The organism is Cellulomonas marina, from assembly GCF_900111925.1.
Taxonomy (GTDB): Bacteria; Actinomycetota; Actinomycetes; order Actinomycetales; family Cellulomonadaceae; genus Cellulomonas; species Cellulomonas marina.
The window spans coordinates 114,291-171,961 of record NZ_FOKA01000006.1 but is presented as its reverse complement, the minus strand read 5'-3'; the positions used below and the strand labels follow the sequence as shown (position 1 = coordinate 171,961).

Below are 57,671 nucleotides of genomic sequence, written 5' to 3'. Positions count from 1 at the left end.
GCGCAGCTCGCGATCGCCTGGGTGCTGCAGAACGAGAACGTCGCGACGGCGATCATCGGCGCCTCGCGCCCGGAGCAGGTCCACGACAACGTGCAGGCGGCCGGCGTCACGATCCCGGCCGACGCGATGGAGCGGATCGACGCCGCGCTCGCCGGGGTCGTCGAGCGCGACCCCGCCAAGACCCACGACAGCTCACCGACGACACGGGAGGCATGACCATGGAGTTCCGCTACCTGGGCGCCTCGGGGATGAAGATCTCCGAGATCACCTACGGCAACTGGCTCACGCACGGCTCGCAGGTGGAGAACGACACCGCGACGCGGTGCGTGCGCGCGGCGCTCGACGCCGGGATCACCACGTTCGACACCGCGGACGTCTACGCCAACACGAAGGCGGAGACCGTCCTCGGCGAGGCGCTGAAGGGCGAGCGCCGGCAGTCGCTGGAGATCTTCACGAAGGTCTACTGGCCGACGGGCCCGGGCGGTCACAACGACGTCGGGCTGTCCCGCAAGCACATCCTCGAGTCCATCGACGGGTCCCTGCAGCGGCTGCAGACGGACTACGTCGACCTCTACCAGGCGCACCGGTACGACACGGAGACGCCGCTGGAGGAGACGATGCAGGCGTTCGCCGACGTCGTCCGGCAGGGCAAGGCCCTCTACATCGGCGTCAGCGAGTGGACCGCGGAGCAGCTGCGGGCTGGGCACGCGCTGGCGAAGGAGCTCGGCGTGCAGCTCATCTCCAGCCAGCCGCAGTACTCCATGCTCTGGCGGGTCATCGAGGACGAGGTCGTGCCGGCCTCGCGCGAGCTCGGGGTGTCGCAGATCGTCTGGTCGCCCGTCGCGCAGGGCGTGCTCACCGGTAAGTACAAGCCCGGCCAGGAGCCGCCGGCCGGGTCGCGCGCCACCGACGAGAAGGGCGGCGCGAACATGATCAAGCGGTTCATGAACGACACCGTCCTCGAGCGCGTCCAGCGCCTGCAGCCCGTCGCCGACGAGCTGGGGCTCAGCATGGCGCAGCTCGCGGTGGCCTGGGTGCTGCAGAACGACAACGTCGCCGCCGCGCTCATCGGCGCGTCCCGCCCCGAGCAGGTCGAGGAGAACGTCAAGGCCGCCGGCGTCACCATCCCGCCGGAGCTCCTGTCCCGCATCGACGAGGCCCTGGGCGACGTCGTCGAGCGCGACCCGGGCAAGACCGCCGAGACGGCCCCGCAGAAGCGCCCCGTGTGATCGGCACCGGCGGGACGGGACCCCGACCCGCGCGGGCCCCCTCCGGGGTCTGAGGTCCCGTCCCGCCCCGTCGGAGGGGTGACGTCAGCCCTCCGCCGGGGTTTTCACCCGGCGGAGGACTGTCGTGGCGTGGTGGCGGGCCGCCACCATTCCGCGGGGGCGCGGACAGGCCGTTCCCCCTGCTCACCCCGGGAAAGGCCCCCATGTCGCGTCGCACCACCGCCCTCATCCTCTCCACCGCGCTCGCCGGCGCGGCCCTGGCCGCCACGGCCCCCGCCGCCGTCGCGGCGCCCGCCATCGCGAGCGAGCTCCACGTGGGCGAGACCCTGCGTGTCGGGGAGAACCTGTCCGTCGAGGGCGAGCTCGCCGACTCGCACCTGGAGATGCAGACCGACGGCAACGTCGTGCTCTACGTCAACGACGGCAGCGGCGACGTCGCGCTGTGGCAGAGCGGCACCGCGGGCCACCCGGGCGCCTACCTCGTCATGCAGACCGACGGCAACGCCGTCGTCTACGCGGGCGACAACGGCCCCGCGCTCTGGCAGTCCGGCACGTACGGCAACCCGAACGCCTACCTGGTGCTCCAGGGCGACGCGAACGCGGTCATCTACGGCAACGGCGGTGCCAAGTGGCAGTCCGGCACGTACATCAGCACCGACCTGCCGAACGTGCTCTTCACGGGCGAGGTGCTGGCCTCGGGTGAGGAGCTCGTCAGCCCGAGCGGCACCGTGACCCTGGCGATGCAGCGCGACGGGAACCTCGTCGCGTACGCCAACGGCCGCGCCTTCTGGTCGGCCGGCATCAAGACCCGACCCGGCGCCTACGCCGTGCTCCAGAGCGACAACAACTTCGTCGTCTACACCGCGGACGGCACGCGGGCGCTCTGGCAGTCGCGCACCTCGGCACCCGGCGTCGACGGCGCTGTGGTCGTGTACGACGACGGCGTCACGGTCGAGACGGTCGACGAGTACCTGTGGGTCATCGAGCCCTGACATCCCCTGCCGCCTGCGCGGCGTCACCACGCGGCCGGTCTGCGAACGCTCCTGGCGTTCGCGGGCCGGCCGTCGTCGTCCCGGAGACGAGGGGCGGGCCGAGACGGGATCGTGATGCGGAACCGCCTCCGACCAGCGTCGACACCTGCCAGGATCGCGGCACCAGGGGCGGGTGTTCCGCCCCGGTCAGCACCGCAGGGGGATCCACCGATGCACCTCCGCCGTACTCTCTCCACCGTCACGACCACGGCCCTCGCGGCGGCCGTGCTCGCCGGCACCGCACCGGCCGCCACCGCCGCCGCAGGCGGGCCCGAGCTCCTCACCGGCGAGCAGCTCACGGCCGGCCAGAGCCTGACGGCTCCTGGGACCGGGTCGCTGGACGGGACGACCTTCGAGCTGGCGATGCAGACCGACGGCAACGTCGTGCTGTACGTCAAGGACCCCTCCGGCGAGTACGCGCTGTGGACGTCGGGCACCGAGGGGAACCCCGGCGCGCGCCTCGTGCAGCAGCCGGACGGCAACGCGGTGGTCTACGCCGCCGACGGCCGCGCCCTGTGGCAGTCCGGCACCTACGGCCGGTCCGGTGCGCGGCTCGTGGTGCAGGGCGACGGCAACGTCGTGCTGTACGCCGGGACCGCCGCCGCCTGGCAGTCGCGGACCTACGTCGTCGTCAACAGTTTGGCCGCCGGCGAGGACCTGCAGCCCGGGGAGGTGCTGCCCTCGTCCGACGAGCGGTACCGCCTCGTCATGCAGGGGGACGGCAACCTCGTCGCGTACGGCCCCACGGGGCGCGCGTACTGGTCGTCGGGCACCCAGGGCCACGCCGGGGCGTACGCCGTCATGCAGGAGGGACGGCAACTTCGTCGTGTACCGCGCCGACGGGGCGGCCGCCCTGTGGTCCTCGGGCACGTCGGGCAGCGAGGGGGCCTTCCTCTGGTACTGGGAGGGCGGGACGCTCACGGTCCTGGGCAGCGAGCCGTCCACAGGCACGAACTTCACCGCCGTCTGGCTGGTGCCCGGCCTCGAGCCGCTGCCCGAGATCGGCGACCTGTGACGGGTCCCCTCGCCCAACCACCGACCCCCGACCGACACATCGTCCGACGCACCGACCGCAGGGAGACGACCGCATGTCCGCACGACGCACCCTGTCCGCCCTCGCCGCCGCGGGCCTGGCGGCCGCCACGCTCGCCGTGGCGGCGCCCGCCGCGACCGCCGCACCGCCCGGCCCGGAGCTGCTCGCCGGGGAGACCCTGTCCGCCGGGCAGAGCCTGTCCGCCACGTACGCCGAGGAGCCGGAGGCGACCTTCGAGCTCGCCATGCAGACCGACGGCAACCTCGTGCTCTACGTCAAGGCCGCCGGCGCCGAGCTCGCCCTCTGGTCGTCGGGGACCGAGGGCCACCCGGGCGCGCGGCTCGTCCAGCAGGGCGACGGCAACGCCGTCGTCTACACCGCCGACGGGCGTGCGCTGTGGCAGTCCGGCACCTTCGACCGGGCCGGCGCGCGCCTCGTCGTGCAGGGGGACGGCAACGTCGTCGTCTACGCCGGGACCACGCCGACGTGGCAGTCCGGGACGTACCTCGTGCGCAGCCTGCTGGTCCCCGGCGAGGGGCTCCTGCCGGGCGAGGACCTCGTCTCCTACGACCGGCAGTACCGCGTCGTCATGCAGGAGGACGGCAACCTCGTCGGGTACACGCCCGAGGGCCGCGCGTACTGGCACACCGGGACGGCCGGCCACCCGGGCGCCGCGCTCGTGCTGCAGGAGGACGGCAACCTGGTCGTCTACGCCGCGGACGGGTCCGCGCTGTGGTCCTCCGGGACGGCGGACCAGCAGGTCGAGGCGCTGAACCTGTACCCGGGCGGCTGGCTCGTGCTCTTCGGCGCCGAGTTCGCCACGGTGCCGTGGCTGGTCGAGGGACCCGGGCCGGCCCCGGTCGACGGCGACCTCGGGTCGTTCGGCTTCTGACGGGTGCGGGAGGGGTCGGTCCGGGTGAACCGACCCCTCCTGCGCGTCCGGGACCGGCCGTGGGCGTGCGTCACGGGCGCGGGTCCACCCGCCGCCACGGCTTCTCGTCGCGGCGGGCGCCGGTGCCGGCGGCGCAGCGGCGGCAGACCGAGGTGACCGCGTCGGCGTCGCGACCGGTGCCGGGCTGGGCGTCGGCCCAGGTGACGTGCGGGAAGCGCAGCAGCCCCTGCCGGCTGAGCTGGAGGCCGCACACGGTGGCGTTCGTGCCCCGCTCCCACGCGTGGACCTCGCCCGACGGCATGCGCACGCCGTCGGGGTCCGTCCACGTCCCCGCAGAGGCCACCGCCGCGCCGCTCACCGTGCGCGCCATCGGACCAGCGTGCCCCAGCACCGGCCCCGGGCGCGCGGTGACCGTGCCGCCGATCACCGGCCACGCGCGCCGCCCGCTGCCCCCCGCCCGCATGCTGGAGACGCGCACCCTTCCGCGCGCGCACAGCGCACGCACGGGTGACAGTGGGACCGTGACCACGACCTCGCCCAGCGGAGCGACCGCGAGCTCCGCCCCCCAGCAGGGACCCGGCCTGCGCCGCGCGGTGTCCGGCAGGCTCCTGTTCCTCTTCATCCTCGGGGACGTCCTCGGCGCCGGCGTCTACGCCCTCGTGGGCGAGATGGCGGGCACCGCGGGCGGCTTCGTCTGGCTCGCGTTCCTCGTCGCGCTGCTCATGGCGCTGCTCACCGCGGGCTCCTACGCCGAGCTCGTGACGAAGTACCCGCACGCCGGCGGCTCGGCCGTGTTCGCCGAGCGGGCGTACCGCAGCCCGCTCGTCGCGTTCCTCGTCGGGTTCGCCATGCTCGCCGCCGGGGTGGTCAGCGCCGCGGGCCTCGCGCTGGCGTTCGCGGGCGACTACCTCGGGGCGCTGCTGGAGCTGCCGGCGGTGCCGACCGCGCTGGTCTTCCTCGCGCTCGTCGCGCTGCTCAACGCGCGCGGCGTGAAGGAGTCGCTGCGGGCGAACATGGTGATGACGGCGATCGAGGTCTCGGGCCTGCTCGTGGTCGTCGTGGTCGGGTTCCTCGTGCTCGGGCGCGGGGACGGCGACCTGTCGCGGCTCGTGGAGACGCCGGCCGGCACGGGTGCCGCCGCCGCGGTGCTCGCGACCGCGCTCGTCGCGTTCTACTCCTTCGTCGGCTTCGAGACCTCGGCCAACATGGCCGAGGAGGTCGAGGACGTCTCGCGCGTGTACCCGAGGGCCCTCTTCGGGTCGCTGGCGGTCGCCGGCCTCGTCTACCTCCTGGTCGGGGCCGTCGCGCCGGCCGTCGTCGCCCCCGCGGACCTGGCCGACTCCTCGGCGCCGCTGCTCGAGGTGGTGCGGGCCTTCGGGTCCGTCCCCGACGCCCTGTTCTCCCTCATCGCCCTCATCGCGGTGGCGAACGGCGCGCTCCTGACGATGATCATGGCCAGCCGGCTCGCCTACGGGATGGCCGAGCGGGGTCTGCTGCCGTCGCCGCTGTCCCGCGTGCTCCCGCAGCGGCGCACGCCGTGGGTGGCCATCGTCGTCACGACCCTCGTCGCCATGGTGCTCGCCGCGACGGGCGAGCTCATCGACCTCGCGTCGACCGTGGTGCTGCTGCTGCTCTTCGTCTTCCTGTCCACCAACGTCGCCGTGCTGGTGCTGCGCAAGGACCGCGTGGACCACGAGCACTTCCGCGTCCCGGCCGTGGTCCCGGTGCTCGCCATCGTCTCGTGCCTGGTGCTGCTCAACCAGCAGGAGGCGAGCCACTGGGCCCTGGCCGGTGGGCTCCTCGCGGTCGGCGTCGTGCTGCACCTCCTGACGCGGCGCAAGGCCGCCACGCCGCTGCCCGGGGGTTCGCGCACGGACCGCTGACGCGGTCGGCGCGCTGCCGACCACCGCTCGCCGCGGCACTGCCGACGCCGGTTCACCCTCAGGGGTGAGCCGGCGTCGCTGTGCAACGCCGGTGCGGCCGATCGGGAAGCGCTTGCCATCCGGTCCGACCGCGCCTAGCGTCGAGGGCACCAGGGTCCACCGGCGCGCGCCTGAAACGTTGCCACCACCGTGGCGACGGCGTGCCCCCACCAGGTGGGCCCGCGGACGAAGGATTCGACGATGAGTCTGCTCCCCCGCGCGTGCCCGCCACGCGCCCTCCTCGCCGGCGGTGCCGGCGCCGCACTGCTCGTCGGCCTCGGGACCGGCGCCGCCGTGGGCGCCCCGGTCGCACCGGCGGCCGTGACCCCGCCCGCCCCCGCCGGCACCGGTACGCAGGTCGAGTGGCTCGACCGCGGCCTCGTCGCCGTGCCCACCGACGACGGGACGTACCTGTCCTGGCGCCTGCTGGGCACGGAGGTCACCGGCGCGACGCCCGAGCGCATGACCGGCGCCGACTTCCACGTGTACCGCGACGGCACGCTCGTCGCCACGGTCACGGACAGCACGACGTGGCGGGACACGTCCGGCGCGGCCGGGGCCACCTACCGCGTGGTGCCCGTCGTCGACGGCCGCGAGACGGGGCCGACGGGCACCGTCCAGCCGTGGTCGCAGGGCTACCTCGACGTGCCGCTGCAGAAGCCCGCCGACGGCCGGACGCCCGCGGGGACGATCCACCCCGAGGGCGAGGCCTACACCTACGCCGCGAACGACGTCGCCCCCGCGGACGTCGACGGGGACGGGGAGATCGAGCTCGTCGTGAAGTGGGACCCGTCCAACGCCAAGGACGTGTCGCAGAAGGGCTACACCGGCAACGTCTACGTCGACACGTACGAGCTCGACGGCACGCTGCTGAACCGCATCGACCTGGGTGTGAACATCCGCGCCGGCGCGCACTACACGCAGTTCCTCGTCGAGGACTTCGACGGCGACGGCCGGGCCGAGATCATGCTGAAGACGGCCCCCGGGACGACGACCACGCGCTACACCGACGGCCGGGCGGGCGAGGCGCGGGACATCACGCTCCTGCCCGAGGACGTGGCGGCCGGGGTGACCGGCGACGACGACTACCGGTTGTCGGCGGCGGGCTACCGCGACCACCTGGCGGACGTCCTCGAGGGCTGGTCGGCGCGCGAGGAGGTGACCTCCGGGCAGTGGCCCGCGACGGTCGAGGAGGCCCTGGGCACTGCGCCGCGGTACGCCTACCCGCTGTCCCGCACCGACGCCGAGGCGCTGGCGGACTACGTCATCGACGTCTACGCGCCCTCCCGGTCCGCCCGGAACGACCTGCGGACCTTCGAGGGCTTCGTGCTCGACGGCCCGGAGTACCTGTCCGTCCTCGACGCCGCGACGGGCGACGAGCTGCAGACGGTCCGCTACGAGCCGGGCCGCACCGACGACGGGCTGCTGTGGGGCGACTACGCCATGGCCCGCATCGAGCCGGGCAACCGCGTGGACCGCTTCCTCGCGGGCGTCGCGTACCTCGACGGGCAGCACCCGTCGGCCGTGTTCGCGCGCGGCTACTACACGCGCTCGACGATGGTCGCGTACGACTGGGACGGCGAGGCGCTGTCCACGCGGTTCACGGTGGACTCCGGCTGGACGCCCATGACGAACCCCTTCGACGACGGGCCGCACGGGCGCGACGGGACCGACCCGGAGTTCGGGTCGATCACCACGCAGGGCTTCCACTCGCTGTCCGCGGCCGACGTGGACGGCGACGGCCGGCACGAGATCGTGTACGGCTCGGCGACGATCGACGACGACGGCAGCCTGCTGTACTCGTCGACCGACACGATGCCCGAGGGCTCGGCGACGCCGGGCGAGGAGGCGCGGCTCGGGCACGGCGACGCCATGCACGTGACCGACATCGACCCCGACCGGCCGGGCCTGGAGGTCTTCACGGTCCACGAGGGCGGCGCCTACGCGCCCTTCGGCTGGGCGCTGCGCGACGCGGCGACGGGCGCGACCCTGGCCGGGGCGTACTCGGGGCGCGACACCGGCCGCGGGATGATCGGCGACGTCGACCCGACGACGCGGGGGCTGGAGATCTGGGCCGGCATGCCCGACGGGTCGAACGGCAGCGGCCTGCTGTCCGCGACCGGTCAGCCGCTCGGCACGCCGGCGCTCGGCACCAACCAGTCGATCCGCTGGGCCGGCGACGGCACGACGCAGATCGTGGAGGGCGCCGGCGACGTGACGCCGTCGATCACCGACCGCACGCGCGGCACGCTGCTCGTCGCCGGGGGGACGCGCACGAACAACGGCACGAAGGGCAACCCCTCGCTCGTCGCCGACGTCCTCGGCGACGCGCGCGAGGAGCTCGTCGTCCGCACGGTCGACAGCAGCGCCCTGCGGGTCTTCACATCGACCGAGGACACGGACCGCAAGGTCGTCACGCTGCTGCACGACCCGCAGTACCGCGCGGAGACGGCCCGCCAGCAGACGGCCTACAACCAGCCGGCCTACCCGGGCTGGTACCTCGCGTCCGACACGGACTTCACGCAGGTGCCGCTGCCCGCGGTGGCCGGGCCGTCCGTGGCCGGCATCGCGGCGGACCTGGCCGCCCTCCGCGCCGACGGCCAGGTGCGCGGCCCGCTCGCGTCGCTCGCCCGCGGGCACGTGGACGCCGCGCAGCGGTTCCTCGACCGGGGCCGCGACGCGCAGGCCGTCCGGGAGCTCGAGCGGCTGCTCAGCCGCCTCGACGCCCCTCCGGCCCGCAGCACGCTGACCGACCGCGCCGGGACCGTCCTGCGCACGCAGGCCGAGGCGGTGATCCGCTCGCTCACCTGAGCACCCGGGCCGGCATGAGGCCGGCGCGCGGCGCGAGGCGCGGTCGACCCCGGGTCGGCCGCGCCTCGTCGTGCGGGCGGGGTGCGACGAGGGGCGCCGGTCAGAGGCCCGAGCGCAGCGCGGCCACGGGTTCGAGCCGGGCCGCCTTCGCCGCCGGGTACCCGCCGGCCAGCAGCCCGACGAGCGCGCCCACGGCGGCGGCCGCCGCCACCACGCGCAGGTCGAGGATCGGCGTCCACTCCTGCGTCAGGCTCACGACCGCGACGACGCCGACGCCGAGCGCCGCCCCGATGAGCCCGCCCAGGGCTCCGACGAGCACGGACTCCGCGACGAACTGCGCCGCGACGTCCCGGCGGCGCGCGCCGAGCGCCCGGCGCAGGCCGATCTCCCCCGCCCGCTCCATGACGGACAGCAGGGTCACGTTGGCGATGCCGACGCCGCCGATGAGCAGCGCCACCCCGCCGAGGGCCAGGAACACGACGTTGAGGTCCGCCCGCACCTCGTCCTGCACCGCGGCGGGCGGCGGGGGCACCGACACGTCGACCCTGTCGGGCGCGTCCGGCGCCAGCGCGATCGGGAGCTGCTCGGCCACGGTCGCCCCCGCGCCGACGGCGATGCGCAGCTGCAGGGCCGCGGGCGAGACGAGCCCGAGGTCCGCGGCCGCCGTCCCCTGCGGCACGACGAGGGCGCCCAGCAGGTCCGGCCGGCGCTCGACGCGGTCGAGCAGGCCGACGACCTGGTACGCGACGTCGCCGATGAAGACCGAGGGCTGGGTCGCGACGCGGGTGACGCCCAGCCGCGCGGCGGCGTCGGCGCCCAGGACGACGACGCGGTCGCCGCGGGCATCGTGCCCCGCGTCGAAGAAGCGCCCCTCGCGCAGGTGCCCGCCGACGGCGTCGAGCAGGCCCGGCGACGTCGCGACCACCGGGGGCGGCGCGAGCGCGGGGGCCGACGGGTCGTGCACCGCCACCGTGCTGACCGTCGCCCCGCCGAGGTCGACGGGCGACACCGTCGCCGCGGCCTCCACGCCCGCCAGGCGCTGCGCCCGCTCGGGGGCGTCCCACGGCAGGCTGCCGATGGCCTGCTGCCGACCGCTCCACGTGCTGCGGGTCGCCGGCTCGGCGGTGGCCTGCGTCGCCGCGACCGCGTCGAAGCGCTCGTTGACGCGGTTGGCCGCGGTCTGCGCGAGGCCGATGGTGACGACGACCGACGCGATGCCGAGGACCGTCCCGAGGACGGTCAGCAGCAGCCGCACGGGCCGCGCGCCGACGCCCGAGGTCGCCTCCGCGACGACGTCGCGCAGGCCGAAGCGGTCGCGCCGGGCGCTCATGCGTCCTCCCGCAGCACGCCGTCGGTGATCGACACCCGCCGCTGGGCGCGGGCGGCCACCGCGTGGTCGTGCGTGATGACGACGAGGGTCAGGCCGTCGGCGTGCAGCTCGTCGAAGAGCTCGAGGACCGCCGCCGAGCTGTGCGAGTCGAGGTTGCCGGTGGGCTCGTCGGCCAGCAGCACCGCCGGCCGGGCCACGACGGCGCGGGCGACCGCGACCCGCTGGCGCTCGCCGCCCGACAGGGTCGTCGGCAGGAAGTGCGTGCGGTGCCCGAGGCCGACCCGGGCCAGCGCGGCGAGGGCCAGCTCCCGCCGCTGCGCGCGGGGGACGCCCGCGTAGGTGGTGGCGAGGAGGACGTTCTCGAGGACGGTGCGCTGCGGCAGCAGGTGGAAGGCCTGGAAGACGAAGCCGATGCGCTCCGCCCGGAGGGCCGTGCGCACGCGCTCGCGCGCCCGGGCCGTGGGGACGCCGTCCAGCAGGTACTCCCCGCCGGACGGCCGGTCGAGCAGGCCCAGGAGGTTGAGCAGCGTCGACTTGCCCGAGCCCGACGGCCCCACGACGGCCAGGTAGCCGCCGGACTCCAGGACGAGGTCGGTGGGCTGCAGCGCGGTGACCGTCGCCGCACCGCGGAACTCGCGGTGGACGCCGCGCAGCTCCAGGACGGGTGGCGGCGGCCCGGCCTCCGGCCCGTCGGCGGGGGCGTCGGCGGCACCGGGGAGCAGGAGCGTCACGAGGACGCCTCCTCCGTCGTGGCGTCGTCGGACGCGTCGCCTTCGTCCTGCCCGTCGTCCTGCCCGTCGTCCTGCCCGTCGTCCGTACCCGCCGTGCCGACGACGACGAGGTCGCCCGCGGCGAGGGGCTCGTCGGACGCGGCGATCTCGACGTAGCCCTCGGCGGCCAGACCGGTCGTGACGGGCACGAGGTGCCGCGCCTCGTCGTCGCCCAGGACCTCCACGCGGCTGCCGCCGTCCGGGCCGGCGCTCAGCGCGGCGAGCGGCACGGCCAGCACCTCGCTGCCCGTGGAGCTCACCGGCACCACCACGCGCACGTTGGTGCCCTGGAGCGCGAGCTCCTGCTCGGGCGTGACGGCGTCGAAGGTGAGCACCACCCGGCGCTCGTCGGTGGGCGCGGCGTCGGACGTGCCCGCGTCGCCGCCCGTCGCGCCCTCGCCCTCGGCACCGCCGGGAGCGGCCTGCGGGGCGTCGGCGGCCGGGTCCTCGACGGCGGTGACGGTGACGCCCAGGGGCTCCCCGTCGAGGTCGACCGTGCCGCGGGTGCCGACGGGCATGAGGGCGGCGTCCTCCTCGGAGGCGCCGGCCGTCACGGTGACGGTGGCACCCGAGACCGTGACGAAGCCCGCGCCGACGGTCTGGCCGCGCGCGACGCCCACGGCGTCGACGCGACGCGGCAGCTCGGCCACGAAGACGGCCTCCGACGCGGGGAACGGGGTGAGCGTCGCGGCCTGCGCCTCCCGCAGGTCGGCCGTCGCGCGCTCCACGGCGGTACGCGCCGCGGCCACGTCGGCGGCCTCGGCGCGGGTGTCGGGGGCGGCCTCGAGCGCCGACCGGGCCGCGCGCGCCGCCGCCACGTCGGCGTCGAGCCGGGCCAGGGTCGGCGGCGTGCAGTCCGCGGCCGGGTCGCGGGTCTCGAGCGGCAGGGCGCACTGCGTGCCCGCGTAGTCGCGGGCCGCCTGCGCCACCGCGACGTCCCCGTCGAGGCGGACGCGCTCGGCGTCCGTCGCCGGGCCGCGGCGCGCGGCGTCCAGCGCGCGCTGGGCACCGGCGAGCCCCTCCTCCGCCGCCGTGAGGGCGTCCTGCGCCCCCTCGACCGCGGCGGTTAGCTCGTCGCCCGGCTCCGGGGCGGGGTAGCCCGCCCGGTCGTACAGCGCCCGCACGCCCGCCGCGACCGTCGCGTCGTAGTCGGCGTCGGACGGGTCCCCCGCGGAGATGCCCAGGGCCGCGAGCGCCGCGCGCAGCTGCTGCACGTCCGGCCCGGACACGCCGGCGCGCAGGGTGCGGTACGTCGGCAGCTCCCCGGGCAGCGCCAGGACCGGTCGGCCGGTCACCTCGAGCAGGACCGCACCCGCCTCGACCTGGGCGCCCACCTCCGGGACGCGGCCGGTGACGACGGCCGGCCGGCCCAGGTCACCCGTCTCGAGCGACAGGCTCACCGGGTCCTCGTAGGCGACGTCGGCCCGCAGCACCACCGTGCTGGCCACGACGCGCTCCTCGACGGGCACGGTCACCGGGCCGGCCGCCGGGGGCCGCTGGGCCGCCGCCGCCTGGGCCGGGGACACGACGAGCCGGCTCAGCAGCAGCCCCAGGAGCAGGCTGACCACCGCCACGACGGCCAGCACGACCACGGCCGTGCGGCCGCGGAGGGCGGGTGCGTCGTCACCGCCGCGGAGCCACCTCACGCGTCGTCACCGCCCTGCTGCGCCTCCTGCTCGGCGATGAAGGCGTCGACCTCCGCGCGGTGGGCGGCGTAGTACTCCTCCTCCATCTCCTTGAGGATGGCCGCCGTGGTCCCGTCGACGTCCGCCTCCTCGCGGCAGCCGGCGTCGGCGGTGGCGACGGCGATCTCCTCGTCGCGCAGCTCCGCGGCGGCCGCCTCGTCGACCTCACCCGTCTCGGGGTCCATGGCCTCCTCGAAGTACCGGTCGCTGATGTCCTGCTGCGGCTCGTCGGAGGTGGTGTACGGGTGCCCCGCGTCGGCCATGCACGTCACCCACTCCTGCTGCGCGGCTGTGTACCGCGGGTCGGAGGTGGCGTCCTCGTACATCGTGCTGAGCTCCTGCATGACGGGGCTCTCGCTCATGCCGCCCTGGTCGTACACCTCGTGCTGCGCCAGGCCGGAGCAGCCCGCGGTCGTCCAGTCCCACTCGACCGGCTCGTCGGGGTCGGCCGCGGGGTCGGGCTCGACCGGCTCGCCGTACAGCGCGGCGTAGTACGCGGTCTGCTCGCTCTCCGACATCGCCTCGACGGCGGCCTGGTTCGGGTCCTCGGGCATCTCGGACTCGTCCGGGGAGCCGTACCCGAGCTCCTCCTGCGTCGTGATGCCGTAGCCGTACTGCTCCGCGAACTCGACCGTGCCCCACATGGGCATGTCGGGGTCCGGCTCCGAGAACGCCGTGGTGTTCTGCGGCTCGACCGGCGTGTAGTCGAAGCCCTGCTCCTTCATGCAGGCGGCGATGACCTCCTCGGCCTCGCGCTGCTGCTCGTCCGCGGCCGCCGCGTCGAAGTCCTCGTAGATGCCCTGCAGCTTCGCGCTGATGGGCCCCAGGTCCTCGACCGCGGGGGCACCGCCGTCGGTCCCGCCCTCCCCGCCCCCCTCCGACGACGAGGAGCACCCCGCGAGGCCCAGCGCGGCGACGGCGACGAGGACGGCCAGACGCCGCCCAGGACGCCGCCCGGGACGCCACCCGGGCTGGAGCGCGAGAGGGTGGACGGGAGGGTGGGAGTGACGGTGGACGGTGCGCATGGTGCCCCCTCGTGCGACGGACGCCCGTCGCGTCCGCGCGGACGGGCGCGCCGAACGTAGCGGCTCCTGACCTGCGATGGGGCTGGTTCCGGCCAGGACCCGACCAAGGGATGAGCGGGGCGGGTCCGGGGTCCGACCGGAGGATGAGCCGGCTCGTCCGAGGTCCGGCCGGGATCAGACGAGGCGGCGCAGGAAGTCGCGCGTGCGCGGGTCCCTCGGGTCGTCGAGGACCTGCTGCGGCGGGCCCTGCTCGTGGACCCGGCCCGCGTGCAGGAAGCACACCTCGTCGGCGACGCGGCGGGCGAAGCCCATCTCGTGGGTGGCGACGAGCATCGTCGTGCCCTCGGCCTTGAGCTCGACGAGGAGGTCCAGCACCTCGCCGACGAGCTCGGGGTCCAGCGCGCTCGTCACCTCGTCGAGCAGCAGGAGCCGCGGGGAGGTGACGAGGCAGCGGGCGATGGCGACGCGCTGCTGCTGGCCGCCGGAGAGCTGGTCGGGGAACGCGTGCGCGCGGGCGCGCAGGCCGACGCGGTCGAGCACGGCGAGCGCGCGCTCCTCGGCCTCCTCGCGGCCGACGCCGTGGACGAGGCGCGGCGCGAGCGTCACGTTGTCCAGCACGCGCATGTGCGGGAACAGGTTGTACGCCTGGAAGACCATGCCCATGCGGGCACGGATCGCGTCGGCGTCGACGCGGGGGTCGGTGACGTCCTGGCCCTCGAGCCGCACGACCCCGTCGTCGACGTCCTCGAGCAGGTCGACGACGCGCAGGAGCGTCGACTTGCCCGAGCCGGACGCCCCGACGAGGACCACGCAGCGGTGCGAGTCCACCCGCAGGTCGACGCCGTCGAGCACGACGTGGTCGCCGAACGCCTTGCGGACGCCCTCGACCTGCAGGACGGGGACGGGGGCGGGACCGGGGGCCGTCACCGGATCGGTCCCGCGCCGGCGACGCCCGCCGTCGCGCCCTGCCAGCCGCCGCGGCGGGCGAGCGCGTCGGTGAGGCGCGAGAGGGGGATCGTGAGGGCGACGAAGAGCAGGCCGGCCACGACGTAGGGCGTGAAGCTGGCGTACGCGGAGGTCTGGATCTGCGCGGCGCGCACGGCGTCGACGGCGCCGAGGATCGAGATGAGGCCGGAGTCCTTCTGCAGTGCGACGAGGTCGTTGAGCAGCGGCGGGACCACGCGGCGGACGGCCTGCGGCAGCACGACCGTGCGCAGCGCCTGCGCGTGGGAGAGCCCGAGCGACCGGGCGGCCGCGACCTGCGAGGGGTGGACCGACTCGATGCCGGCGCGGAACACCTCGGCGACGTAGGCGGAGTAGGTGAGGACGAGCGCCAGCCCGCCGAGGACGACCGCGCTCGTCGGGATGCCCTGCAGCCGCAGCCCGGGCAGGCCGAACCCGACGAGCAGCAGGACGAGGATGAGCGGCAGCCCGCGGAAGACGTCGACGTAGACGGTCGCGGCCAGGCGCAGCGGCAGGAACACGGGCCCGCGCAGCGTCCGGCACACCGCCAGGACCAGCGCGAGCACGAGGATGCAGACCGCCGCGACCGCCATGACGCGCAGGTTGAGCCACAGCCCCTCGAGCACGCGCGGCAGGGACGCCCACGCCACCTCGGGGTCGAGGAACGAGGCCCGCACGCGCGGCCAGCCCGGCGACGAGACGAGCGCGAGCACGGCCAGCGCGCCGACGACGAGCGTGGACGCCAGGCCGACGAGGGCCGACCGGCGGGCACGGGCGCGGCGGTACGCCAGCCGCTCGCGGGCGAGGGGCGAGGGCGTCCAGGCGGGGTGCGCCAGGGGGAGAGCGCGATCGGGTGCGGGCTCGGGTGCGGGCTCGGCGGCGCGCGAGGTCACCGCAGGACGGGGGCGCCGGCCGCGTCGGTCAGCCACTGCGCCTCGAGGTCGGCCAGCGTGCCGTCCGCGCGCAGGGCGTCCACCGCCTCGGTGACCGGCTCGGTGAGCGCGGAGCCCTTGTCGAGGACGAGACCGAACTGGTCGGGGTCGGCGCCGGCCGGGAGCTGCCCGACGAGCACGCCGCCCTCGAGCTCGACCGCGCTGAGGTACAGGGCCGTCGGCAGGTCGACCACGATCGCGTCGACGAGGCCGGCCACGAGGGCCTGCTTGACCTGGTCGTTGTCGTTGAAGAGCTGGACGTCGGTCGTCGGCGCGATGGCGTCCTCGGCGACCTGCGCGCTCGTCGTGCCGACCATGGCGCCGATGCGCAGGGGTGCGAGGTCCGCGAGCGAGGCGGCGTCCGCGGCCGCCGCGGTCTCCAGCGTGACGACGGCCTGGGCGGTGTCGTAGTAGGAGGAGGAGAAGTCGAGGTTCTCGCGGCGCTCGTCGGTGATGGAGACCTGGTTGATCGCGAGGTCGAAGGTCTTCGCCCCCGGGGCGATGATCTGCTCGAACGTGGCGCGGACCCACTCGACGTCGTCGGCGGCGTAGCCCAGGCGGTCCGCCACGGCGTAGGCGACCGCGGCCTCGTAGCCCTCGCCCGTCGTCGGGTCGTCGCCGACCACCCACGGCTCGTAGGCAGGCTCGGACGTCGCGATGGTGAGGACGCCGTCGGTGAGGGTGGGGAGGTCCCCACCGGTGGCCGTGCCCGCGTCGGCGGTGGAGGTCCCCGCGCCGGCGGAGGACCCGCCGGACGGCGTCTCGTCGACGGGCGCGCACCCGACGAGCGCCAGGGAGCCGAGGAGGCTGACGGCGGCGAGGGCGAGGGCACGGCGCAACGGGGGCTCCAGGGGGTCGTCGGCCGGCGCGGTCCTGCCGGTCGGGGGCGCGGGAGGCGCTCAATCTACGCGCGGCACCCGCCCCGTGGCGGTCGTCACCAGGTGGTGGCCGTCACGGCTCACGCCTGGGCACCGGCGACCGATCGGGAGGAGGCACGTCCCCCTTGCCGAGGAGTCCGTCATGCCGTTCCGCCGCCGCAGCGACCAGGTCGCGCCGACCGTCGTGCCCCGTGACGTCGAGGCGCTCGAGCAGGTGCTCATCGCGCTGGACGGCGGGGTGGAGGACGAGCAGGACGCACGCGTGAAGATGACGGACACGCTCGTGCGGGCGCTCGGCGTCGACTACGGCGCGCAGTGGGCGCCCGTCGCCGGCGGGCTGGAGCTGGCCTACGAGGCCGGGCCGGTCGCGTCGCGGCTGACGCCCGAGTCGCGGGGATCGCGCGGGACGCTCGCCGAGGCGGCCTGGCGCACGCGCCGCCCGCAGGTCTTCTCGCCCGGTGACACCCCGCCGACCACGCGCAGCGCGCGGCGGATCGCCGCCGAGGGCGTGGGCACGGTCGCGATGGCCGCGATCCCCATGACGGACGGCGACGAGGTCGTCGGCGTGCTCGAGTTCTGGTCAGCCCGCTGCCTGCCGCGGTTCGCCGACGAGAAGTGGCAGGCGATCGGCCGCATCGCGACCCTGGCGCGTCGGCAGGCGCTGGCCGCGGCGTCGCTGCAGGAGACGCTCAACGACCGCGAGGCCGTCACGACCGTCGTCACGCGCGTCGGTGAGGCGCGCGACGAGGAGTCGGCGATCCGCGTGGCGCTGGAGACCGTGCGCACGGCGTTCGGCTGGGCGTACGGCTCCTACTGGGTGCTCGACGAGGACGCGCGCGTGCTGCGGTTCGCGCTGGAGTCCGGGTCGGCGGGTGCCGACTTCCGCAAGGTGACGTTGGAGGCGTCCTTCGCGGAGGGCGTCGGGCTGTCGGGGCGCGCCTGGAAGGGGCGGGACCTCGTGTTCGTCCGCGACCTCGGGGAGATGACGGACTGCGTCCGGGCGCCCGTCGCGCAGCGGGCCGGCGTCCGGTCGGGCGTGTGCTTCCCGATCCTCGACGACGGGCGCGTCATCGGGACGATGGACTTCTTCACCACGGACACCATCGAGCTCTCGCCCTCGCGCGGGGCGGCGCTGCGCAACGTGGCCCAGCTCGTGTCGCAGCGGCTGTCCGTCGTGCGCCGTTCGGCCGCCGACGCGCGCAACGCGCAGATGCTGCTCGACACCGTCGCGCAGCTGCGCGGGGCGGCCGGCGACGCGGGGCGGGTCGCGGACGAGGCCGTCGGACGCTCGGCGACGATGCGGGACGAGGTGGCGGCCCTCAACGACGCCTCCACCGCCATCGGCGACGTCATCAAGGTCATCACGGGCATCGCGCAGCAGACCAACCTGCTCGCCCTCAACGCGACCATCGAGGCCGCGCGGGCCGGCGAGGTCGGCCGCGGCTTCGCGGTCGTCGCCAACGAGGTCAAGGAGCTGGCCGGCGAGACCGCCGCCGCGACCCAGCGCGTCGCCGGGCAGATCGCCGGCATCCAGGCCAGCAGCCAGTCCGTCGCCTCGGGCATCCACGCCACCAGCGAGATCGTCGGGCAGCTCGACGCGGTCCAGCAGCGCATCAACGACGTCCTGGAGCAGCAGGCGGCGATGGCGGAGCTGTTCGAGCGCGCCTGAGGCGTCCAGCGCCTGCGCCGCGGCGGTCTCAGCCCTCGAGCGGTCCGAGGGACGGGAGGAGCGGCTGTTCACCGGGCACCAGCGCCGGGCGGTGATCCTGCGGGACCAGGGGTGCGTGTTCCCGGGGTGCGAGACCCCGGCCCGGTGGTGCGAGGTCCACCACATCCGCTGGTGGGCCCGGGACGACGGGGAGACGAGCGTCGAGAACGGCGTGATTCTGTGCGGTCGGCACCACCACGAGGTGCACCGCGCCGACCTCACGATCCGACGCCTGATCGACCGCGCGAGACGTCCGCGGTCAGGACGGATCAAGGCGACCGAGCTGGAACCCGCTCGGTACGAGTTCCGCGCGCCCGACGGCAGGATCGTCGGGCACCAGCGGACGCACGTCGCCGTGCAGGGCCGCCGGGCAGAGGTGTGCATCATCGGCACCAGGAGCCGCGATGCGGTGCGTGGTCCGCGACCTCTGCCGGCCGGCCGACGCAGCACGTCGGTGCTACCCGCCGGCGGGACCGTCGACCGCCGGATGCGGAGCCACCATCTCGAGCACGCGGTCGACACGGTCGTGCGGGACGGCCAGCTCGATCGCGCCGGCAGCGGTGAGCAGCTCGACCACGCGGCCCGGCTCCGTGGCCCAGCCCCAGCCCGTGGTCCGGCCCGTCGACCGAGCGGCGGTGACGACGAAGGGCCCGGCGTGGAGCCGATGACGGAGGGCGCTGAGCTCGACGCTGCCGGCACCGAGCTGGACCTGGCGGCCGGACCACTGACGTGGGACGCCGTCCACGTCGTCGGCGGACCGCACCGGCAGGACGAGGCGCCCTCGCGCCGCCTCGCGGCGTGCGCGTCGTGACATCGACCACCGCCCGACGACCACGCCGATGAACGCACCCCCTGCCCCTGGCAGACCGGTCGTCCACGCCTCGGTGCCGGGCAGCCCGCGCACGGCGTTGATGCCGCGGACCGCGAGGAGCACGAGCGCGGCGCCGGCGAACCACGCCAGCACGACCACTGCCCGTCGGCCCCAGGGTGTGCGCACGGGTGACCTCCTCCTGGCGGTCCGGGCCGGGCCCGGGCGGACGACCCTCCCACGCACGGTGCCATCCGGCGACCTCCGCCGACTGCGGGCGGCAGCACCCTGTCGTGATCGGTCGGGCAGACGAGAAGGTGCGGGGATGAGCGGGGTGACGACGTCGGGTGGGCGGGTCGAGCGGGACGGCGCGGGGACGTCGCTGGTGTTCCGGCGGGTGCTGCCCTACCCGGTGGAGGTGGTGTGGCGGGAGCTGACCGACCCCGACCGGCTGGAGCGGTGGTACGGGCGGTGGGAGGGCGACCCGGCGACGGGGGCCGTCGTCGTGCGGCTCGTGGCCGAGGGGGACGTGCCCGCAGAACCGCTGCGGATCGACTGGTGCGAGCCGCCGAGCCTGCTCGCCGTCACCGTCGGGGGCGGGGGGACAGGTGGTGGGACGGCGTGGCCGCTGACGGTCGCGCTCGCCGCGAAGGGGGACGGGACGGAGGGGGACGGCGAGGGCGACGGGACGACGCTCGTCTTCCGGCACCTGCTGGGCCCCGACGTCGAGGGCGGCGACGTCGGTGGCATCGGGGCGGGGTGGCACTACTACCTCGACCGGCTGGAGGCGTCCCTGCGGGACGAACCCGTGCCGGACGACTGGGACGACTACGCCGGGCTCGCAGCCACCTACGGCCCCGCGCACCCCGCCTGACCGGGGGGGAGACGAGCCGACCCGCACGCCCGCACGGCCGGCGGGCGGGCGTGGGGTTCGCCGAGGGTCGGCGCCTCTCCCGCCGGGGGTGGTGACGCCGCTAGCGTGCGGGGGTGGTCGGGGTGCTGCTGTCGCGGGAGGCGGAGGTGTCCGCCCTCGACGGGCTGCTGGAGCGCGCGGTCGAGGCCCGGGACGGGGCCGTCGCCGTGCTCGAGGGACCAGCCGGGATCGGCAAGACGGCGCTGCTGCACCACGTGCGGGACGCGGCGACCGGGCGGGGTGCGCGCGTGCTGGCGGCACGGGCCAGCGAGCTCGACCGCGGGTTCGCCTGGGGCGTCGTGCACCAGGTCCTCGGGCCCGTCGTCGCGGACCCGGCGCTGGACGCGGCGGCACGGGCCGAGCTGCTGGCCGGCGGGGCGACGCGGGCGGCGGCGCTGCTGACGGGCGGTGCGGAGGCCGGCGACGAGGAGTCCTACGCGGTCCAGCTCGGGCTGTTCTGGCTGGTCGCGAACCTGGCGGAGCGGGGGCCGGTGGTGCTGCTCGTCGACGACCTGCAGTGGTCGGACCTGCCGAGCCTGCGCTTCGTCGAGTACCTCGGCCGGCGGCTCGACGGGTTGCCGGTGCTCGTCGTGGCCACGGTGCGGACCGGGGAGCCCGACGCCCCCGCGGAGCTGCTGGCGGAGGTGGCCGCGGGTCCGGGCGCGCGGGTGCTGCGGCCGCGGCCGCTGGGCACCGTCGAGGTCGAGCAGGTGCTCGCGGGTGCGCTCGCGGAGCACCCGCAGGCCGGCTTCGTCGCCGCGGCGTGGCGGACGACCGGCGGCAACCCGCTGCTCGTCGGCGTGCTGGCGCGGGAGGCCGGCGCCGCCGGTCTGCGGGGACGCGACGAGGAGGGCGAGCGGCTCGCGGCGCTCGGGGGTCGCGGTGTGGCCGCCGCCGTGGGACGTCGGCTGCGGCAGCTCGGCGCGGGGGCGACGGCCACGGCGCGGGCGGTCGCGGTGCTCGGGGAGCGCGCGACGCCCGAGGACCTCGGCGACCTGGGCGGGGTGCCGGTGGCCGACGTGCAGGCGCTGACGGACCGACTGGTCGAGGCGGAGGTGCTGCTGCCCGGGGCGCGGGCGTTCGTGCACCCGCTGGTGGCCGCCGCGGTGCTCGACGCGTGCACGCCGCGCGAGAGGTCGGCGCTGCACGCCCGAGCCGCCCGGTTGCTGCGGGCCCGCGGCGCCCGGCCGGAGGAGGTGGCGGTGCACCGCCTGGCGGCGGACCCGGCCGGCGACCCGGAGGCGGTGGAGGACCTGCTGCGCGCGGGCGTCGCGGCGGCCGGTGCGGGCTCGCTCGAGACCGCCGTGCCGCTGCTGCGCCGCGCGCTCGACGAGCCACCGCCCGCCGACCGGCGCGGCGCCGTCCTGCTCGAGCTGGGCGAGGCCGAGGTGCGCGCCCAGCAGCCGGGCGGGCCCGAGCACCTGCGCGAGGCGCTGGCGCTGCTGCCGCCGGGCGACGCGTCGGCCCGGGCGCGCGCCGCCCTCGGCAACCTCCTCGTCCACTCCGACCCGATGGCCGCGCTCGACGAGGTCGGCCGCGGCATGGAGGAGGCCACCGACCCCGGCCTCCAGCTGCGCCTCGAGGCCTTCACGCTGGAGTCCCTCGTCTTCCCCGACGCCTTCGCCGAGCCGCGCCGGGCGGCCTTCGAGCTGGGCCGCACCGACCCCGACCCCTCCCCCGTCATGCTCGTCCACCTCGCCGTCGACGGCGGGTGCGCCGGGCTGCCGCGTGCCGACGTGCTGCGGCTGGCGGAGCGGGCCGTGGCCGACGGCCGCCTCGTCGCCGACGTGGGACCCGCCTCCTCCACCTGGAACCTGCTGACGCACGCGTTCCGGTTCGCCGAGGCCCCCGACCGGTGCGCGCAGGTGCTGGAGGAGGGCGAGCGCATCGTCGTCGAGAAGGGGCTGGTGTCCGCGCGGTTCTTCATCGAGCAGTCGTGGGGGTACTGGCACCGGGACTTCGGGTCGGTGGCGGCGGGGGCGGCGCGCTCGCTGCTGGGGCACGCGGCGATCACGGAGCTCGGGCTCGAGCTGACCATCCCCGCGCTCGCGGCGATCGCGGCGGAGAACCTCGCGCACCTCGACCGGCTCGACGAGGCGCTGGCGCTGGTCGACCGGCCGCTGGGGCCGGCGGAGGGCACGTTCATGGAGCCCTTCGTCCTCTCGGCCCGGGGTCTCGTCCGCGCGGTGGCCGGGCGCCTCGACGCGGCGGAGGTCGACCTCCGCCGGGTGGTGGCGCTGGGCGACGAGCGCGGGTGGGCGGCGCCGCACGCCACGCGCGGGCGGCTGCGGCTGGCGGCGGTGCTCGGCGCGCTCGGGCGGCCGGCGGAGGCCGGCGACCTCCTCGCGCACGACGAGGCCGTCGCCACGGTGGCGGGCCTGCGCGGGCCGCTGGGCACCGTGCTGCGCGTCCGTGCCGGGACGCAACGGCCGGAGGCGGCCCTCGCGACGCTGGCGGAGGCCGTCGAGGTGCTGGCGCCGACCCCGTACCGGCTCGAGCACGGCTGGGCGCTGCACGACCTCGGCGCGCTGCTGCTGCGGCGCGGGGACCGCACCGGTGCGCGCGAGCCGCTGCGCCTCGCCCTCGACGCGGCGACGCGCACGGAGTCCGCCCGGCTCGACCGGCACGTGCGGGCCCTGCTCGACGAGGCCGGCGCCCGGCCCCGGCGCGCCTACGCCAGCGGCGTCGACGCCCTCACCGCCTCGGAGCGCCGCGTCGCCGACCTGGCCGTCTCCGGCCTGACGAACCGCGAGATCGCGCAGACGCTGTGGGTCACCCCGAAGACGGTCGAGATCCACCTCGGCCGCACGTACACCAAGCTCGGCATCGCCTCGCGGCGGGAGCTCGCCGCCGCGCTCGGCGCCGGCGCCCGCGAGCACCAGCGGGTGCCGGCCTGAGCCGTGGCAGCGCACCGCGCCGAGAGCGGGGAGCACCGGGGCCTTCACACCGTCGGGTGAGCGAGTCGCCCGGGGTGCCGCCCCGGGTGCCGCCCCGGGGGACCCGACCTAGCGTCGAGGGCAGCGGGCCAGCGAGGGCCCGCCCGACGAGAGGACCGTCCGTTGACGGAGATCACCGCGCACCACGGCCTGTTCAAGGACACGAACCTGCACGTCGACGACACGGGCGGCACCGGCCGCCCGGTCGTCCTCATCCACGGGTGGCCCCTGTCCGGGGAGTCGTTCTCCGAGAACGTGCCGGCGATCGCGGCCGACGGGTACCGCGTCGTCACCTACGACCGCCGCGGGTTCGGCCGCAGCGACAAGCCCCTCACGGGCTACACCTACGACACGCTCACCGAGGACCTGCACACCCTGCTGACGGAGCTCGACCTGCAGGACGTCACGCTCGTCGGCTTCTCCATGGGCGGCGGCGAGGTGGCCCGCTACTTCTCCCTCTACGGCGCCGAGCGCGTGCGCAGCGTCGTCTTCGCCTCGGCGGTGCCGCCCTACATGGCGAAGGGCCCGGACAACCCCGACGGCCCGCTGTCCCAGGAGCAGGCAGCCGAGATGACCGCCTCGCTGACGAAGGACGAGGACACCTTCTACGACGGCTTCACGCGGGACTTCTTCTCCGCGGACGGCGTCCTGAAGGTGACCGAGGCCCAGCGCCAGGAGGCGCTCGCCCTGTGCAAGCAGGCGAACAAGCGCGCCGCGCTGGCGTGCATGGCTGCGTTCGGCGAGACCGACTTCCGCGACGACCTGCCGAAGGTCACCGTCCCCGCGCTCGTCCTCCACGGCGACGCCGACGCCACCGTCCCCTTCGAGGGCTCCGGCGCCCGCACGCACGCCGCCCTCGCCGCCGGCGAGCTGCACGTCATCGCGGGCGGCCCGCACGGCTGCAACGTCAGCCACGCGGAGGAGTGGAACCGGGCGGTCGTGGACTTCCTGGCCCGCTGACGCCCCGGCACCCCCAGCGGGACCGGTAACTGCGGGGGGTGCGTAGGGGTCGGACCCCGATCCCTGCGCACCCCCGCCGCCACGACGCTCGGCGGCATGACCACCACGCACCCGCGCCGGCACGTGCCGGCGCTCTCCTCCCTCCTCGGCCTCACGCTGGCCCTCACCCTCGCGCCGCTCGGCGCGGCTCCCGCGCAGGCGGCGACGACCTGCCTGGGGAAGACCGTCACGATCACCGGCACCTCCGGCGCCGACACCCTCACCGGCACCTCCGGCGACGACGTCATCGACGCGGGCGCCGGCGACGACACCGTGACCGGCGGCGGCGGCAACGACACGGTCTGCGGCGGTGACGGCGCCGACACCCTCGACGGCGGGACCGGCAACGACACGGTCGACGGCGGCGCCGGGACCGACACGTGGTCCTTCGCGTCGGCGACGACCGCCGTGACGGCCTCGCTCGCGACCGGCACGTCGAGCGGGGCCGGGACCGACAAGGGCACCACGCTCGAGAACCTGCGCGGCGGCACCGGGGCCGACACCCTCACCGGCTCCACGGGCACCAACACGATCGAGGGCGGCGCCGGCAACGACCGCCTCGACGGCGGCAGCGGCACCGACACCGTGTCCTACCGCGGCGCCACGACCGCGGTGACCGTCAACCTCACGACGAGGGCCGCCACGGGCGGTGCCGGCACCGACACCCTGGCCGGGTTCGAGAACGTCCGCGGTGGCGCCGGTGGCGACACGATCACGGGCAGCACCGGTGCCAACACCGTCGACGGCGGGCCCGGCACCGACCGGCTCACCGGCGGCGGCGGCACCGACACCGTCTCCTTCGACTCCGCGACGGCCGGCGTGACCGCGTCGCTGGCGACCGGCACCGCGACGGGTGGCAGCACCGACACGTTCAGCGGCTTCGCGCAGCTCGTCGGGTCCCCCTCCGGCGACACGCTCGTCGGGAACGACGGCGCCAACCGCCTCGACGGCGCCCGCGGCGGCGACGCCTGCAGCACCGGCAAGGGTGCGGACACGCTCGTCGCCTGCGAGGACCTCACGGTCGTCACCGACGCGGCGGGCGCCACGGACGCGGCGACGTGGAGCCTGTCGGCCGGCCAGCGCTTCTTCCTCGACAACCTGCTGACGGGGACGGCCGGCACGAACCTCACGTGGGGCGTCACCGGCCCGGGCGGCACCACCGTCCTGGCGCCCGTCGCGGTCACCACCGCGAACAAGGGCCCGTGGACCGCCACCGCCGGCACCCACACCGCCACCCTCGGCGGCACCGCGGCCGGCACGCACCGGTTCCGGCTCGTGCTGCCCGCCACCACGACCTACCCGTACACGCTCGGCACCACCGTCGGCGCGAACACGCCCTCGTCGGGCCAGGGGGTCCTCGGCGTGCAGGACGTGGACCGCTACACCTTCACGGCCACCGCCGGGCAGCGCGTCTTCTTCCTGTCCTCCGGCGACACGATGGCCGGGTACGCCTACGTCCGGCTGACCCAGCCGTCGGGCGCGGTGGTGATGGAGAAGTTCCTCGTCGGGGACCGCGGGCCGATCACCCTGCCCGTGGCCGGCACCTACACGCTGTCCGTGGGCACGCCGACGGGCGACGACCACGCCGGCACCTACGGCTTCCGGCTCGCCACCGTGCCCGCGGCGCAGACGTTCGCCACGTCCATCGGCTCCGCGGTCGCGCCCGGCGTCCCCGGTACCGGTGCCGGCACGCTCGAGCAGCCCGGCAGCGAGGACCGGTACACCTTCAGCGGCACGGCCGGCCAGAAGGTCTTCTACGACGCCGGCACGGACACCACCGGCAACCACGCGTTCGTGACGGTCACCTCGCCGTCGGGCGCGAAGGTCCTGGAGAAGTGGGTCACCGGCGACAGCGCGGTGCTCACCCTGCCGACCACCGGGACCTACACGGTCTCCGTGAAGGCCGGCGTCGACGACCGGGCCACCGGCACCTACGGGTTCACGATCCAGCCGGCCACCGCCGGGCCGCAGACCTTCCCGATCACCCTCGGCGCCACCGTGAAGGACGGCGTCCCCGGGCCCGGCGCGGGCAACCTCGAGGGCCCCGGCGCCGTCGACACCTACACCTTCACCGCCACCGCGGGCGACCGCATCGGCTACACGAGCCTCGCCGACACGACCGCCAACTACGGCTACGTGACCCTGTACGCGCCGTCCGGTGCCACGGTGTGGTCCGGATGGATCGCGGCGAACCGCTTCCCGGCCGCCGTGCCCGCCACGGGCACCTACCGCCTGGAGGTCCGCACGACCGACACCACCCACTGGGGCACCTACAGCTTCGCGCTCGTCAAGGCCGCCGCGCAGCAGACGTTCGCGTACACGCTGGGCAGCACGGTCTCGAACGGCGTCCCCGCCGCGGGCGCCGGGAACGTCGAGGGCGTGGGCGGGTCGGACACGTACACGTTCTCCGGCACCGCCGGTGACCGGCTGCTGTACGACGTGCTGGCCGAGTCGACGAACGGCTACCTGTCCCGCACCCTGATCGCCCCCGACGGCAGGACCGTCGAGCAGGGCTGGGCCTACGGCGACCGCGGCGGGATCGTCCTGCCGGCCACGGGCACCTACCGCCTCGTCATCGCCGGGACGGACAACACCCACTGGGGCACGTACTCGTTCCGGCTGATGAAGACGCCCGCGCCGCAGACCTTCGCGATCCGGGTCGGCCAGACGGTGTCGAACGGGGTGCCGGCCGCCGGCGCGGGCAACCTCGAGACGGTCGGGTCCGTGGACGTCTACACGTTCAGCGCGACCTCGGGGCAGGACCTGCGCTTCGACCACCTCGCCGACGCCACCTCCGGCTACGGCATCGCCACGGTCACGGACCCGTCCGGCCGCGTGGTCCTCACGAAGTGGCTCGGCTACGACACGGACCTGCCGACGCTGACCTCGTCGGGCACGTACACCGTCACGATCCGCACCGGCGACAACGACGCGGTCCACTCCGGGACGTACTCCTTCGCGCTCGTGACGCGCTGACGGGGCGCTGACCTGCTGCCGGGTCCCTGACAGGCCCCTGACGGGCCTCCGACGACGCGACGGGCGCCGCTCGTCCCCCACCCCGGGGGCGGGCGGCGCCCGTCGTCGTGGCGCACCCGTCCGGGTGGCGCCACCCGGACGGGCTCACCGCGGCCCCGCTCGGTCCGATGGGGGGGACCGGTGGTCCAGGACGCGGGCGCCGCCTGGCGAGCAGGGGAGCACGACGCATGACGGGGATCGACGAGGTGCTGGCGCGCGGTGACGTGCGCAGCGTCTTCCAGCCGATCGTCGAGCTCGGCAGCGGGGCCGTCATCGCCTACGAGGCGCTGGCGCGCGGCCCGCACGGCAGCCCCCTGGAGGCGCCGGACGCGCTGTTCGCGGCGGCCCGGGACGTGGACCGCCTGCGCGAGCTCGACGAGCTGTGCCGTCGCGTCGCGCTGCGCACGGCCATCGGCGCCGGGGTGCTCGCGCCGCTCATGCTGTTCGTCAACGTCGAGCCCGAGGTGCTCGGCACCGCGCCGCTCGAGGAGCTGCTGGAGATCGCCGCCGGCGCGCCCGCGGGGCTGCAGGTCGTCCTCGAGATCACCGAGCGGGCGCTGGCGGCACGGCCGGCCGAGCTGCTGGCCACCGTCCGCCGGCTGCGGGAGGCGGGCTGGCGCGTCGCGCTCGACGACGTCGGCGCCGAGGACCTGTCCCTGGCCTTCATGCCCCTGCTGCGCCCCGACATCGTCAAGCTGGACCTGCGCCTGGTGCAGCAGCGACCCGGGCCGGCCGTCGCCGAGATCATGAACGCCGTCAACGCGTACGCCGAGCGCACGGGCGCCGTGCTGCTGGCGGAGGGCATCGAGGACGAGGAGCACCTGGCGACCGCCCGGGCGCTGGGCGCCACGCTGGGCCAGGGCTGGCTCTTCGGCCGGCCGTCCCCGGGCCTGAGCACGGCGCTGCCGGTGCGGGCGCTCGAGCTGCGCGCGCCGCGCCCCACGGCGTCGTCGGCCACGCCCTTCGACTGCCTGCCGGAGGGCACGACGCTGCGCCGGTCCGCCAAGCCGCTGCTCATCGAGATCAGCAAGCACCTCGAGCGCGAGGCGGTGCGGCTGGGCGGCACCGCCGTCGTCGTGTCGACCTTCCAGGAGGCCGCGCAGTTCACGCCGCGCACCCGCCACCGCTACCGTGAGCTGGCCGAGCGCGTCGGCTTCGTGTCCGCGATCGGTGCGGGCCTGCCCGTGGAGCCCGTCCGCGGGGTGCGCGGTGCCGACCTGGCCCCCGGGGACCCGCTGCGCGACGAGTGGGACATCGCGGTGCTGTCGCCGCACTTCTCGGCCGCGCTGCTCGCCCGCGACCTCGGCGACGCGGGGCCGGACCGGCAGCGGCGGTTCGAGTTCGCTCTGACCTACGACCGCGACACCGTCGCCGACGCCGCGCAGGCCCTCATGTCGCGGGTCCTGCCCGCCGGGACCCGCTCGTCGGCGCCGCTCGTCGGGCCGGGCGCGTGGGGCGACCAGGGCGACCTGAGCGACCAGGCCGACCTGGGCGCCACGGGCGCGGCGGCGGCGGGCGCCGGCGACGGCCGGGGCTCGAGCACGGCGCCGGACGCGGGCTCGGCCCTCGCCGGCCGACCTGCCCCCGGGCGCCACGGCCGCGCCCCGGTGGCGACGGAGGCCGAGCGGACGCTGCGCCGGGCCCTGGCGGCCACGGCCAACGGCGTGAGCATCTGCGACATGACGCGGCCGGACCAGCCGCTCGTCTACGTCAACACCGCCTTCGAGCGGCTGTCGGGCCTGCGCGCGGAGGACGTGCTCGGCCGCAACTGCCGCTTCCTCCAGGGCGAGGGGACCGACCCGGCGGCGGTCACCCGCCTCCGCGAGGCCGTGGCCGAGGGCCGCGAGGCGCGCGAGACGCTGCTCAACCACCGCGGCCCGCAGCGCACGCCCTGGTGGAACGAGGTCTACCTCGCTCCCGTGTTCGACGACGAGGGCCGCGTCGTGCAGTACATCGGCGTGCAGAACGACGTCACCGGACGGGTCGAGGCGGAGGCCCGCCTGCAGGCCGAGCGCGAGCGCGCGCAGGCCCTCCTCGTCGAGGCCGAGCGGCTGGCCGGGCGCGACCCGCTCACCGACCTGCTGCACCGGCACCGGTTGGAGGAGCGGCTGGAGGCGGTGCTGCTCGAGGCCTCGGTGACCGGCACCGGCACGGCGGTGCTGCACCTGGACCTCGACGGCTTCCGGGCCGTCAACGACGACCTCGGGCACGCGGCCGGCGACGAGCTGCTGCGGGCCGTGGCGGACCGGCTGCGCACGCGGCTGCGGCGCGGCGACCTCGTCGCGCGGCTGGGCGGGGACGAGTTCCTCGTCGTGCTGCCCGCGCTGGGGCGGGGCACGGCCGGCGACGAGGGGCGGCGCGTGGCGGACGAGCTCGCGCTCCTGCTGAGCACGCCGGTGACGACCTCCCGCGGGGTCGTCGCGGTCGGCGTCAGCGTGGGGGTGAGCACCTCGCCGGAGGACGGCGACGGGTTCGACGCGCTCCTGCAGGCCGCCGACGTGCGCATGCACGCCGACCGGGCGGCGCGCCGCGGCGTCCTGCGCTGAGGCCGGTGCCGGCGCCCGGGACGACCCGCGCCGGCTCCACGCGTCCGGGACGGGTCAGCGCGGCAGGACGTTCCGCAGCGGCCGCCCGGCCAGCAGCGCGTCGAGGTTCTGCCGGATCAGCGCCGCGGCGCCGACGGGCCGACCCCCCGCGGCGTGCGGGGTGAGCACGAGGTGCGGGGCGTCCCACAGCGGTGAGCCGGGCGGCAGGGGCTCGGTGGCGGCGACGTCGAGCGCCGCACCGGCCAGCGTCCCCGCGCGCAGCGCGCTGACGAGGGCGTCCTCGTCGACCGTCGAGCCGCGCCCGACGTTGACGACGTACGCGTGGTCGGGCAGGAGGGTCAGCCGGCGGGCGTCGAGGGCGCTGTCGGTGGCCGGCCCGCTGGGCAGCACCAGGACGAGGACGTCGGTGGCCGCGAGCACCTCGTCGAGCCCGTCGGGGCCGACCACGGGCAGGCCGCCGCGCTCCCCGGCCGTCCGCGCGACGCCCGTGACGTGCGCGCCGAGGCCGGCGAGGACCTGCCCCAGCCGCTGCCCGATGGCCCCGAAGCCCCACACGGTGACGCGCGCGTCGAGCAGCGTCGTCACCGGGCCCGGCGGGTGCAGGGGCTGCGTGCCCCCGAGCTCGCGGGCCCAGCGCTGCTCGGCCTGCGCCGCCGCGGACGCGGGCAGGCGCCGCACCAGCGCGAGGACCAGCGCGAGCGCGTGCTCCGTCACCGTCGGGGTGTGCAGCCCGACGCCCGAGCAGAGCACCACGTCGGGCGCGAACCCCGCGGCCAGCACGCTGTCCGGACCGGCCGCGAGCCCCTGCACCCAGCGCAGCGACGTCAGGCGCCGCGCGGCGTCCTCGAGCGTGCCCGCGGCGTTGCCCCAGGCGACGAGCCCCACCGCGTCCGCGTGCTCCGCCGGGACGGGCCCCTCCGGGTCGTACCGGACCAGCTCGACCAGGTCCGGGACCTCCAGGTCGGTGGCGGCGGCGGTCGGCACGAGGAGCTTCACGGTCCCCATCCTGCCCGCGGGCCGGTGGGAACGCCGTCCGTCGTCGTGGCACTCCCGCAACCCGTCCGCGTGACCGTCCGCGTGACCCGTCCGGGTGCACCCGTCCGGGTGGACCGACGGCCCCGGACCACCCGCACGCCGCACGGCTCCTGCCCCGGCGCGCACCGCCGCCGATCGTCCGGGCGAGGGCGACCAGCAGCAGGCGCCCGTGCTCCCCGGACCGGTGTCCGGCGACGACAGGACGGTGGGCCGTGGTGGACGGCGGACGCACGGTGCAGGGCCGCAGGTGGCTGCGCGGGCCCGACGGGCTGGTGCAGCGCACGCGGTGGCTGTTCTGCGGCAGCGCGCTCCTGTCGCTGGCGCTCACGCTGCCGGGGGCGCTGACGGGCGGCTCACCCGAGGCGGTCGTCCTGGTGCTGACGGGGTCGGTGGCGCTGTCCGCGGTCTGGGTGCGGCGCTACCGTCGTGCGCGCGTCACGCCCGTCGACGACGTGTCGGAGGCCCTGGCGGCGCTGCTCGTCACGGCCGCGGTGCCCGTCCCCGCCATGGCGTCCGGCTTCGCCTTCGCCTCCCTGTGGTCGCGGGCCCTCTACGGCACGGCGCACCGGGCACTGCTGCACACGCTCCTCCTCGCAGCGGGCCTCGTCGGGTCGCTCGCGCTGTGGCCGCACGTGCCGGGCCACACCGGTCCCGCGCAGGCCGCGCCCCTCCTGGCGTCCCTCCCCCTCGCGCTGGTCATCCTCTTCGTGGCCCGGCACCTCGCCGTCCACCTCTTCGCGCGGGAGCAGGCGCAGGGCCGGCAGGAGGCGCTGGCCGCGCTGGGCACGCGTCTGCTGTCCGTGACCGGGACGGAGGAGATCTACGAGGCGGCGTGGACCGCGACGGCCGCCGTCTGCCGCACCACGCCCGGCCTGCGCGCGCTGACGGTGCAGCCGACGCCCGGTCTCCTCGTCGTGCGCGGTACGGCCGGTCCCTTCGCCGTCACACCCCAGGCCCTGCCGCGCGACGCCCTCCCCCACGACCTGCCGCAGGAGCTCCCGGGCGCCGACGACGAGGGCGTGCCCGTCGCCGCGCACGCCGCCGGGCTGCTCGACGCCGCCGCCGACGAGACGTGCCGCTGGCTCGCCCTGCCCATCGCGGGGGTCGAGGGCTGGATGCTCCTCGGCGCCCCCCGTCAGGTGCCCGACGAGGCCGTCGTCGCCGTGCGCACCGTCATGGCCCAGGTGGCGCTGGCGCTGCGGAGCGCGGACGCCCGGGACGAGCTCGTCCGGGCCGCGCGCACGGACCCGCTGACGGGGCTGCCCAACCGCGCGGCGTTCATGGAGGCGCTGGAGGAGGCCGTCGGCCGGCTCCCGTCGGGGGCGTCGTTCGCGGTGCTGTTCTGCGACCTCCACGGGTTCAAGGCCGTCAACGACGCGCTCGGCCACGCGGCGGGTGACGCGCTCCTGCGCGAGGTGGCCGAGCGCTTCCGCCGGGACGTGCGCGCCGGCGACCTGTGCGCCCGCCTCGGCGGCGACGAGTTCGCGGTCCTGCTGCGCTCGCGGCCGCACGACGACCCCGTCGTCTTCGGGGAGTCCGTGCGCGGCGTGGGTGAGCGGCTGGTGACCGGCGTCGCGGCGCCCGTGACCCTGCCCGGCGGGACGGGGCGCGTGGCGGTGAGCATCGGCGTCGCGGTCGGCACCGCCGGGGCCGGGCTGCCCGGCGCCGACGAGCTGCTGCGCCGCGCCGACGACGCCATGTACCGCGCCAAGGCCGGCGGCAAGGGCCGCGTCGAGTCGACGGAGCTGCGGGCAGGTCGGGCCGTCGTCGGGCAGCCCGTGGTCGCCTGACCCGTTGCGCGCCACCCCGCCGTGCACGGCGCGACCCCCGCGACGAGACTCGCTCACGGGTCCACGGGTCGTGCCGGACCGGGCCCCTGACGGAGGGACGCCCGCACATGACCAGCGCGATCACCAGCACGGCCGGCGGCACCAGCACCGCGACCGGCAGCACCACCAGCACGACCACCACGGCCGGCAGCCCCACGCCCGACCCGGCCGTCACGCGGGAGGTGCACGAGCCCGAGCGCGTCGTCGTCATCGGCGGGGACTCCGGCATCGGCCGGGCCGTGGCCGTCGCGCTGGCGGCCCCGGGGCGGCACGTCGCGGTGACGTACAACAGCGACGAGGAGGGCGGCCGGGCGACGGGCGACGAGGTGGAGGCGGCCGGGGCCACCGCGCACGTCCGGCACCTCGACCTCACCACGCCGACGGACGCCTCGACCGCCGTCGACGAGCTCGCCGACGCGATGGGCGGCATCGACGCGCTCGTCCTGTGCTCCGGCGCCGGGGCGTCGCAGCTCCTCGTCGACCTGCCGTTCGAGCAGTGGCGCGAGGTGCTGACGATCGACCTCGACGGGTTCTTCTGCGCCCTGCAGGCGGCTGCGCGCCGGATGATCGCGGCCGGGCGCGGCGGACGGGTCGTCGCCATCACGTCCGTGCACGAGCACGCGCCGCGGGTCGGCGCGGGCGCCTACTGCGCCGCCAAGGGCGGCATCGGGCTGCTGGTGCGCACGGCGGCGATCGAGCTGGCCGAGCACGGGATCACCGTGAACGCCGTCGCCCCGGGCGAGATCGCGACGCCCATGACCGGCCAGACCGACGACGCCCCCGTGCAGGACGCGCACCGCCCGGGCATCCCGGTGGCCCGTCCCGGCGACGCGCGCGAGATCGCCGCGGTGGTGGAGCTGCTGTGCTCCGCGAAGGGCGCCTACGTCAACGGCGCGTCGTGGGTCGTCGACGGCGGGATGCTGCAGATGGGGCCGATGGCGGGCTCGCACATGACGTCGGACGACTGGCGCCGTCCATAACTTGTTCTAGTTGTCCTCAAACAAGTAGGGTCGTTCCGTGCTCCTCCGGATCGACCCCGGCTCGACCGAGCCGCTGTTCGCCCAGCTCGCGGCGCAGGTGCGCGCCGCGGTGCTGCGCGGCGAGCTGCGGCCCGGCGCCCGCCTGCCCACCGCGCGCGACCTCGCGGCGTCGCTCGACGTCAACCTCCACACGGTCCTGCGGGCGTACGGCGAGCTGCGCGACGAGGGCCTCGTCGAGCTGCGCCGCGGGCGGGGGGCGGTCGTCGCCGCGCACGCCGCGGGCGACCTGGACCCGGTGCACGCGGCCGTGGCCGCCCTCGTCTCCGCCGCCCGCGCCCGCGGGCTCGCGCCCGCCACCACCGTGGGCCTCCTCAAGGACGCCCTGAGCCAGCAGGAGGACCGATGAGCAGCCGCCCGTTCACCAGCCCCGTCGGGACGACCCGGCCGACCGTGCCGCACCGCACGGCCAGCACGGTGCTGGCGCTGGTGCCCGCGGCGGTGACGCTCGGGACGGCTGCAGCGCTCGTCGCGTCGTGGCGGTCGCGGCTGCCCGACCCGGTCGCGGTGCACTTCGGACCCGGCGGCGCCGACGGCTACAGCGCCCTGGGGCCCTTCGTCACGCTCGGCCTGGGCCTGTTCGCGGCACTGGCCGTCGCGGGGTGGCTCGTCGCCGTGCGGTGGGGGCGGGACGCGATGACCCGTCGGATCGGCGTCGGGCTGGCGGCCGGCCTGGCGGCCTTCGGCGCGGTGCTCGTCGCCGGGGTGCTCGCCCTGCAGCGGGGGCTGGCGGACGCCGCCCGCACGCCGGACGTCGACCCGGTGGTGACCGGCGCGGTCGTCGCCGGGCTCGTGCTCGGCGGGCTGTGCGCGTGGGCGGTCCCCGCGGACGCCTCCGCACCGGCGACGGACCCCGGGCCTCTCGACGGGCCGCGCCTCCCGCTGGGCCCGCAGGAGCGTGCGGTGTGGACGGGCCGGGTCGTCAGCCGGGTCGCCGTCGCGCTCGGCGGCGGGGCGACGCTGCTCGTCGCCGCGCTGGCCGTGGGGCTGCGGATACCCGGCCTGCTCGTGCTGGTCGCGGCGCTGGCCGCGCTCGTCGTCACCGGCGCCGTCGTCGTCGTGACGGTCGACGCCACCGGGCTGACCGCGCGCTCCCCGCTCGGGTGGCCGCGCTACCGCATCCCGCTCGACGAGGTCCTCGGCGCCCGGGCGACGCACGTCCGACCGCTGGCGGACTTCGGCGGCTGGGGCTACCGGCTCGGCCGCGGCGGACGGGTCGGGTACGTGCTGCGCACGGGCGACGCGCTGGAGGTGAGCCGCACGGGCGGGCGGACCTTCGTGGTGACGGTCGACGACGCCGCCACGGCGGCGGCGCTGCTCACCACCCTGGCGGAGCGGGCCCGACCCCTCGCGCGCGGCTGACACCCCGCGCGGGCCGGGCCGGGCCGGTCGGACCGGCCCGGCCCCGGACGTCAGCGCCTCAGCCCCGGACGGCCTCGGCCTCGAGCCCGCCGCCGGGGATGGCCGCCAGCAGGTCGCGGGTGTACTGCTCCCGCGGGGAGTCGAACACCTCGTCGGTGGAGGCGTGCTCGACGACCTTGCCCTGCCGCATGACGACGACGGCGTCGGCGATCTGCCGGACCACCGCCAGGTCGTGCGTGATGAACAGGTAGGCCAGGCCGAGCTCCTCCTGCAGGCCGGCCAGCAGCTCGAGCACCTGGGCCTGGACCAGCACGTCCAGGGCGGACACGGCCTCGTCGAGCACGATGACCTCGGGGCTGAGCGCGAGCGCCCGCGCCACGGCGACGCGCTGGCGCTGCCCGCCCGACAGCTCGTTGGGGAAGCGCCGCATCGTCGACGCCGGCAGCGCGACCATGTCGAGCAGCTCCCGGATGCGGCCCTCGCGCTCCTTCGGCGTGCCGACCTTGTGCAGCCGCAGCGGCTCCTCCAGGGACCGGTACACGGAGTACTGCGGGTCCAGGGAGCCGTAGGGGTTCTGGAACACGGGCTGGATCCGCCGCCGGAACGCGAACTGCTGCCGGCGGTCGAGCGCCGCGACGTCCTGCCCGTCGAACCGGACCGTGCCCGAGGTCGGCTCGAGCAGGCCCAGCACCATGTTGGCCGCCGTGGACTTGCCGGACCCCGACTCCCCGACGAGCGCGAGGGTGCGCCCGCGCGCGAGCGAGAAGCTCACGTCGTCGACGGCCATGAAGTCCGATGCGCCGCGCCCGCCGCCGCGCAGCGGGAACACCTTCGTCAGGTGCTCGGCGACGACGATCGCCTCGCGCGGCGTCGCCTCGGCCTCGCCCGCGTGGTGCGCCAGCAGGTCGGCGGCGCCGACGGCCGTGGTCGCCGACGAGCCCGCCGCACCCGCCCTGGCCGTCGTCGCCGGCGCCGCGCCGCGCTCGTGCGCGACCTGGATGCGGCGCGAGGCCAGCGACGGCGCGGACGACACGAGCCGCCGCGTGTACGGGTGCTGCGGGTCCGCGAGGATCTGCCGCGCGGGCCCGGACTCCACGACCTGGCCGCGGTACATGACGACGAGGTGCTCGGCGCGCTCGGCGGCCAGGCCCAGGTCGTGCGTGATGAGCAGGACGGCCGTGCCGAGGTCCTGGGTGAGGCCCTCGAGGTGGTCGAGGATCTGCCGCTGCACGGTGACGTCGAGCGCCGAGGTCGGCTCGTCGGCGATGAGCAGCTGCGGGCGCGACGCGAGGCCGATGGCGATGAGCGCGCGCTGGCGCATGCCGCCGGAGAACTCGTGCGGGTACTGCTTCGCCCGGCGCCCCGCGTCGGGCAGGCCGGCCTCGGCCAGCAGCTCCGCCACGCGGCGGGAACGGTCGGCGCGCGAGCCCGTGAAGCCGTTGGCCCGCAGCGCCTCGTCGACCTGGGTCCCGACGCGCCAGACCGGGTTGAGGTTGGACATCGGGTCCTGCGGCACGAGCCCGATCTGGGCGCCGCGCAGCCGCTCGACGTCCTTGCGGCCCAGCCCGACGAGCTCCCGCCCGCCGAAGCGGATGCTCCCGCCCGTCACGCGGCCGGTGCCCGGCAGCAGGTCGATGATCGCGTGCGCGGTCGTCGACTTGCCGGAGCCGGACTCGCCGACGATCGCCACCGCCTGCCCGGGGTAGACGGTCAGGTCCGCGCCGCGCACGGCCTGGACCTCGCCCACCGCGGTGCGGAACGAGACCTCCAGGCCGCGCACCTCGAGCAGGGGCACGGACCGGTCGAGGGGCGTGCCGGGGCCGGCGGGAGGGGTGGCGGAGGGGCGGGCGGGGGTCGAGGAGGTGCTCATCGGGTGCGCGCCTTGGGGTCGAGGGCGTCGCGGACCACGTCGCCCATCATGATGAAGCCCAGCACCGTGAGCGCGAGCGCCCCGGCCGGGTAGAAGAGGATCTCGGGGTTCGTGCGGATGGCGCCCTGCGCCTGCGAGATGTCGCCGCCCCACGAGACGGTGGACGGCGGCAGGCCGATGCCGAGGAAGCTCAGCGTGGCCTCGGCGACGATGAACGTCCCGAGCGCGACCGTCGCGTAGACGATGATCGGCGCCGCCGCGTTGGGCAGCACGTGCCGGAAGAGGATCGCCGTGCGCCCCATCCCCAGCGACCGCGCCGCGGTGACGAACTCGTTGGTCTTCACGGACATGACCGTGCCGCGGGTGATGCGCGCGATGTTCGTCCAGCCGAACGAGGCCAGCACCAGCGCCACCGTGAGCGCCGTCCGGTCGCGGGAGATGCTCATGATGACGATCGCGGCCAGCACCAGCGGGATCGCGAAGAAGATGTCCGTCACGCGGGACAGGATCGTGTCCGCCCACCCGCCGAAGTAGCCCGCCAGCGCCCCGACGAGGGTGCCGACGACCACGACGAGTGCGGTGGTCAGGACGCCGACGGTGACCGACGCCCGAGCGCCGTGCATCGTGCGGGAGAAGATGTCGCAGCCCTGGCGGTCGAACCCGAAGGGGTGCCCGCCGGTCGGGCCGTCGAGCGCGTTGGCCAGCACGCACGAGCGGGGGTCCGTCGCGCTGAACAGGTCGGGCAGCGCCGCCACGAGCAGGACCAGCACGATGATCGCGCCGGAGACCCAGAACAGCGGGCGGCGGCGCATCCCGCGCCACGCCTCGCGCCAGAAGCCGGCGGGGGCGTCCGTGGTGGAGACGGCGTCGACCGCGCCGAGGCCGCCCCCGTCGGCCGCCCGGGCCACGTGCTCCTGCCCGGGACGGGGCGTGCGGGGCGCACGGGCGGGGCCGGCGGTCGCGGCCGGGCCGGCGGTGTGCGGGGTCTCAGGCATAACGGATCCTCGGGTCCAGCGCGGCGTAGAGCAGGTCGACCACCAGGTTGGCGACGATGTAGACGAGCACGAGGACGGTCGTCAGCGAGACGACGGTCGCGTTCTCGCCGCGGGTGATCGCGTCGTAGAGCGTCCCGCCGACCCCGCGGATGTTGAAGATGCCCTCGGTGACGATGGCGCCGCCCATGAGCGCGCCCAGGTCGGCGCCGAGGAACGTGACGACGGGGATCAGCGAGTTGCGCAGCACGTGGCGGGTCGTGACCTGCCCGCGCGAGAGGCCCTTGGCCCGCGCCGTCCGCACGAAGTCCGCCGACAGGTTCTCCTGCACCGAGGTGCGGGTCAGCCGCAGCACGTAGGCGAACGACGTCGCCGCGAGCACGACGGCCGGCATGAGCAGGCTCACCACGTCCGGGTCCCGTCCCGCGGTCACGGGCAGCCAGCCCAGGTTGACGCCGACGACGATCTGCAGGACGAAGCCGATGACGAACGTCGGCACCGCGATGACCAGCAGGCTCAGCACGAGCACGGTCGAGTCGAAGACGCCGCCCTTGCGCAGCCCGGCCAGCAGGCCGAACCCGACGCCGAGCACGGCCTCGATGAGCAGGGCCATGAGCGCGAGCTGGAACGTGACGGGCAGCGCCTGGGCGATGACCTCGAGCACGTCGCGCCCGGCGAAGGTCACGCCGAAGTCCAGCGTGAAGATGCCTTTGAGGTAGAGCAGGTACTGCACGAGGAACGGCTGGTCGAGGTTGAACTCGGCCCGGATCTGCTCCTGCACGGCCTCGGGCAGGCCCCGCTCACCGCCGAGCGCGGCCACGGGGTCACCCGGCCGCAGGAAGACCAGGGCGTAGAGCAGCAGCGTGGCCCCGAGGAACACGGGGACCACCTGCAGGAGCCGGCGTCCGATGTACCAGCGCATGACGATCCACTTCCGTCGTCCGCCCGTGGCCGCGGGGCCCGGGCGGGTGTCGTCTCACCGCGGCGCACGGCGGGCGGGGCGTGCCGTGGCACGCCCCGCCCGTGCTGGTGCGCAGGTCGCCCCGCCGGGGTGCGCCCGTGGGCGCCGTCCCGGCGGGGAGGGACCTCACGCGGCCTTGGTCACCCCGTAGAGGATGGGGTCGGAGTCCCAGCCGAACTCCACGTCGTCGACCGTGTCGGCCCAGCCGCCGGTCGCGTTCGAGTACCACAGCGGGATGCCGGGGAGGTTCTCGAAGAGGATCGTCTCGGCCTCCTTGTACAGCTCCACGGCCTGCTCCGCGTCCGCGGCGCCGTTCGCCTCGGCGAGCTTCGCGTCGAAGTCCGGGTTCGACCACTGGCCGTCGTTGGAGCCCGCGCCCGTGCCGTAGATCGGGCCGAGGAAGTTGCTCATCGCGGGGTAGTCGGCCTGCCAGCCGGCCCGGAACAGGCCGGGGACCGTGCCGCCGTCACGCGCGTCGAGGAACTCGTCGAACGTCGGGTAGGGGTAGAACTCGCAGCCGATGTCCAGCACGGCGCGCACGTTGTTGCACACGGCGTCGACCCAGGTCTGGTGGTCGGAGTCCGCGTTCGAGGCGATCTGCAGGGTGTAGTCGGCGCCGACGGGCTCGATGGCCTCGGCCTGGGCCCACAGGTCCACGGCCGTGTCGGCGTCGAACGCGAGGACCTCGTTGCCGGGGATCTCGTCGGTCCAGCCGTCGATGACCGGGGAGGTGAAGTCGGTCGCCGGGGTGCGCGAGCCGCTGAAGATGGTCTCGGTGACCTCCTCGCGGTCGATCGCGTGGGAGATGGCCTGGCGGCGCAGGAGGCCGGCCTCGCCCTGGAACTCGGGCAGCCACTCCGGCACGGTCATCGTCTGGATGACGGCCGCGGGCTGGTTGACCGCGCGACCCTCGAGGTCGTCCTCGAACGTGGCGAAGGCCGACGACGGGACGTTCTTGATGATGTCGAGCTCGCCCGCGAGCAGGTCGTTGTAGGCCGAGTCCTCGTCCGTGTACGCGATGAGCTCCACGCCGCCGTTCTGCGCGACGCGCTCACCGGCGTAGTCGGGGTTGGGCGACAGCGTGATCTGCGCGTCGTGCTCCCACGAGTCCAGGACGTACGGGCCGTTGCCGACCGGCGCCTCGCCGAACGCCTCGGGGTCGTCGTAGAACGACTCGGGCAGCGGGAAGAAGGCCGCGTAGCCCAGGCGGATCGGGAAGTCCGACTCCGGCTGGTTGAGCTTGACGACGAGCGTGCGCTCGTCCTCGACGACGAGGCCGCCGGCCTCGATGAGCGAGGTGTTCTCGTCGTAGGAGAAGCCCTGGATCGGCTCGAAGAAATAGGACAGGTTCTGCGCGTTGTCGAGCGCGGCGCCGTAGTCCCACGCGCGGGCGAAGCTGTCCGCGGTGACGGGCGTGCCGTCCGAGAACGTCCAGCCGTCCTCGATCGTGATCGTCCAGGTCTGGTTGTCCTCGGACTCGATCGACTCGGCGACCTCGTTGTGCACGCCGCCCTCGGCGTCGTAGTACACGAGGCCCGCGAAGACGTTCTGGACCGCGACGGAGCCGTTGGTCTCGTTCGTCATCGTGGGGATGAGCGGGTTCTGGGGCTCGCCGTTGCTGACGGTGACGACGCCGCCGCTCTCGCCGCCGCCGGTGGCCCCGCCGTCGCCGGTCTCCTCGGCGTCGGAGCCGCCCGAGCACGCGGACAGGGCGAGGGCGGTCGCGAGCGCGAGGGCCGTCAGGGGCGCGTGACGCCTGATCTTCATGTGTTCCTCCGGGGAGAGGCGGCGACGGTCGTGTCGCCGTCCGGGTGTCCGCAGCGGTACCGGCACAGATCGGTGAGCCGGCTCGTCGGGCGGACCACGGGAGGCTACGTCGGGCCCGGGGGTGCCGTTGGCTCCGCGCCCTCCGGGTCCCGCACGGTTTACCGCCCGGGAACACAGACTTTACGGGACGTTCACGGCGGGCCGTGCACTCCCCCCGCAGGCGGCCTGCAAGCGGCCTGCAAGCGCAGCCCGGCACCGTCCTGCTCGAGACGTCCCGCGCGAGGCGGGACCGGAGCACGGAGGACGGCCATGGCAGGGGTCAGGCAGCAGACGACCGGACGACGAGGGGAGGTCCGTGCACGTGCCCGTGCCGGGGGCCGGGCGGTGCCCGGGCTCCTGACGCTCGCCCTGGCAGGGGCGCTGGCGCTCGCGCCCGCGGGGGCGTCGACCGCCTCGGCCACCACGGCCCTCGACGAGGCGTCGGCCACCACGCCGGCCGCCGACGGGGCGGCGGGCACCGCGGCCCCCGACGAGGCGTCCCGCACGGCGGCGCCGGCCGCGACCGACCTGCCGCACGGCCTGCGGTCGGTGACCGAGCTGCTCGAGGCCGACGGCACCCTGCGCGAGGGCGCCCCGGACGGACCCGTCGACGTCAGCGGCTGGACGATGACGACGGCGCCGGACGGCAGCCCGCGCTTCGTCGCCGAGGACGCCGCGGCCGACGCGTCGTCGGCCGCCCTGGCCGTGGCGGGCGACACGAGCTGGTCGACGACCTTCGGCGCCGCCACCGCCGGCATGGGCCTGACGGCCGTCACGGTCAGCGGCACGAACATCTACGTCGGCGGCACCGTGACGGACCTCGCCTCCACCGCCGAGGGCACCTACCAGCACGTCGCGCGCTGGGACGGGAAGGCCTGGCAGCGATTGGGCACCGGCATCGACGGCGAGGTGATGACGATCGCCGTCAACGGGACCGACGTCTACGTCGGCGGCGACTTCGAGCGGGCCGGCAGCGTCGCGGCCAACGACCTGGCCCGTTGGAACGGCTCGGCCTGGAGCGCCGTGGCCGGCGGTGTCACCAACCCCGCGGCCGACTACGACGAGGCCGTGCGCGCCCTGGCCACCAACGGCAAGAAGCTCTACGTCGGCGGCACCTTCACCAAGGCCGGCACGGTCTCGGCGCGCAGCCTCGCGGCCTACGACCTGACGGCGAAGACCTGGAGCGCCGTCGGCGCCGGCCTGTACCGCTGCGCGAGCTGCGGGGTCGGCGACCCCGGGGCGGTCAACGCCCTGCTGCTGGACGGCACCAAGCTGTACGTCGGCGGGAACTTCGACAAGGCGGGCACCCGCACGACGATGTCGCTCGCCTCGGTCGACACCGCCACGGGCACCTGGACCGCCTACGGCAAGGGCATCCACACCGAGGACGGCTACAAGGGCGTCGTCGAGTCGCTCGCGCTCGACCCCGCCACACGCGCCCTCTACGTCGGCGGCTCGTTCACCCGCGCCAACGGCGTCACCACGATGAACCTCGCCAAGCTCGCCGGGACCACGTTCTCCTCCGTCGGCAAGGTGACGTTCTACGGCGACAAGTACGCCACGGTGCAGTCCGTCGCCTTCTCGGGCGGCAAGCTCTACATCGGGGGCACGTTCACCGAGATCGACGGTGTGAAGCGGTCGAACTGGGCCGTGCGCAGCGGGACCACCTGGTCCACGCCGGGCGGCGGCCTCGACGACGTCGTGGTCGCCATGGCGCCCAAGGACAGCGGGGTCGTCGTGCTCGGCGACTTCGTCACCGCGGGCACCCTGCGGATGAACCGCGCGGGCATCTGGACCGGCACGGCCTGGCAGACGTTCGGCCAGGGCGTGAGCACCACGGCCTACGGCAACGGCGACGTCCACGCCATCGTCCCCGACGGCAGCGGCGCCTACGTCGCGGGCATCTTCAACCAGGTCGGGCAGAAGCCGGCGCGCTCCATCGCGCGGTGGACCGGCTCGTCGTGGGACACCATGGCCGGCGGGGTCACGACGAGCATCGGTGACGCCGAGGTGCACGCGATGGTCAAGGTCGGCACCGACCTGTACGTCGCCGGCGAGTTCTCGAAGGCCGGCGGTGTGGCCGTGCGGAACATCGCGCGGTGGAACGGCACGTCGTGGTCCGCGCTCGGCGCGGGGCTGGACGGGGAGGTCTACGCGCTGCACGTCCTCAACGGCAAGCTGTACGCCGGCGGGGAGTTCGTGAACTCCGGCACGCAGCACCTGGGCGGCGTCGGCGCGTGGGACCTCACGGCCAAGAAGTGGCTGCCCCTGGGCAACCACCCGCAGTACTCCGACGACGTGCGCGCCCTGTCGTCGGTGGCCGGGCAGTACCTCGTCATCGGCGGCCACTTCCACCGCTTCTACGCCGGCGGCATGCCCGCCGTCGAGGGCCTGTACGGCATGACGATGTTCGACACGAAGGACGTCACCGGCAGCGACGTCCTCGACGGGTACTACCTGCTCGAGGGCGTGTCCTGGGCCGGCGGCCCCGGCGGCGTCCGGACGCTGAAGGTCATCGGCGGTGACCTGTACGTCGGCGGTCAGTTCGACCGCGCCGGCATCATGACGCAGGGCCCGGGCACCTCGTCGGGCTTCGCCGCGAAGCACCTGGTGGTGTGCGGTTCAGCACCACCGGCGCCTGGAGCACGGTGGGCAGCCCGAGCGACCGGGTCGACGCCCTGGCCTCCGCGGGCGGCAAGCTGGTCATCGGCGGGAACTTCCTGTCCATCGGCGGCCGGTCGGCGGCCGGCGTGGCGCTCTACGACCCGGCGGCGCGCACCTACGCCGCCTGGGGCAGCGGCATCGGCGAGGGCGGCTGCGGCATCCGGTCGGTGACGGCCCTGGCCCACTCGTCGTCGCCCGGCACCTGGGTCGGCGGGTCGTTCTGCACGGCGGGCGCGTTCTCGTCGGGCAACCTGGCGCTGTGGAAGGGCACGGCCGGCCTCTCCTGAGCCCGGCAGGAGCCGACCCAGCACCCCCCGGCAGCACCCCGCACCCCGGCGTCCCCCGTGGCCGCCGGGGTGCGGCGCGTCCGAGACCGCGAGGAAACCCTGTGCCCGGGCCGTGCCCGACCTCTACAGTCCGGCCCGGAGGTCGTCCATGGTGCAGCTGTCGGGGTCGGTGCTGGGACCGGTGCGCGTGCTGGTCGACGGGCGCCGGGCCGAGACCGGGGGCCCGACGCAGTCCGCCGCCCTCGCGGTGCTGCTCGCCGCCCGCGGCCGGGTGGTGCCCGACGTCCGTCTCGTCGACCTGCTGTGGGACGAGGCCCCGCCGCCGTCGGCGCTGACCAGCCTGCAGGCGTTCGTCTCCCGGCTGCGCAGGGCGCTCGACCCGGCGCGGCAAGGCGTGATCCTGCGGGAGGGCAGCGGCTACCGGGTCCCGGCCGGGACGGTCACGCTCGACGCCGACGCCTTCGAGGCGGCGGTCGCCGAGGCGTCGGGCCTCGTCGGGCGCGGGGAGCACGCCCGCGCGGCCGCCGTGCTCGAGGCCGCGGCGCGGCTGTGGACCGGGCCCGCCTACGACGGCGTCCCCCGGCGCGGCCCCGTCGCGGCGGAGGCGGACCGGCTGGAGCGCCTGCGCGACGCCGCCGACCTGCTGCGGCTCGAGGCCCTCGTCCGCGGCGGGAACGCCGGCCGGGCGCTGGGCGAGCTCGAGGCGCTGACCCGCGCGACCCCGGAGCGGGAGGACGGCTGGCGGCTGCTGGCGCACGCGCTCTACTTCCTCGACCGGCAGGCCGACGCCCTCGCGGCCCTCGCGCGCGCCCGCGCCGTGCTGCGCGACGAGCACGGCCTCGACCCCTCCCCCGCCCTGCGCGAGACCGAGCGCCGGATCCTGGCGCAGGACCCGGCGCTCGCGCCCGCGGCTCCCGGGCCCGGCCCCGCCGCGCCGACGGCCCGGCGGGCGGTGCCCGCGCCGTTGACGGGCTTCGTCGGGCGGCGGGCCGAGGCCGCGCGCCTGGCCGCGCTGCTCGACGAGCACCGCCTCGTCACCGTGACGGGCATCGGCGGCACGGGCAAGACGCGCCTGGCCCTGCACGTCGCGGCCGCGCGCACGGACGCCGACGGCCCCTGGTTCGTCGACCTCGCCGTGGTGCACGACGAGGCCGTGCTGCTCGACGCGCTCGCCGCGGCCCTCGGGGTGCTCACGCCCGGCGGCCTGCCGGCGCTGCTCGGCGCGCTCGCGGGGCGGACCACCCTGCTCGTGCTCGACAACGGCGAGCACCTGCGCGAGCCGCTGGCCGACCTCGTCGTCGCGGTGCTGGCCGCCTGCCCGGGTGTACGGGTGCTGGTCACGAGTCGGCGGATGCTCGACGTCGACGGCGAGGTCGTGCTGGACCTCGGCCCGCTGGACCCGGCGACGGAGGCCGTGGAGCTCTTCGTCGAGCGCGCCCGCGCCGCCGCACCGGGCTGGGAGCCCGGTGGGGACCGGGACGCTGCCGCAGTGGCCACGATCTGCCGGGAGCTCGACGGCCTGCCGCTGGCGCTGGAGCTCGCCGCCGCGCACTGCCGGACGCTGAGCCCGGCGCAGGTCGCCGCCCAGCTCGACGACCGCTTCGCGCTCCTGCGCAGCGCCCCCGGCGGGTCGCGTGCCCGGTCCGCCGCGCGGTCGCGGGGCGCGTCGGTGGAGGCGGCGCTCGACTGGAGCGTCTCGTCGTTGTCGCCGGCAGCGGCGAGGCTGCACGAGCGGGCCGCGGTGTTCGACGGCGGCTTCGACCTGGCCGCGCTGGCGGCCGTCGCGCCCTCCGGCCCGCCGCACGACGACGAGCCCGACGGCGAGCACGCCGACGAGCCCGACGACGAGCCGGCCGCGGCCCCGGTCCTGGCCGGGCTGGCCGAGCTCGTCGACGCCGGCCTGCTCGCCGTGCTGCGCGCACCGGACGGCCACCGCTACCGCATGCTCGCCACCGTGCGGGAGCACGCGGTGCTGCACACGCCGCCGGACCGGCTCGCGGCCGCCCGCGACGCGCACCTCGCCTGGTGCCTCCGCCTCGCCGCCGAGCTCGGGCCCCGGCTCCGCGGCCCGGGCTCGGGCGCGGCCTTCGCGCGCGTCGAGCGCGAGACGCCGAACGTCCGCGCCGCCCTCGCGCACGCCGGGACCACCGGGCAGGGCCGTGCGCTGCGGGCCCTCGTCGGGCACCTGGGGTGGTTCTGGTACCGCCGCGCGCACGTGGCCGAGGGCCTGCGCTGGTGCACGGTCGCGCTCGCCACCCCGCCCGACGAGGACCTGGCCACCGCGACGCCCGCCGACGCCGCCGACCGGGCGCGCGCCCTGCTGTCGGCGGGGATGCTCGCGTACCTGGCCGGTGAGGGCGAGGCGGTCGCGCGCTACGGCGTCGAGGCGGTGGCGTGGGCGGAGCGCGCCGAGGACTGGACCACCGCGGCCCTCACGCTCGGCACGCTGGCCTACGTGCACGCCTATGCCGGTGATCTGGCCGCCGCGGCGGCCGCTAGCGACCGGGCCCAGACCCTGGCGCGGCGGCACGGCCCGGACTGGGCGCTGGCCGACGTGCTCATGCTGCGCGGGCAGCTCCTGCGCGGCACCGGTGACCTCGAGGGGGCCATGGCCGTCCTCGACGAGGCGATCCGCGTCGCCGCGGCGGCGTCGCACGGCTGGGCGCGGGCCTCGGCCCTGTGGATCAGCGCGAAGGTGGCCCTCGACCTGGACCGCCCCGAGGTCGCCGCCGTCCGCCTGCGCCTCCAGGTGGAGGAGCTCGGCGAGGACGGCGACGTCTCCTCCTGGCTGGTCGGCCTGCACGCCCTGGCCGGCGCGGCGGCGGCACTGGACCAGGCCGAGCAGGGCGCGGTCCTCCTCGGCGCCGTGGCAGCCGCCGGTGAGCGCGCGGGCTTCCACCCGGAGGCGATGGACCCCGTCGACAGCGCCCGCACGGTCGCGGCGGTCCGGGCGGCCCTGCCGGAGGACCTCTTCGCCGAGCGGTCCGCCCACGGCCGCACCCTCGACCGCGACGGCGCGCTGAGCGTGGTCCGCGCCCTGGACGTCCGCGCCGACGAGGCCCTCGACGTCCACCTGCGCCCCGCCGCCACCTCCACCTGACGGTCACGCCTCGGTCCGTGTGCCTCGTGGGCCAGCCCGACGGCGCAGGAACGCCGACAGCCCCGCACCTGTCGGTGCGGGGCTGTCGGCGTCGCTGTCTCAACGAGTGCGCCCGAAGGGACTCGAACCCCCAACCTTCTGATCCGTAGTCAGATGCTCTATCCATTGAGCTACGGGCGCGTGGCCCCGGAGGGCCGCAGACGAGGGTACAGGCGCCGGGGCCCGGGCCCAAATCGGTGGCCGACCGGGCTGGACCGGCTACCCCTCGTCGGGCTCCAGCCGGACGACGGGCTCCCCCGCCTCCCAGTCCAGCGGCAGGACGTTGACGCCGCGGTAGGAGACGTCGTCGTACCAGGAGTGGAAGACGAGGAGGTCCTCGCCGTCCGGGCCGACCACGACGTCCTGGCCGCCGGGGCCGATGTAGGCCCGGTCCGTCGCGTCCGTCGTGAGCAGGGGCTCGGGGGCCTTCGTCCACGGGCCCTCGAGCGCGGGGGCCGAGGCCCAGCCGATGGCGTACTGGTCGCCGCCGTAGGAGTTGGCCGAGTAGAGCATCACCAGGCGGCCGTCGCGCTCGACGACCGTGGGCGCCTCGACGAGGTCGCCCTCCCACTCCTGGTCCTGCTTCAGCAGCTTGACGGCCGGGCCCGCCAGCGCGGTCCCGTCAGGCGTCAGGGGCGCGGTCTGCAGCCAGGTGTCGAGGCCGCAGCAGTTGCCGTCGTTCTTCCACAGCAGGTGCAGCGTGCCGTCGGCGGTGCGGAACGTGCTGGCGTCGATCGCGCCGCCCTCGTCGGGCGGGCAGACGAGCATCGCGTCCCCGACGACGTCGAACGGCCCCTCCGGCGACGACGCCACCGCGACGCCGACGCACTGCAACGACGGCCGGAAGTTCGTCGCCGTGAAGTACAGCGCGTAGCGGCCCGGCTCGACCTCCGTCACCTCCGGCGCCCACGTCTTGCCGGGGATGACCCACGACGGCAGCGACGGCAGGACGTCCGGGAGCGTCTCCCACTCCACGAGGTCCGTGGACCGCGCGGCGCGGATGTTGCGCAGGTTCCCGTTGGTCCCGTAGGCGTAGTAGACCCCGTCCACCTCGAGCACGTCGGGGTCGGGGAAGTCGTCGGCGATGACGGGGTTCGGGCCGGTGCCCGCTCCCGTGAACGTGCTCGGCGACGGGCTCGGTGACGCGCTCGCGGCGTCGCCGCCGCCCGCGGTGTCCGCCGCGCCGCCGCCCGTCGTCGACGAGGTGTCGCTGCACCCGCCGACGACGAGGGCCACGGCCGCGGCCAGCGCGACGAGCGCGCCCGCGCGGGGCCGGGCCCTCGTCGTCCGCCTCATCCCTTGAGCCCCGAGCGCGAGACGCCCTCGATGATGAAGCGCTGCAGGAACACGAACAGGATGAGCACCGGCACCGAGGCGATGACCGCGCCCGCCATGAGCAGGTCGTAGCGCACGGCGTTGGCGGACTGCAGCGTCGACAGGCCGGCGGGCAGCGTCTGCAGCTCGGGGCTGAAGAGCACGTACACCGGCCAGAGGAAGTCGTTCCAGTTCGTCAGGAGCGACAGCAGCGCCAGGGTCGCCAGCGCCGGCCGCGACAGCGGCAGCACCACGCGCCAGAAGATCCGCCACGGGCTGGCCCCGTCGAGGCGGGCCGCCTCCTCCAGCTCCTCCGGGATCGACAGGAAGAACTGCCGCAGGAAGAACACGCCGAACGCGGACGCGGCCGTCGGCACGATGACCGCCGCGAGGGTGTTCAGCCACCCGAGCTCCCCCACGATGAGGTAGTTGGGGATGATGAGGATGACCGGCGGGATGAACAGCGTGGCGATGATGAGCCCGAACACGATCCCGCGGCCGCGGAACCGCATGCGGGCCAGCGCGTACGCCGCCAGCGCCGACGTGGCCACGACGATCGCCGCGTTGCCCAGCGCCGCGACGAGGGAGTTGGCGAACCACCGCAGCACGGGCGTGCCGGGTGCGGCCAGGATCGACTCGTACGCCTGCGTCGTGAACGGCGTCGGCAGCCACGACGGCGGGAAGCCGGCGGCGTCGGCCCGCGTCTTGAAGGACGTCAGCACCATGAACAGCAGCGGGCTGACGAACACGAGCGCGAGCACGACGAGCAGCACGTACCGCACGACGGTGCGGCCCGTGCGCCGGCCGGGGGCCCGCGCGGGCGTCGGCGCCGTGCTGCCGCGCCGGGTCGGTGGGACGGCGGTGGCGGTCATCGCGCCTTCCTCTCCCGCAGCAGCCAGAACACGGCGACGCTGAGCACCATGAGGAAGCCCGTGAGCACGTAGCTCATGGCCGCCGCCGAGCCCATCTGGTAGTTGCGCAGGCCGGTCTCGGCGATCTGGTAGATGGCGGTCCGGGTCTCGCGGCCCGGGGCGCCGCGCGTGATGAGGTACGACTGCCCGAACATGTTGGCCGACGCGATGATCGTGATCATCGTGACGAAGGCCAGCACCGGCCGCAGGCCCGGCAGCGTGACGTGCACGAACTGCTGCCAGGAGTTCGCGCCGTCGACCCGGGCCGCCTCGTACAGCTCGGCCGGCACGTCCTGCAGCGCCGCCAGGTAGATGACGGCGTTGTAGCCGAGCGTCCACCACACGGTGACGCCGACCAGGGCCACCCACGCCGCCGGCAGCGACGTGGTCCAGGCGGTGGTGTCGGGCAGCCCGACGAGGCCGAGCCCGTAGTTGATGAGGCCGATGTTCGTGTCGAGCAGGTAGCGCCACAGCACCGCGACCACGGCCACGCCGAGGACGTAGGGCGCGAAGTACACGGCCCGGAAGAGGTTCCGGCCCGGGAACTTCTTGTTCATCACCAGGGCGACGGCCAGCGGCACGACGAGGAGCAGCGGGACGCTGAAGACCGTGAAGATCGCGGTCGCCCGCATGGACCGCCAGAAGGTGTCCGCGGTGGCGGACCCGGAGAAGAGGTCGGTGTAGTTCTCGAGCCCGACGAACGGCTTGCCGGGCAGCGTGTAGTCCCACCGGTGCAGGCTGATCCACCCGCCGAGCACCACGGGTGCCAGCACGAAGACGCCGAAGAGCAGCAGGTACGGCGCCAGGAACAGCCAGGGCGTCAGCCTCCCGTGCGCCGGGACGCCGCGCCGCGACGCCGGTGCGGGGCCCCGCCGGGCGGCGCCGGCCACGTCGGCCGGCGCCGCGACGCGCGTCGTGGACACGTCAGCCCCCGAAGCTCTCGAGGTTCTCCTGCATGAGCTCGGTCGCCTGGACGGCGGCCCCCGTGAGGGCCTCCTCCGGGCTGCTCTTGCCGAGGACGCCGTTGGCGACCGCCGGCTCGAGGGCCTCCGTGGCGACCGTGCCGATGCCGGGGACCGGCGGCAGGAAGCGCATGTCGTCGATCCGCTCGGCGATGATCTGCTGCGGCAGGCCCTCCAGGGCGCCGCCGTCCCGCACGGACTGGCGGGCGGGGATCATGCCGGCCTGAGCCCAGTCCTCGGAGTGCTCGGACATCCAGGCGATGAAGACCTGTGCGGCGGCCGCCTTGTCCGCGTCGCCCGACGCCTGCTTCGTCATGAAGAACTGGTGGGAGTTCGCCCAGACCCGGTCCTCGTCGAAGATCGTCGGGACGGGCGCGATGCCCCAGGGGAGCTCCGAGGCCTGCAGGTCGTTGATCTGCCAGATGCCGTCCCAGGTGATCGACGTCTCGCCGTTCTTGAAGGCGACGTACTGGGAGTCCTGCGCCACGTCGGAGGGGCTGTACCCCTCGTCGACGAGCGAGCGCTGCCACTCGAGCGCCTCGACGCCCTCGGGCGAGCCGAAGGTGGCCTCGGACCCGTCCTCGGCGAACGGCTCGCCACCGTTCTGCCAGGTCAGGGAGTAGAACATGAGGTGCGCGGGCCAGAGCGTCGGGCTCCAGAACGGCGTCTCGTAGCCCGCCGCCTGCAGCTTGTCGAGCGCGTCCATGAAGGACGCCTGGTCGGTGGGGGGCTCGGTGATGCCCGCCGCCGCGAAGTGCTCGGTGTTGTAGTACATGGCCAGCGAGTGGACGTCGAGCGGGATGCCGTAGCGCGCGTCCTGGTAGATGCCCGCCTGCCAGACCTCCTCGCTGAAGTCGTCCTCGGTCAGGCCGATGCCGTCCGCCAGCTCGTCCAGCGGGACGATGACGTTGCGGGCGGCGTTCGTGGCGAGCTGGTCGAGGTGCATGACGCCCACGTCCGGGCCCTCGCCCGCGTTCACCGCGGCGGGGAGCCGCTGGTAGAAGTCCGCCCACTGGATCGTGTTGGGCGTGACCGTGATGTTCGGGTTCTCCTCCATGAACTGCTCGACCATGCCCTGCATGAAGGGGCCGTCGCCGCCCGTGAAGCCGTTCCAGTAGGACAGCTCGACCTCGGGGCCGTCGTACTCGCCGGTGAACTCCGGCAGCTCGGCCGCCTCGCCGCCGCCGCCGCCGGCAGCCTCCTCGGCGGACATGCCGCCGCCGCACGCGGCGAGGGCGAAGGTGGCGGCCAGGCCCGCGGCGGCGAGGCCCAGCCGGGCGCGGGAGCGCCGGGCGGTGGTGGACGTGGTCGTCGTGGTTCTCATCCTCGAGCTCCTCCGGTGGGGGTGCGCCCTGCGCCCCGCCGCCGTGGCGGGGCCTCGGCCGTGCACTGCTGACGGCCCTGCGCGGGTAAACCTTGGACCACTTCCTACCGCACGCTGCCGCGGCGCGTCCACCGGAACGGGTAAACCTTGTACCAATCCGTCACGTCTGCCAGGGTGACGGGCGAGCAGAGGAGGTGGGCGGGGTGGGACGGATCCGCCTGCAGGACGTCGCCGAGCGCGCCGGCGTGTCGATCAAGACCGTCTCGAACGTCATCAACGGCAAGGGCCGGGCGACGGACGAGACGCGCGACCGCGTGCAGAAGGCCGTCATCGATCTCCAGTACCGGCCGAACGTGGCGGCCCAGCACCTGCGGCAGGGGCGCAGCGGGATCGTCGCGGTGGCCCTGCCCGAGCTGACGCAGCCGTACTTCGCCGAGCTCGCGTCCGAGATGGTGCGGGCCGCGAAGACGCGCGGGCTGACGGTCCTGCTCGCGCAGACCGACGGCTCGCCGGAGGCGGAGCGCGCGGCGAGCGACGGCATCGACCTCCCGCTCATGGACGGGCTCGTGCTCAGCCCGCTGACCCTCACCGCGGACGACCTGCGCCACCGGCTCGACCCGACGCCGCTGGTGCTGCTCGGGGAGCACGTGGGCGACGACTCGCCGTTCCCGCACGTCGCCATCGACAACCGGGCCGCGGCGCGGGACGCGACGGCCCACCTGCTGTCCCTCGGCCGCCGCCGGGTCGCGGCGATCGGCGCGAAGGACCCCGCCGGCGGGGTCGTCCCCGCCGAGACCGCCGAGCTGCGGTTCGAGGGGTACCGGACGGCGCTCGCGGCGGCCGGGCACCCGCTGCGCCCCGAGCTCGTCGCGAGCGTCGGGGACTTCCACCGCAGCGACGGCGCCGCCGCCATGCACGCCCTGCTCGACCTGCCGGAGCCGCCCGACGCGGTCTTCTGCTTCAACGACCTCCTGGCCCTCGGCGCCCTGCGGACCCTGCGGGACCGCGGGCTGCGGGTGCCGGAGGACGTCGTCGTCGTCGGCATCGACGACGTCGAGGAGGGCCGCTACGCGACCCCCAGCCTGTCCACCGTCGCGCCCGACAAGCGCAGCATCGCCGAGACCGCCCTGGAGCTCCTGCTCCGCCACCGCACCGACCCCGACGCACCGCCGCGTCACGCCGTCGCCGAGCACCACCTCGTCGTCCGCGAGAGCACCGGCGGCACGCCGCGCCCGTGACCGGAAGGACCCCCACCGTGACCACCACGACGAGCACGACGAGCACGACGACGAGCCCCACGACGGGCACGACGACGAGCCCCGCGACGGGCCCCGTCCCACCGGCGGCCGCGGCCGGGGACGCCGCGACGACGCCGCGCGCCTCGCGCGGCGACGGCACCTACCCCCGCCCGCAGCTCGTCCGGCCCTCCTGGGCCGACCTGTGCGGGCCGTGGGACTTCGCGCTCGACCCGCAGGACGCCGGCCGTGACGCCGGCTGGTGGCGCCCGGGCGGCCCGGATGGCGCCGACCCGTTCGACCGCACGATCCAGGTGCCCTTCCCGCCGGAGGCGCCGGACTCGGGGATCGGCGACCCCGGCCCGCTGCGGGTGGTCTGGTACCGGCGGCGGCTGACGGCCGAGGACCTGGCCGCCGCGGGGCTGGGCCGGCAGGGCGACCGGGTGGTGCTGCACCTCGGCGCGGTGGACCACACCGCCGACGTGTGGGTGGACGGGCAGCACGTCGGCCGGCACGAGGGCGGGCAGACACCCTTCGCGCTCGACGTGACGGCCGCCGTCGGCGGCAGCGGTGAAGGCGACGTCGGCACGGGCGCCGTCGTCGTCGTGCGCGCCGAGGACGACCCCGACGACGTCGTGCAGCCGCGTGGCAAGCAGGACTGGAAGCCCTCGTCGCACTCGATCTGGTACGACCGCACGACGGGCATCTGGCAGCCCGTCTGGCTCGAGGCGGTGCCGGCGCTCGCGCTGGAGGAGCTGGCCTGGGAGGCGGATCTGCCGCGGGCGGCGGCCGTGCTGACGGCCCGCCTCTCGTCGCCCCCCGTGCCCGGGACGTGGCTGGACGTCGTCGTACGGCACGACGAGGACGTGCTCGCGGAGCAGCGCGTGCGCGTCCTGGGCCGCGACGTGCACGTCGTCGTCGACCTGCCCCGGCAGGCCAACGGGCAGGGCTACGAGGAGCTGCTGTGGTCGCCGGAGCGCCCCACGCTGCTCGACGCGACGCTCACGCTGTCGGCCCCCGGTGGCTCCCCGGACGTCGTCGCCTCCTACCTCGGCCTGCGCAGCTGCGCGGTCGCGGCAGGCGCCTTCCTCCTCAACGACCGCCCCTACCGACTGCGGTCGGTGCTGGAGCAGGGGTACTGGCCCGGGACCCACCTGGCCGCGCCCTCGGCGGACGCGCTGCGCCAGGAGGTGCAGCTCATCAAGGACCTGGGCTTCAACGCCGCGCGCGTGCACCAGAAGGCGGAGGACCCCCGGTTCCTCTTCTGGGCGGACCGGCTCGGACTGACCGTGTGGGGCGAGACGGCCAACGCCTACGCCTACTCCCCGCGGTCGGTCGAGCTGCTCACGCGCGAGTGGCTCGAGCTGGTGCGCCGCGACCGCTCGCACCCGTCGATCATCACGTGGGTGCCGCTCAACGAGAGCTGGGGCGTGCAGCACGGCGCGCACGACGTCGCGCAGCAGCACTACGGCCTCGGCCTGGCGCACCTCACCCGGGCGCTGGACCCCACGCGGCCGGTCGTGTCGAACGACGGCTGGGAGCACACCGACTCCGACATCTGGACCGTGCACGACTACGCCGAGCGCGGGGACGAGCTGCGCGCGCGGTACGGCACGCCGGAGGCGGTGGACCGCCTGCTGGCGGGCATCGGGCCCGCGGGACGGCGGCTGCGGCTCGCCGACGCGGCACCCACCCACGACCGCGGGCAGCCCGTCATGCTCACGGAGTTCGGCGGCGTGAGCTACGCGGCCGAGCGCCACGACGCCTGGGGCTACTCGACCGCGACGAGCGACGAGGACTTCGCCGCGCGCATCGGCGACCTGCTCGCGGCCGCCCGCGAGGCCGCGCCGCTGGCCGGGTTCTGCTGGACCCAGCTCACCGACACCGGGCAGGAGACGAACGGGCTGCTGCGCGCCGACCGCTCCCCGAAGCTGCCCGTCGCGGTGCTGCGGCGGCTCGTCACGGGCGTCGACGAGGGGGCGGCCCGCCCGTCCGGGGACGTCGCGGACCCGTCCGTGTGACGGTCGCCCGGCCGTCCCCGCTCGCCCTGCGACCCTCCGGAGCCGCGGTTACCGTCGATCCATGACGCGCACGGCCGACGCGGCCCGGGACCGGGTGCGCGACCTGGCAGCCGGCCTCGGGCTGGGGCACGGGGCCGGCCACGGCGAGGGCCGCGCGCGGGCCGCCGCCGGCACCCGTCAGGACCCGCTCATCAGCTCCGACCAGGGGCTCGCCGCGTGGCTGGTGTCGATCCCCGTCGTCATCGTGCTCGGCACCGCGCTGCTGGCCCCCTGGCCGTGACGGGCGGTCGGGCTGCCTGCTGACGCCGGCGCTCAGGCCCCGGGCACCGGGGGCGCGTCCGGCACCCGGGCCGGCGGTGCGTCGGCCGGCCGGGGACGGTCCTGGCGGTGCAGCCGGACGGCCAGGAGGGCGACGTCGTCGGTGGGACGCTCCGGCACCATCCGGGCGACGACCCCGTCGACGAGCTCGTCCAGGGTCGCCCCGCGCAGGCCGTCCGTCGCCGTCGCCGCGACGGTCTCGCGCAGGCGGCGGATGCCGTCGGAGAGCGACGCGTCCCGGCGCTCCACGAGGCCGTCCGTGTAGAGCAGCAGGGTCGTCCCGCGGTCCACGGTCACGACCGAGTCCGTCCGGTCGACCCCCGGGTCGATCCCCAGCAGCAGCGACGAGCCGTTGCCGTGCAGCTCCGTCACCGTGCCGTCCTCGTGCAGCAGGAGCGGCGGCAGGTGACCCGCGTTCGACCAGCGCAGCCGGGTGACGCTCCGCTCGCGCTCGTCCTCGGACTGCTCGAGCCGGGCGACGACCGCGGTCGCCAGCGTCCGGACCTCGAGCCCACGCATGGCCGCGTCGAGCCCGGTCAGGACGCCCGCGGGGGCCTGCCCCGTCGCGTACGCGATGCCGCGCAGCAGCGTCCGCACCTGGCTCATGGCGGCCGCCGCATCGGAGTCGTGGCCCATGACGTCCCCGATGACGAGGACCGTGGCCCCGTCGGGCTGCAGGAACGCGTCGTACCAGTCCCCGCCGACCTGCGCCGCCTCCGCGGCCGGCAGGTACCGAACGACGATCTCGACGTGGTCCGGTTCGACCGGCGCGGACAGGAGGCTGCGCTGCAGGCTCTCCGCGATCCGGTGCTGCTGCTGGTAGAGCCGCGCGTTGTCGATCGCGAGGCCGGCCCGGTCCGCCACCTCCGCGGCGGTCAGCAGGTCCCCGGCGGACAGCTCGCCCTCGTCGGGCCCACGGAACAGGGAGACGATGCCGACGACGCGACCACGGGCCTGCAGCGGCAGGAAGTACGCCGCCGATGGCCCCAGCGCACGCAGCGCGTCCTGGGCCGGGCCCGCCAGCAGCGGTGCGATGTGCTCGGTGGCGTCGACCGGCACGGACACGAGCCGGTGCTCGCGCAACGCCCGGTGCAGGTACGAGTGCTGGTCCAGCGACGGCAGTCGCAGCCGCCGGTACTGCTGCACCAGCGGGCGCGCGTCGGGGTCGGCGTGCCACGAGCCGACGTCCCGCAGGGTCCCGTGCTCGTCGAGCAGCGTCACCAGGCACCACGAGCCCAGGGCCGGCACGAGGTGCTGCGCGAGCCGCGCCACCGCCTCGTCCGTGTCCAGCGTGCCGGTGAGGTCGGCGCTGACGGCGGCGACGAGGCTCAGCCGCCGGGCCGCCCGCTCGGCGGCGCCCTGCGCGTCCTCGGCGACCCGGCGCGCCTCGTCGGCGACCCGTCCGGCCTCCGCGGCGGCGGCCTGCGCCGCGTGCCGGGCGGTGATCTCGTGGAAGTGGACCGACAGGCCCTCGTCGGTGGGCCAGGCCCGGACCTCGTACCAGCCGTCGAGGGGCGGCGGGTAGTAGGCCTCGAACGTGCCGGGCGTGCCGGTCAGCACGGCCGCCTTGTACTGCTCCTCGAAGACGCTGCCGACCGTGGCCGGGAAGGCGGTCCAGAGGCTCTGGCCGAGCAGCTCCTCCCGGGAGCGCCCGAGGAGCTTCTCGGCCTCGGCGTTGACGTAGCCGAACCGCCACTCCTCGTCGAGGGAGTAGAAGCCGCCCGACATGGTCTCCAGCACCCGCGCGACGCGCGCGTCCGCGTCGCGACGGGCCGTCGTGTCGTACGCCGAGCCGAGCAGGCGCACCGCCGTGCCGTCCTCGCCCGCGACGGCCCGTCCCCGCGCGTGCACCCAGCGCGTACCGCCCCGCGGCAGCATGACGCGGTACTCCGCGTCGTACTCGTCGCACGCCTCGATGGCCACGCGCAGGGCCTCCTGCACCCGCGGGCGGTCGTCGGGGTGCAACGCGGCGACGAAGTCCTCGATCGTCCGGCCGAACTGGCCCCGCTCGAGCCCGAAGATGTCCAGGAGCTGGTCGTCCCACTCGAGGGCGCCGGTCACCAGGTCCCAGTCGAAGGTGCCGACGCCCCCGGCGCGCACCGCGAGCTGCCACCGGGTGCGGTCCGCCTCGTACTCCGCCGCGAGGGCCGCGAGCTCGAGCTCGGTGGCGGCGTAGCCCGCCAGCTCGTCGAGCAGGGCGACGTCCTCGTCCCGCCACGGCCGGGGCGCCGGGTCGAACACGCACAGCGCGCCCACGACGTGCCCCTGCTGGCCGCGCAGGGGCACGCCCAGGTACGCACCGACGGCACCGCCGGTCACGGGCGGGAGGTCCGCGACCCGGTCGTCCTGCGCCGCGTCGGTGACGACGACGGGTGCGCCGGCCGCCGCCGTCACCGTGCACAGCGAGTCCGCCAGCGGGCTGCGCGTCCCCGCCGGGTCCGGCCCCGGCCCGTGGCCGGCACCGACGACCTGCACGTCCTCGAGCAGGGAGATCTGCGACGACGGCGCACCCAGCAGCCGCGACGCCAGCCCCACGACGCGGTCGAGCACGGGGCTGCCCACCGCCGGGAGCACGCGCCGGGTGGCGGCGACCCGCTCCGGACCCCCGGGAAGGCCGGGGGTCCGGTCGGTTGCGGACGCGCTCACGGGATCACCTGCTGCGGGGCGGGCGCCGGGAGCCGGATCGGCGACCCGCGGAGGCGCGGTGCGGGGTCGGCGGAAGGATAGGCGAGGACGGGCCGAACGTGACGGCCCGCCCATCACCCGTTCGCGGGCGCCACCCTCAGGTGGTCGAACCGCGCGGTGGCCCCGGCACCGCCGTGGGCGACGAGGCCGATGCGGACCTCGGCACCGGCGTCGAAGGTCCACGTGCCGCCGTGCACCCATGTGATGCCGTCGGTGCTCGTCGAGGCGCGGACCTCCTGCTCACCGGCCGCGTCGGCCGTGCGGGTCAGCCGCAGCCACGTCGTCTCCGCCGGGGGCCCGACGATCGTGCCGCCGTACCGCGTGCCGCCCGCGAAGGGGATCTCCCGGCCGAACTCCGTCTGCCGGGTGTTCCAGATGGCCACGTGCGAGAGGCGGGCGAAGTCGTCGTCGTCGACGTAGGCGACGATCCCGCCCTGCTGGTAGTTGCGGATCTCCTCGACCCCGAGGTCGATGGTCAGCCGCGTCTCGGCCA

Annotated in this window: 41 protein-coding genes, 1 tRNA gene and 2 pseudogenes (2 of these 44 cut by a window edge); 23 read left to right on the top strand and 21 right to left on the bottom strand. The window is 75.6% G+C overall.

Annotation, left to right across the window (positions count from 1 at the left end):
* The 5 genes and pseudogenes from BM048_RS08570 to BM048_RS08540 form a co-directional block, all read left to right on the top strand.
* A pseudogene (locus BM048_RS08570) lies at window positions 1–216 on the top strand (aldo/keto reductase); it begins 310 nt to the left of the window's first position.
* A gap of 2 nt (window positions 217–218) precedes the next feature.
* Window positions 219–1,229, top strand: coding sequence for an aldo/keto reductase family protein (locus BM048_RS08565; protein ID WP_090032360.1), 1,011 nt, complete (start codon window positions 219–221; stop codon window positions 1,227–1,229).
* A gap of 203 nt (window positions 1,230–1,432) precedes the next feature.
* The gene (locus BM048_RS08560) at window positions 1,433–2,221 is read left to right on the top strand and encodes a hypothetical protein (protein WP_090032359.1); all 789 of its coding nucleotides are present in this window, start codon (window positions 1,433–1,435) and stop codon (window positions 2,219–2,221) included.
* Between the two features lie 865 nt (window positions 2,222–3,086).
* Window positions 3,087–3,275 (top strand): hypothetical protein, encoded by a 189-nt coding sequence (locus BM048_RS08545; RefSeq protein WP_090032356.1) that lies wholly within the window; start codon window positions 3,087–3,089, stop codon window positions 3,273–3,275.
* A 73-nt stretch (window positions 3,276–3,348) separates the two neighbouring features.
* A complete protein-coding gene (locus tag BM048_RS08540; RefSeq protein WP_090032354.1) occupies window positions 3,349–4,185 on the top strand; it encodes a hypothetical protein in 837 nt (278 codons plus the stop codon).
* 70 nt (window positions 4,186–4,255) lie between these two features.
* Here the strand turns inward: BM048_RS08540 and BM048_RS08535 are convergent, their stop codons facing one another.
* Window positions 4,256–4,555, bottom strand: coding sequence for a hypothetical protein (locus BM048_RS08535; protein WP_090032485.1), 300 nt, complete (start codon window positions 4,553–4,555; stop codon window positions 4,256–4,258).
* A 151-nt stretch (window positions 4,556–4,706) separates the two neighbouring features.
* On the opposite strand from BM048_RS08535, the gene BM048_RS08530 reads away from it, so the two are divergent.
* Together BM048_RS08530 and BM048_RS08525 are read left to right on the top strand one after the other, a co-directional pair.
* Window positions 4,707–6,068, top strand: coding sequence for an APC family permease (locus BM048_RS08530; protein WP_239078918.1), 1,362 nt, complete (start codon window positions 4,707–4,709; stop codon window positions 6,066–6,068).
* A gap of 240 nt (window positions 6,069–6,308) precedes the next feature.
* Window positions 6,309–8,918, top strand: a complete 2,610-nt coding sequence (locus BM048_RS08525; protein WP_175499397.1) for a rhamnogalacturonan lyase — start codon at window positions 6,309–6,311, stop codon at window positions 8,916–8,918.
* Window positions 8,919–9,018: 100 nt separating this feature from the next.
* Here the strand turns inward: BM048_RS08525 and BM048_RS08520 are convergent, their stop codons facing one another.
* From BM048_RS08520 to BM048_RS08490, 7 genes are all read right to left on the bottom strand, one after another.
* The gene (locus tag BM048_RS08520) at window positions 9,019–10,248 is read right to left on the bottom strand and encodes an ABC transporter permease (protein WP_090032351.1); all 1,230 of its coding nucleotides are present in this window, start codon (window positions 10,246–10,248) and stop codon (window positions 9,019–9,021) included.
* Window positions 10,245–10,970: an ABC transporter ATP-binding protein gene (locus BM048_RS18475; RefSeq protein ID WP_090032480.1), complete on the bottom strand. Its 726-nt coding sequence runs from the start codon at window positions 10,968–10,970 to the stop codon at window positions 10,245–10,247. The genes BM048_RS08520 and BM048_RS18475 overlap by 4 nt, the downstream gene beginning before the upstream one ends.
* Before the next feature lie 5 nt (window positions 10,971–10,975).
* Window positions 10,976–12,664 carry an RND family efflux transporter gene (locus tag BM048_RS18470; protein WP_090032349.1) on the bottom strand — a complete coding sequence of 563 codons (1,689 nt, stop codon included), beginning with the start codon at window positions 12,662–12,664 and terminating at the stop codon, window positions 10,976–10,978.
* Window positions 12,661–13,728: a hypothetical protein gene (locus BM048_RS08505; RefSeq protein ID WP_090032347.1), complete on the bottom strand. Its 1,068-nt coding sequence runs from the start codon at window positions 13,726–13,728 to the stop codon at window positions 12,661–12,663. The genes BM048_RS18470 and BM048_RS08505 overlap by 4 nt, the downstream gene beginning before the upstream one ends.
* A gap of 174 nt (window positions 13,729–13,902) precedes the next feature.
* Complete coding sequence (locus BM048_RS08500; RefSeq protein WP_090032345.1) at window positions 13,903–14,655, bottom strand: amino acid ABC transporter ATP-binding protein; 753 nt, start codon at window positions 14,653–14,655, stop codon at window positions 13,903–13,905.
* Window positions 14,652–15,527: an amino acid ABC transporter permease gene (locus BM048_RS08495; protein WP_090032478.1), complete on the bottom strand. Its 876-nt coding sequence runs from the start codon at window positions 15,525–15,527 to the stop codon at window positions 14,652–14,654. The genes BM048_RS08500 and BM048_RS08495 overlap by 4 nt, the downstream gene beginning before the upstream one ends.
* 53 nt (window positions 15,528–15,580) lie before the next feature.
* A complete protein-coding gene (locus tag BM048_RS08490; RefSeq protein WP_090032344.1) occupies window positions 15,581–16,462 on the bottom strand; it encodes an ABC transporter substrate-binding protein in 882 nt (293 codons plus the stop codon).
* Between the two features lie 181 nt (window positions 16,463–16,643).
* On the opposite strand from BM048_RS08490, the gene BM048_RS08485 reads away from it, so the two are divergent.
* Both BM048_RS08485 and BM048_RS19150 read left to right on the top strand, forming a co-directional pair.
* The gene (locus BM048_RS08485; RefSeq protein ID WP_090032342.1) at window positions 16,644–18,170 is read left to right on the top strand and encodes a methyl-accepting chemotaxis protein; all 1,527 of its coding nucleotides are present in this window, start codon (window positions 16,644–16,646) and stop codon (window positions 18,168–18,170) included.
* A gap of 91 nt (window positions 18,171–18,261) precedes the next feature.
* Window positions 18,262–18,423 (top strand): annotated as a pseudogene (locus BM048_RS19150) (HNH endonuclease); the annotation flags it as partial.
* A gap of 243 nt (window positions 18,424–18,666) precedes the next feature.
* On the opposite strand, the gene BM048_RS17810 reads toward BM048_RS19150, so the two are convergent.
* Window positions 18,667–19,206, bottom strand: coding sequence for a hypothetical protein (locus BM048_RS17810; protein WP_175499395.1), 540 nt, complete (start codon window positions 19,204–19,206; stop codon window positions 18,667–18,669).
* A 136-nt stretch (window positions 19,207–19,342) separates the two neighbouring features.
* Here BM048_RS17810 and BM048_RS08480 point away from each other — a divergent pair, with 136 nt between their 5' ends.
* The 5 genes from BM048_RS08480 (at window position 19,343) to BM048_RS08460 (ending at window position 29,426) form a co-directional block, all read left to right on the top strand.
* A complete protein-coding gene (locus BM048_RS08480; protein ID WP_175499393.1) occupies window positions 19,343–19,891 on the top strand; it encodes an SRPBCC domain-containing protein in 549 nt (182 codons plus the stop codon).
* A gap of 113 nt (window positions 19,892–20,004) precedes the next feature.
* Complete coding sequence (locus BM048_RS08475) at window positions 20,005–22,827, top strand: ATP-binding protein (RefSeq protein WP_090032340.1); 2,823 nt, start codon at window positions 20,005–20,007, stop codon at window positions 22,825–22,827.
* A 162-nt stretch (window positions 22,828–22,989) separates the two neighbouring features.
* Complete coding sequence (locus BM048_RS08470) at window positions 22,990–23,826, top strand: alpha/beta fold hydrolase (RefSeq protein WP_090032338.1); 837 nt, start codon at window positions 22,990–22,992, stop codon at window positions 23,824–23,826.
* A 96-nt stretch (window positions 23,827–23,922) separates the two neighbouring features.
* Window positions 23,923–26,841: a beta strand repeat-containing protein gene (locus tag BM048_RS08465; RefSeq protein WP_090032337.1), complete on the top strand. Its 2,919-nt coding sequence runs from the start codon at window positions 23,923–23,925 to the stop codon at window positions 26,839–26,841.
* Between the two features lie 227 nt (window positions 26,842–27,068).
* Window positions 27,069–29,426 (top strand): EAL domain-containing protein, encoded by a 2,358-nt coding sequence (locus BM048_RS08460; protein WP_090032334.1) that lies wholly within the window; start codon window positions 27,069–27,071, stop codon window positions 29,424–29,426.
* A gap of 54 nt (window positions 29,427–29,480) precedes the next feature.
* Here BM048_RS08460 and BM048_RS08455 read toward each other — a convergent pair whose 3' ends face one another.
* Window positions 29,481–30,422, bottom strand: a complete 942-nt coding sequence (locus BM048_RS08455; RefSeq protein WP_239078715.1) for an NAD(P)-dependent oxidoreductase — start codon at window positions 30,420–30,422, stop codon at window positions 29,481–29,483.
* 254 nt (window positions 30,423–30,676) lie between these two features.
* On the opposite strand from BM048_RS08455, the gene BM048_RS18940 reads away from it, so the two are divergent.
* The 4 genes from BM048_RS18940 (at window position 30,677) to BM048_RS08435 (ending at window position 34,689) form a co-directional block, all read left to right on the top strand.
* Entirely contained in the window at window positions 30,677–32,251 is a 1,575-nt protein-coding gene (locus BM048_RS18940; protein ID WP_139224370.1) for a GGDEF domain-containing protein, read from the top strand.
* A 107-nt stretch (window positions 32,252–32,358) separates the two neighbouring features.
* Complete coding sequence (locus tag BM048_RS08445) at window positions 32,359–33,270, top strand: SDR family oxidoreductase (protein ID WP_090032328.1); 912 nt, start codon at window positions 32,359–32,361, stop codon at window positions 33,268–33,270.
* Window positions 33,271–33,307: 37 nt separating this feature from the next.
* Window positions 33,308–33,676, top strand: a complete 369-nt coding sequence (locus BM048_RS08440) for a GntR family transcriptional regulator (protein ID WP_090032327.1) — start codon at window positions 33,308–33,310, stop codon at window positions 33,674–33,676.
* Window positions 33,673–34,689, top strand: coding sequence for a lipase chaperone (locus BM048_RS08435; protein WP_090032325.1), 1,017 nt, complete (start codon window positions 33,673–33,675; stop codon window positions 34,687–34,689). The genes BM048_RS08440 and BM048_RS08435 overlap by 4 nt, the downstream gene beginning before the upstream one ends.
* A 58-nt stretch (window positions 34,690–34,747) precedes the next feature.
* Here BM048_RS08435 and BM048_RS08430 read toward each other — a convergent pair whose 3' ends face one another.
* The 4 genes from BM048_RS08430 to BM048_RS08415 form a co-directional block, all read right to left on the bottom strand.
* Window positions 34,748–36,559, bottom strand: coding sequence for a dipeptide ABC transporter ATP-binding protein (locus BM048_RS08430; RefSeq protein WP_090032324.1), 1,812 nt, complete (start codon window positions 36,557–36,559; stop codon window positions 34,748–34,750).
* On the bottom strand, window positions 36,556–37,554 hold the full coding sequence (locus BM048_RS08425; protein ID WP_090032322.1) for an ABC transporter permease: 999 nt from the start codon (window positions 37,552–37,554) through the stop codon (window positions 36,556–36,558). The genes BM048_RS08430 and BM048_RS08425 overlap by 4 nt, the downstream gene beginning before the upstream one ends.
* Entirely contained in the window at window positions 37,547–38,473 is a 927-nt protein-coding gene (locus tag BM048_RS08420) for an ABC transporter permease (protein ID WP_090032321.1), read from the bottom strand. Before BM048_RS08420 ends, BM048_RS08425 begins: the two co-directional genes overlap by 8 nt.
* A 165-nt stretch (window positions 38,474–38,638) precedes the next feature.
* A complete protein-coding gene (locus BM048_RS08415) occupies window positions 38,639–40,279 on the bottom strand; it encodes a peptide ABC transporter substrate-binding protein (RefSeq protein ID WP_090032318.1) in 1,641 nt (546 codons plus the stop codon).
* 384 nt (window positions 40,280–40,663) lie between these two features.
* On the opposite strand from BM048_RS08415, the gene BM048_RS08410 reads away from it, so the two are divergent.
* Window positions 40,664–43,153: a hypothetical protein gene (locus BM048_RS08410; protein WP_090032317.1), complete on the top strand. Its 2,490-nt coding sequence runs from the start codon at window positions 40,664–40,666 to the stop codon at window positions 43,151–43,153.
* 264 nt (window positions 43,154–43,417) lie between these two features.
* Window positions 43,418–46,369: an AfsR/SARP family transcriptional regulator gene (locus BM048_RS08400; RefSeq protein WP_090032314.1), complete on the top strand. Its 2,952-nt coding sequence runs from the start codon at window positions 43,418–43,420 to the stop codon at window positions 46,367–46,369.
* 107 nt (window positions 46,370–46,476) lie between these two features.
* Here BM048_RS08400 and BM048_RS08395 read toward each other — a convergent pair.
* The 5 genes from BM048_RS08395 to BM048_RS08375 all read right to left on the bottom strand — a co-directional run bounded on the left by BM048_RS08395 (window position 46,477) and on the right by BM048_RS08375 (window position 50,919).
* Window positions 46,477–46,549 (bottom strand) — tRNA-Arg (locus tag BM048_RS08395).
* A gap of 78 nt (window positions 46,550–46,627) precedes the next feature.
* Window positions 46,628–47,704, bottom strand: coding sequence for a glycoside hydrolase family 43 protein (locus tag BM048_RS08390; RefSeq protein WP_090032312.1), 1,077 nt, complete (start codon window positions 47,702–47,704; stop codon window positions 46,628–46,630).
* Window positions 47,701–48,594 (bottom strand): carbohydrate ABC transporter permease, encoded by an 894-nt coding sequence (locus tag BM048_RS08385; protein WP_090032309.1) that lies wholly within the window; start codon window positions 48,592–48,594, stop codon window positions 47,701–47,703. The genes BM048_RS08390 and BM048_RS08385 overlap by 4 nt, the downstream gene beginning before the upstream one ends.
* Window positions 48,591–49,556 (bottom strand): carbohydrate ABC transporter permease, encoded by a 966-nt coding sequence (locus BM048_RS08380; RefSeq protein WP_090032308.1) that lies wholly within the window; start codon window positions 49,554–49,556, stop codon window positions 48,591–48,593. Before BM048_RS08380 ends, BM048_RS08385 begins: the two co-directional genes overlap by 4 nt.
* A 1-nt stretch (window position 49,557) precedes the next feature.
* Window positions 49,558–50,919, bottom strand: a complete 1,362-nt coding sequence (locus tag BM048_RS08375; protein ID WP_090032306.1) for an ABC transporter substrate-binding protein — start codon at window positions 50,917–50,919, stop codon at window positions 49,558–49,560.
* A gap of 203 nt (window positions 50,920–51,122) precedes the next feature.
* Between BM048_RS08375 and BM048_RS08370 the strand changes: the two genes are divergently transcribed.
* From BM048_RS08370 to BM048_RS08360, 3 genes are all read left to right on the top strand, one after another.
* Window positions 51,123–52,157 carry a LacI family DNA-binding transcriptional regulator gene (locus tag BM048_RS08370; protein WP_090032305.1) on the top strand — a complete coding sequence of 345 codons (1,035 nt, stop codon included), beginning with the start codon at window positions 51,123–51,125 and terminating at the stop codon, window positions 52,155–52,157.
* A 17-nt stretch (window positions 52,158–52,174) separates the two neighbouring features.
* Entirely contained in the window at window positions 52,175–54,175 is a 2,001-nt protein-coding gene (locus tag BM048_RS08365; RefSeq protein ID WP_090032304.1) for a glycoside hydrolase family 2 protein, read from the top strand.
* A gap of 61 nt (window positions 54,176–54,236) precedes the next feature.
* A complete protein-coding gene (locus BM048_RS08360) occupies window positions 54,237–54,455 on the top strand; it encodes a hypothetical protein (RefSeq protein ID WP_090032303.1) in 219 nt (72 codons plus the stop codon).
* A gap of 32 nt (window positions 54,456–54,487) precedes the next feature.
* Here the strand turns inward: BM048_RS08360 and BM048_RS08355 are convergent, their stop codons facing one another.
* Window positions 54,488–57,139: a SpoIIE family protein phosphatase gene (locus BM048_RS08355; protein WP_239078716.1), complete on the bottom strand. Its 2,652-nt coding sequence runs from the start codon at window positions 57,137–57,139 to the stop codon at window positions 54,488–54,490.
* Window positions 57,140–57,252: 113 nt separating this feature from the next.
* Window positions 57,253–57,671, bottom strand: partial view of a glycoside hydrolase family 43 protein gene (locus BM048_RS08350; protein ID WP_090032301.1) — the 3' end only. The gene runs 1,948 nt beyond the window's last position; only the last 419 of its 2,367 coding nucleotides appear in the window; its start codon lies beyond the right edge, outside the window; the stop codon is at window positions 57,253–57,255.

Coding starts and splice junctions, on each gene's coding strand:
- BM048_RS08460 (WP_090032334.1), top strand. CDS start 27,069: ATGACGGGGATCGACGAGGTGCTGGCGCGCGGTGACGTGCGCAGCGTC.
- BM048_RS08465 (WP_090032337.1), top strand. CDS start 23,923: ATGACCACCACGCACCCGCGCCGGCACGTGCCGGCGCTCTCCTCCCTC.
- BM048_RS08415 (WP_090032318.1), bottom strand. CDS start 40,279: ATGAAGATCAGGCGTCACGCGCCCCTGACGGCCCTCGCGCTCGCGACC.
- BM048_RS08360 (WP_090032303.1), top strand. CDS start 54,237: ATGACGCGCACGGCCGACGCGGCCCGGGACCGGGTGCGCGACCTGGCA.
- BM048_RS08445 (WP_090032328.1), top strand. CDS start 32,359: ATGACCAGCGCGATCACCAGCACGGCCGGCGGCACCAGCACCGCGACC.
- BM048_RS08485 (WP_090032342.1), top strand. CDS start 16,644: ATGCCGTTCCGCCGCCGCAGCGACCAGGTCGCGCCGACCGTCGTGCCC.
- BM048_RS08480 (WP_175499393.1), top strand. CDS start 19,343: ATGAGCGGGGTGACGACGTCGGGTGGGCGGGTCGAGCGGGACGGCGCG.
- BM048_RS08565 (WP_090032360.1), top strand. CDS start 219: ATGGAGTTCCGCTACCTGGGCGCCTCGGGGATGAAGATCTCCGAGATC.
- BM048_RS08435 (WP_090032325.1), top strand. CDS start 33,673: ATGAGCAGCCGCCCGTTCACCAGCCCCGTCGGGACGACCCGGCCGACC.
- BM048_RS08525 (WP_175499397.1), top strand. CDS start 6,309: ATGAGTCTGCTCCCCCGCGCGTGCCCGCCACGCGCCCTCCTCGCCGGC.
- BM048_RS08385 (WP_090032309.1), bottom strand. CDS start 48,594: ATGACCGCCACCGCCGTCCCACCGACCCGGCGCGGCAGCACGGCGCCG.
- BM048_RS08425 (WP_090032322.1), bottom strand. CDS start 37,554: ATGCCTGAGACCCCGCACACCGCCGGCCCGGCCGCGACCGCCGGCCCC.
- BM048_RS08390 (WP_090032312.1), bottom strand. CDS start 47,704: ATGAGGCGGACGACGAGGGCCCGGCCCCGCGCGGGCGCGCTCGTCGCG.
- BM048_RS08560 (WP_090032359.1), top strand. CDS start 1,433: ATGTCGCGTCGCACCACCGCCCTCATCCTCTCCACCGCGCTCGCCGGC.
- BM048_RS08520 (WP_090032351.1), bottom strand. CDS start 10,248: ATGAGCGCCCGGCGCGACCGCTTCGGCCTGCGCGACGTCGTCGCGGAG.
- BM048_RS08540 (WP_090032354.1), top strand. CDS start 3,349: ATGTCCGCACGACGCACCCTGTCCGCCCTCGCCGCCGCGGGCCTGGCG.
- BM048_RS08535 (WP_090032485.1), bottom strand. CDS start 4,555: ATGGCGCGCACGGTGAGCGGCGCGGCGGTGGCCTCTGCGGGGACGTGG.
- BM048_RS08400 (WP_090032314.1), top strand. CDS start 43,418: ATGGTGCAGCTGTCGGGGTCGGTGCTGGGACCGGTGCGCGTGCTGGTC.
- BM048_RS08430 (WP_090032324.1), bottom strand. CDS start 36,559: ATGAGCACCTCCTCGACCCCCGCCCGCCCCTCCGCCACCCCTCCCGCC.
- BM048_RS08420 (WP_090032321.1), bottom strand. CDS start 38,473: ATGCGCTGGTACATCGGACGCCGGCTCCTGCAGGTGGTCCCCGTGTTC.
- BM048_RS08375 (WP_090032306.1), bottom strand. CDS start 50,919: ATGAGAACCACGACGACCACGTCCACCACCGCCCGGCGCTCCCGCGCC.
- BM048_RS08505 (WP_090032347.1), bottom strand. CDS start 13,728: ATGCGCACCGTCCACCGTCACTCCCACCCTCCCGTCCACCCTCTCGCG.